Source organism: Blautia faecis, from assembly GCF_027662325.1.
GTDB classification, from domain to species: domain Bacteria; phylum Bacillota; class Clostridia; order Lachnospirales; family Lachnospiraceae; genus Blautia_A; species Blautia_A faecis.
Genome location: NZ_JAQDKY010000005.1, coordinates 1 through 57671, shown reverse-complemented (window position 1 = coordinate 57671; position 57671 = coordinate 1). Strand labels below are relative to the sequence as shown.

Below are 57671 nucleotides of genomic sequence, written 5' to 3'. Positions count from 1 at the left end.
ATCTTTGATCAAATGCATAGTAAATACTCCTTTCCGCCTTGAATGTGGCAGACAAATCATAACATCGTTTCTCTTCCAGGCACGAAAAAAACTCACGCCGGCAACGTGAGAAAACATGTAAGAATGGATATAAAGATATTCTATTCCCTTTTAATATAATGAGATTCCGCATACCTCTTACCTTCATGCATAACACATTTTCTTTCTTCCACCTAAAAATCGCAGAGTTATGACATAAATTTATCAAATTTTTCTTTTATTATACAACCTTTCTCATTATTACGCAAGGAGATAATTATAAAATTTCACCAAATTTCAACGCTTTACCACACAAATATATGTTTTAATTTCTGTACAATTTTACCAGTTTTTTCTAAAGTTTGTCTAAAGATTAACGAATGCGTATTTAAGTAAAAAACAGGTGAATGTTTTGTAATTATATGCTATAATGAATGAAATTTATTGGTTGCTGATCACTTCATGAGCAGCAGCATTTATTGTTTAATGAGGAGGAATTAGCTTTGAGAGAAACCGTATTCCTGAATACCGACAGAGAAATGCCCCTTTTAGGGCTTGGTGTATATAAAACAGCAGATAACGAAGCAGAGACAGCCATTACAGCCGCAGTGGACGCAGGTTATCGTCTTATCGACACTGCTTCCGCATACAAAAATGAAGAAAGCGTAGGCAAGGCAATCGCCAAATGCGGTATCCCCCGTAAGGAACTTTTTATCACCAGCAAGATCTGGAACAATGCGCAGCGCCTTGGAGATGTAGATGGTGCTTTTTACAGAAGCATGGAGCGGTTGAAGCTGGATTATCTGGATCTTTATCTGATTCACTGGCCGGTGCCTGGCTGCTACACCGGAACCTGGATGGAGATGGCCAAGCTTCTTGAAACCGGCCGTGTACTTTCCATCGGCGTCAGCAATTTCCAGATCCATCATCTGGAAGAGCTTAAGAAAATTTCCGGTATTGTACCTGCCGTCAACCAGATCGAATGTCATCCGCTTTGCTATCCGAAAGAACTGATTGAATATTGCCAGTCGGAAGGAATTCAGGTTCAGGCTTATGCGCCGCTTGCCAGAGGTGCTTACCTTGACAATGATGTAATGTGCGTTCTCGGGACCAAGTATGCACATACCCCAGCTCAGGTCGGTCTTCGCTGGGCAATCCAGAAGGGTATTTCTGTAATTCCGAAATCCGTCAATCCAGACCGCATCGTTTCCAATGCCAATATTTTTGATTTCAATATTGAGGACGAAGATATGGCGATCATGGATACTTTGAACGAAGATCTCCATACATCCCATGTGCCGGATGATCTGAAGGATGTTATTTTTTAATCTTTTCATCCTTTGTAAATTATTAACTGCCAGGACAGTGAGCATACTCTTTTGTTTTTTTGCTCACTGCTCTGGCAGTTTTTTACGGTTCTATTCTTTCAGTTATATTTTCTGTATTTTATATTTCGCAGCAGCTTATTTGCTGAATATAGCATTCACAGTTCCCAGGAAATTTCTCCCTGTTTCTCTCTCTGCATCAGATCTTTCACAGCTTCAGATGCAGGCTTGTTTTCAAACAGAAGCTTATTTACTTCCATAATGATCGGCATTTCCACATCATATTTTTCAGCCAGCGCTTTGGCTGCCTTTGCGGAATAAACGCCCTCCACAACCATCTGTACTTCATCCATAGCCTGCTGCATGGTGTATCCCTTTCCCATCAGATAGCCGGCGCGTCTGTTTCGGCTGTGCACACTGGCACAGGTAACGATCAGATCACCAATTCCGGAAAGGCCGGCAAAAGTCTCCAGTTTAGCGCCCATCTTGGCACCAAGCCGCGCCATCTCTGCGATTCCCCTTGTGATCAAAGCAGCCTTTGTATTGTCTCCATACCCTAAGCCATCAGCAGTCCCTGCTGCCAGGGCGATTACATTCTTAAGGGCACCGCCAAGCTCTACCCCCAGCATATCCGGTGTCGTATACACCCGGAAAACAGGGCTCATAAAAAGGCCCTGGAGATATTCAGCGGTCTCTTTTTTGCGGGCACTGACTACACACGTAGTAGGGAGTCCGCGGCTTACTTCTTCCGCATGGCTTGGACCTGAAAGCACACAAACATCTGCCTGGGGAATCTCTTCTTTAATAATATCACACACAGGCATAAGTGTATTTTCTTCTACACCTTTCGCCACATTTACAATAATCTGCCCCCTTCGAATCAATGGGGAAAGCCGTTTGCTGATAGCACGCATATAAGCGGATGGTGAGGCAAACACAACTATATCTGGTGAATCCAAAGCTGTCTTTTCATCACCGGTTATCACAATTCCATCTGGAATTGTAATTCCGGGAAGCTTTTTCGGATCCTCCCGGGTCTGATTCAGACTGGCTGCCTTTTCCGGATGTGCAGACCACAACATAACCTGATGACCATTGTTGTGAAGCAGTATTGCAAGTGCTGTTCCCCAGCTTCCGGTTCCCATTACGCTGATTTTTGCCATTTTATCACCTCATCTTATTTGGCTGCAGTTTTCGCTGCACCAAGCTTATTCTCAGTTCCATTTAAAAGGCGGTAAATATTCGCCCTGTGTCTGTAAATTGCAAGTGCTGTCATAAGTCCCATGATCACATCCATCTCAAATGTATGAGGGAAATCCATGCCATAACTTCCCGCAGCGCCAAACCCAATGAAACAAATCAGCGCACCTACATATGCTGCCATTGACCCCAATGACACATAGCGGGTAATAGCTACCAGCCCAATAAAGATCACCGCGCAGATCAGAAATACTCTCCAGTCCATTGCCAGCAGCATTCCCGCAGAAGCTGCAATTCCCTTGCCGCCCCTGAATCCAAGATAAAACGGAAAATTATGTCCAAGCACGCAGCCTGCTGCCGTGTACATGCCAAGCAATGGAAGAATTTCCTGATACCGATTCTTAAATACTGCATCCACGATCAGAATGGCAATCACACATTTCAGCATATCGCCAATAAGAGTCATTGCCCCCGCTTTTTTTCCAAGAGTACGAAGGGCATTGGTAGTTCCTGCATTGCCGCTTCCATATTGACGGATATCCATGTGATGGATTTTTCCGATAATGTATGACGTCTGAAACATTCCAAACAAATATCCAATAGCCAGACAAATAATACGTTCCATCTTTATTCCTTCTCTCCGCGCTCTCTTACAATAAATTTCAGCGGTGTGCCCCCAAAGTCAAAGGCATCCCGGATTTTATTTTCCAGATATCTGGTGTAGGAAAAATGCATAAGTTCTTTGTCATTGACAAAGATTACGAATGTAGGCGGTTTTACCGCAACCTGTGTCATGTAGAAAATTTTCAGACGGCGGCCCCTGTCAGACGGCGGCTGCTGCATGGCAACTGCTTCTGCAAGGATCTCATTAAGCACACCAGTCTGGATACGCATAGTTTGATTCTCAATTACCGCATCCAGTGTCTCAAACATTCTGGAAATCCGAAGTCCTGTTCGGGCAGAAATAAACACGATTTCTGCATAAGGCATAAAGGAAAGGACCTCCCGAATACGGTTAGTATGTTTGTAAATGGTCTTGTCATTTTTCTCAATAGCATCCCATTTATTCACTGCAATGATCACGCCCTTGCCTTTCTCATGGGCAATTCCGGCAATTTTTGCATCCTGCTCTGTAACGCCTTCTGATGCATCGATCATTACAACTACAACATCTGCACGTTCTACAGCTGTTACAGTACGGATCACACTGAAGCGCTCAATTTCTTCTTTTACTTTTGCTTTACGGCGGAGTCCGGCTGTATCGATAAAAATATAATCTTTTTCGTTCCAGGTAACCTTCGTATCAACTGCATCACGAGTGGTTCCAGCAATATCTGAAACGATTACACGGTCTTCCCCCAGCAGCTTATTGATCAGAGAGGACTTACCAACATTAGGTTTACCTACAATAGCAATCTTCGGAATATCAGAATCCTCATCCTCTCCCGTATCCTCCGGGAAATGTTTTACGACCTCATCAAGCATATCTCCAAGTCCCTGACGGTTAGCTGCAGAAATGGCAAATGGCTCGCCGATTCCCAGATTATAAAATTCATAAACATCCATCATATATTTCTGAATGCTGTCCACTTTATTCACTGCAAGTACCACTGGTTTGCCGCTGCGGCGAAGCATATCTGCAACTTTCGCATCAGAATCCACAAGTCCCTGATGTACATCTGTAATAAAGATAATGACATCTGCAGTATCAATAGCGATCTGAGCCTGCTCCCTCATCTGAGAAAGAATCACATCGCCACTATCCGGTTCAATACCACCTGTGTCAATAATAGTAAAATCATTATCCAGCCATGATACATCTGCATAAATTCTGTCTCTGGTTACACCTGGCGTATCTTTAACAATGGAAATCTTATCCCCTGCCAGTACATTAAACAATGTGGATTTTCCTACATTAGGCCTGCCCACAATTGCTACTACCGGTTTGCTCATACATTTGTCTCCTTTTCTGTTTCTTATGTTCAATCGGATCAAGGACTGCAGACACAAGGTCTGAACCACCTTCATCCACAATTACAATTTCTACGTTCAGTTTCCTGGAAAGCTCTTCCACAGAGATATCATCCAGAAAAATATCTTCTTCATTTTTCAGCATGTTGCAGGGAAGCAAAAGCTTCTCTCCAAGATCTCTGCCGCTTAATTGTCTGATCAGATCCTGTCCCGTGATCAAACCAGACACCGTAATCGTTTCTCCGAAAAATTCGTTTCTTATGGAGATCACATCCACGTCTACATTTGGAAATTTCTCATGGATCATCTCCATATATTTCTTAATAAATGGTGCCGCCAAAGCTCCTGTAGCACTGACAGCCTTTATCCTTCGGTCATCTCCTGCCCTGCCTGCAACAGCTTCTTTCACTTCTTCGCCAAGGAGCCGAAGCATTCCCACACCGTTTTCCAGCTGAAGATAGCCATCATAGGACTCTTCCATGGGCAGATCCTTCCCTGCCAGAATGTACCATTCATCTGAAGCATGGATAAAATGAATGCCATACTGGTCCATCATTTTCTTCTGCCAGGAATGAATAATCTCCAGAACTTCTAATGCATCTTCCTTCTGAAACTGTTCCATCGGATACAACCCCTCACGAAACTTAGTCAGACCAACCGGAACTACTGAAACGCTCTGAAGTACTGGTGCGTAGGCAGACATCTTGCGAATACTGTCATCCAGTTCCTTACCGTCATTAACTCCTTTGCACAAAACAATCTGCCCATTCATAGTGATTCCTGCATCATACAGTTTCTGAAGCTTCTTCAATGCATCCCCGGCGAAGCGGTTATGGAGCATTTTACATCTCAGTTCCGGATTCATGGTCTGGATGGAAATATTAATGGGCTCCAGATGGTACCGGATGATCCGGTCTATATCATGATCACTCATATTGGTCAGGGTCACATAATTTCCCTGTATGAAGGACAATCTGGAATCATCATCTTTAAAATAAAGAGTATCTCTCATTCCAGGCGGCATCTGGTCAATAAAACAGAAAATGCAGTGATTGGAACAGGAACGATAATCATCCATCAGATCCTTCTCAAAGGTAATCCCAAGGTCTTCTTCATATTCCTTCTCCACCTCCAGCTCCCAGATCTCTCCGTTTGCCTTTTCCACTTCCAGAACAACGAATTCTTCATTCATCAGATATCGGTAGTCAAATATATCTTCCACAGGCTGACCGTTTACAGTGAGCAGTATATCTCCCGGCACAAGCTCCAGTTCCTGTGCGATACTTCCATCCTGCACAATTGCAATCACGTGTTTATTTTGTTTCTTCACATTTATCTCCATTATAAGTCAAATGCGATCTGTCGCGTCAGCTCTGTTCCAGAATCTGTTTGAAAAATCATTTTTCAAATACATTTTTAGATTCAGAGACCCGAATACAACATCACAGATCGTCCATCTCTGGCTCAGCATAATAAAGCCATTATTTTTAATATAACAAGTTTTCCCGAAAAACACAACAAAAACTTTCATTTCCTGCTCACGTCCGGGTAATTTTTCAAGTAAAAATCAATAAATTCCTTGACGACATTTAGGGCAAATGTTATAAATATAAAGAAGAGATCTGCAAAGGTAAAGGACATGTGTCCCCATTTTTTTGCAGATAATCGAATCGATAATTAGCATACTACTTAGGAGGAATATCATGCCGAACATAGAATTGCTTGAGAAATCTATGCCTGTCGCACCTATTCGTATCGCTGCGCTGGAGGGCTGCCGCGAACTTGCAGAGGAGGTAGACAGAAACCTGGTAAAATTCCGTAAGGAACTTGTAGAAAAGAAGGGCCTTGACAATGTTCCACAGGGATACAGCGAAGACTCTTTTATCGTGGAGTGCGAATGTCCGCGTTTCGGTACCGGTGAAGGTAAGGGAATCATTAAGGAATCTGTCCGAGGAACCGACCTTTACATTATGGTAGACGTTACCAACTACAGTTCCACATACACTGTCTGCGGTCACGAGAATCACATGTCTCCGGATAACCACTTTCAGGATCTGAAGAGAATTATTTCCGCAGCTACAGGTAAGGCACATCGTATCAATGTAATCATGCCATTCCTTTATGAAGGCCGTCAGCACAGACGTAAGAAGAGAGAATCTCTTGACTGCGCACTGGCACTTCGTGAATTAAGTGATATGGGCGTATCCAATATCATCACGTTTGATGCTCATGACCCGCGTGTGCAGAACTCCATTCCGTTAAATGGTTTTGACAACTTTTTCCCAACCTATCAGTTCCTGAAAGCTCTGATAAAGAACGTTGACAATTTCCAGGTTGACAATGATCATCTCATGATCATCAGTCCGGATGAGGGTGCTATGTCCAGAGCCGTATATTTTTCCAATATTCTGGGCGTTGATATGGGCATGTTCTATAAGAGACGTGATTATTCCACAGTGGTAAATGGCAAGAACCCCATCGTAGCTCATGAGTTCCTTGGCGACTCTGTAGAAGGTAAAGACGTTGTTATCATCGACGACATGATTTCTTCTGGAGAAAGTATGCTTGACGTTGCCAAACAGATCAAAGAGCGTCACGCCAACCGTGTATTCATCTGCACTACTTACGGTTTGTTTACAGAAGGCATGGATAAATTTGACGCTTACTATGAGAAAGGCTGGATTGACAAGGTTATCACAACTAACCTGAACTACCGTATTCCGGAGCTTCTTACCAGACCTTACTATGTGGAAGCAAATATGAGCAAATATCTTGCAAGTATTATGGATATCATCAACCATGATGTTTCTGTTGAGAAGGTTCGTTCCAGCAATGAGAAGATCATGGATCTGATGAAGCGTGTAAATCAGTAATAGACAATAAACAAACAAAGCCCTGTTCCACATTATCTCGTTTGTGGTACAGGGCTTCTTTATATTTACTTATTTACATGGGCAGTAAAACGCATCTGCACTTGTCTGTAACATTATTTTTCCCGACGAATGCCCAGAAAAGCTGCCAGATTTCCTCTCCTTCCATGGGATGCCCTGTGGGAAAAGAGGAATTCCGGATTACAGCAGGTGCAAATTCCAGGCATGGAAATATGCTCTTCTTTTATTCCTGCCTTCAGAAAAATAATGTGGTTTGCTTCCCAAAGATCCAGCTGGTACTTACCATTCTTCTTTTTATAAAAAAGCTTTTCCCAGTATTTCTCTTCAAAAGCTTTCTGAAATTCCAGAATCACATCTTCGCTTACTTCATAGCAGTCCTGACAGATGGAGGGACCAATTGCCGTAAAAATCTCCTCCGGATCTGAGCCAAACTGCTCTGCCATTTTCTCTATAGTCACCTTACCGATTTTCCCAACTGTCCCACGCCATCCGGAATGAGACAAGCCTATGGCTTTGTGAACCGGATCTACGAAATACAGCGGCACACAATCTGCATAAAAGGTGCATAAAACAACACCTGGAACATTGGTGATCATTCCATCCACATCTTTATATGTTCTTGGACGCGTTACACCTTTCCCCCTGTCTTCTGCCCCCACCAGCTGCACGTTTGTAGTGTGTGTCTGATCAGATGTGACAATATCTTCCAAAGAAAAGCCTACCGCTGCACTAAGTCTGCGATAATTGTCTTTTACCGCGTTTTCTTCATCACCTCTTGTAAAGCTAAGATTCATAGATGAAAAAATTCCCTGGCTTACACCGCCAAGTCTTGTACTGAAACAATGCACAATATCCGGGAACTGTTCAAAAGAGGGATAAGTAAGATAGGTGACTCCATTATTTTCTTTTACTTGCATATGAAGTTTATTTTCGTTATGCCATTTAATCTTCATCTGATTCTCCTCTTCTTCTGATCTCACAGTTCTTCTCGAACCTGTTAAGAATTCATTCTCTAGAGCGTGTTTGAAAAAGGCTTTCTGCAAGATGTGCGTCACAATTTGTGGGAGATTTTGTCCGGATAAGGGCGCCGCAGCGAGCTACGTCAACAGAATTCTGGCATAGTATACCGCAAAGTGGGGCATACAGATTGCAGGAATATTTTTTCAAACAGGCTCTGGCTCACTGACAGAAATCAAAGGCATTTTTTATCCAACAGATCTTATCGCCGTTAATTCCCACCACATCAAACCTGCATCTCACATCCATGCTTCTGTAATGATTCTTCAAATATTCCACTGCCACCTTGGAAATCACCAGCTGCTTTCTGCCGTTCACTGCTGCCAGCGGACTTCCTGAGCGTTCCGAACTTCTGTACTTAACCTCCACAAAAATCAACCATCCATCAGCAGTCATTCCGATCAGGTCGATTTCCCCCAGCCAGTTCCTGTAATTTCGCTCCAGAATCATCACGCCCTGGGAAACCAGATAATCTGCAGCGATTTCTTCATAAAAAGCACCTACTTTTCGCTTGTTTTTCTGCATAAAAACTCCCATATATACTTCTGTGTAGGTATCTTTTGTATTCATAACCGCAAAACATATTCATATCCGGACCATCAGCCTTTTCAAAATTTCACATTATCCTATAAAATTCTTTATAAAAGTTGCCCTGTGAATCGGACTTGGACCATATTTTTTCAAGGCTTCAATATGTGCTGCAGCTCCATACCCCTTATTTGAGGCAAAGCCATATTCCGGCATCACTTTATCGTACTCTACCATCATCCGGTCTCTTGTGACCTTAGCTACAATGCTGGCAGCTGCAATGGAAATACTCTTGGCATCCCCTTTTATGATCGGCACCTGAGGTATAGTCACGTCGGGAATGGTTACTGCGTCATTGAGAAGAATCTGCGGCACCGGCTCCAGCTTACTGACAGCCTCACGCATTGCCTCATAGGTAGCCTGAAGAATATTGATCTCATCAATTCTCCGGGGACTTGCCATTCCGATTCCAACAGCTACCGCATTCTCCATGATCACATCATACAATTCATCCCTTTTTTTAGCGCTCAACTGTTTGGAATCGTTCAGATACAGGATTTTGCAGTCTCTTGGCAAAATAACAGCCCCCGCTACAACAGGACCTGCCAGCGGGCCTCTTCCAACTTCATCAATTCCGCACACATAGCCCAAATCTTCGTATTTGCGCTCAAATTCCTTCATCTTTTCTGTGCGCAGAAGTTCCTTCTGGTAAGCCTCTTCTTTCTTATGAAGCTGCTCCAGAAGCTTCCTGACTCCACTTCTTGTATCCTCTTTGTATTTTTCAAAAAGAGTGGCATATTCTCCCGGTTCAGCAGCCTGGATTTCACACTTTATTTCTCCGATTTTCTGCATATTATTTACCTTCTTCCGGCACCCACTCCAAAGTAATTTTTCCAATCTTTCCAGAGCGGAAGTCATCGAACAGAATCAGAGAGGCCTTGGCATAGTCCAGCTCCTCCCCCTTCTTCAGACATCCTCTGGAACGCGCGATTGCTTCTAATATCTGCACAGCTGTACCTTCCTCCTGGATCTGATAGCGTTTCTCCAATGCACCAGAATATTTTTCCCGAAGGAAATCAATAAGCGTAAGGGAAAGCTCCTCCATATTCAGTATATCGTCCTTGATAGAACCAATATAGGCAAGGCGCATTCCCACTGCCTCATCTTCAAACTTGGGCCAGAGAATCCCAGGAGTATCCAGAAGCTCCACATTCTTATTCAGGCGGATCCACTGTTTGCCCTTGGTTACACCTGGCTTGTTTCCCGTCTTGGCGCATGCTCTTCCAGCAAAAGTATTGATAAAAGTAGACTTACCAACATTAGGAATTCCTACTACCATAGCACGGATCGGGCGGTTTTTGATTCCTCTTCTTCTGTCCCTCTCCGTTTTCTCCTTGCAGGCTTCCTGAATAGCCGCCTGAATTGCTTTCATACCAGAGCCGCTACGGGAATCTACTTTTACCACATAGAACCCCTTCCCCTGAAAATAAGCTTTCCATGCTTCATTCTGGCGTTCATCTCCAAGGTCTGATTTATTCAAAAGAATCAGCCTTGCTTTATTTTTCCCAAGCTCGTCAATATCCGGATTCCGGCTTGCAAGGGGAACTCTGGAGTCCACAAGCTCAATGATCAGGTCGATCAGCTTAATGTCCTCCTGCATCTGTCTTTTCGCTTTGGTCATATGACCAGGATACCATTGTACGTTCATATTTACCTCATTCTTACAGCTGTTCAGCAGATACCGTTCCACAAAGCGTATAACCGCGAACGTGCTGAACAATCACTTATTTTTTATAAAAGTCTTACAGTTTAATTATTCAACGGCCCTATGTCTTTCTTCGGGGATATCTGGAACCAGAGCTTACCAGTTATATATTTCTTATTCACTCGTCCGATATCGCCATAACGGCTGTCTTCGCTGTTATTACGGTTATCGCCCAGGACAAAGTACTCTCCCGCTTCCAGTGTAATGGCATTGGCTGCCATTCCCGGATTGTTGATCGTAGGGAAATCTTTGCCTTCTTTATATGTCTCTCCATTGATCAGAATTCTTCCATTCACGATCTGAATGGTCTCACCTGGAAGTCCGACCACACGGCGGATATGAAGAGCCGCATCATCACTTGCATTTGTGCGGAATACAATAATATCGCCACGTTTCGGCGAGGATGCTTTATAAGCAAGCTTGTTTACAAAATACCGGCTTCCAACTGCCAGAGTAGGCTCCATGGAGCTCTCCTGCATCGTCACAGACTGAAATAGCATCATGGAGGTCAGCACTGCAAAGATTAGTGTAACTGTGATCTCGAATACCCAGATCAAAACTTTTTTCAGTTTACTGTCTTCTAATTTCTCTATGGCACCAGAAAAAGATTTTTTCTCCAGTTTTGCAATTTCCGGCATGTTGAACAACTGCTCTTTTTCTCTTTTATTTCTTCTGTCGCTCATATCTACTCCATTCGTGTCATAATTGCATGTCCTGCGTCTGGTTCCAAAACACTTTTTTTCATCTCAGGCCAGATACTTTATTATCTTATCACATATCCCGAAAAAGAAAAAGAAAAAATAATCAAAAAAATGCTGCCCAGACAGTCATCACGGCCATCTGCGCAGCAAAAGTCACTGTTCGTATTCACTTCGTTCACGAAAGCACTTCGCGGAACATCACCAGTGAACAGCAACCAGCAATTTTCGATTGAAATTATTTAACAAGCTCTTTAACCTTAGCAGCTTTACCTACACGGTCTCTTAAGTAGTTCAGTTTCGCACGGCGAACTTTACCACGACGGATAACTTCTACTTCTTTTACGTGTGGGGAATGAAGCGGCCATGTTTTCTCAACGCCAACGCCGTTGGAAGCTTTTCTTACTGTGAAAGTAGCTCTGGTGCTTCCGCCCTGTTTCTTTAATACAGTTCCCTCAAAGATCTGGATACGCTCACGGTTACCCTCTTTAATCAGTGCGTGTACTCTTACGGTATCACCTACGTTAAACTGCGGTACGTCTTTTTTCAGCTGTTCTGCTTCGATGTTTTTAATAATTTCGTTCATTTTATTCTCTCCTTATTCTCTGGATGTTCTTAATACCCATCACGGTAACAGCGGACCATCTTTTTTCACAACATAAGTGATTATACTATAATTATTTTCTGTTTGCAACCATTATTTTTATAAAAAAGTGCATAAAACAAGTCGAAAAAGAATTTTTCAAAGACAACCTTTTTAACAATTACCAACAGATAACCTCGCAGCCATCCTCTGTTACCAGCACGGTTACTTCCCACTGGGCAGAAGGCATACCATCCTCAGTGCGTACTGTCCAGTCATCTTCCTCATCTGTATATACTTCATCGCTTCCCATATTTACCATAGGCTCAATGGTAAACATCATTCCCGGCTCCATAATCACGCCGCTGTTCTCTTCGGAAGTATAGCTTACCCAGGGATCCTCATGGAATTCCAGGCCAACACCATGTCCGCCGATTTCTTTTACAATTGTGTAGCCATTTTCAAGTGCATGCATATGAACAGCGTGACCCATATTTCCAATAGGTTCCCATGGTTTTACCTTGGAAATACCGATTTCCACGCATTCTTTGGTTACGCGGACCAGTTTTTCTTTCTCAGGACTTACATTTCCAATACAGAACATACGGGATGAGTCAGAAAAATAGCCATTGTAAATTGTAGAAACGTCTACATTTACTATATCACCGTCCTTCAGGATCTCATCCTCAGATGGAATTCCATGGCATACCACCTCATTCACAGAAGTACACACGCTTTTTGGAAACCCTTCATAATTCAACGGTGCCGGGATTCCTCCATGACGCACAGTTTCCTCATGTACCCAATGATTGATTTCTTCTGTTGATACACCAGCTTTAATATGCTCTGCCACATAATCAAGTACTGCAACATTGATTCGACAGCTCTCTTTAATCTTCTCAATCTGCTCTGGAGTCTTGATCAGTTTATGATCCAGAACCGGATATCCTTTCTGACGCAGGATTTCTACTTTCGCATCAAAAGCCTCATGGCATTTTTTATATTTCTTTCCACTGCCGCACCAGCATGGATCATTACGTCCGATTTTTGTTGACATTTCACTCTCTCCTTTTATCTGTGGCTGCTGCGAATGCTACAGCAGTACTTTTTCTTTTGTAAAACATGATATAAACTCACTCTGTTTCTCATTTTATACTTGAAACAGATAAATTGCAACTAATTTTCTATAGAAGACTCTACCTCCTGCAATTCATAGTAACTGTTCATATTTTTTCAGCTGTTTTTTTCCCACGCAAACAGCTAAAAGAGTTTCAAATGTAAACACAAAAAGAGTATTTCATTTTCTCTGATCTAAGAATTTGAAATACTCTTTTGCTTTTGAAAATTATATGTAACTAATTAGCTGCTGCATCTGCGCCTGCCTCTGTGGCAGTATCTGCTGCACTCTCTTCACTTCCCGCCATGATCTTACTCAGTTCTTCGATCATCTCGTCATCCTTCAGTCTGAATTTGACCTCAACACGACGGGAAGCCTCTTTATCTACATTTCCATCTGCATCCAGAATCGGATTCGCCATGGAATGTCCGTTTACAGTCAGGTAATCCTGCAGATTCAGGCTCTGGTCCTCAGTCAGAAACTCCCCCTGAATGTCAAGAAGATACTGCGCCACTGCAAGTGAACGCTGCTGGGAAAGCTCCAGGTTATACGCATAATCACCATCTGTATCTGTATAACCGTCAATAATGATCTCAGCAAGATAATTCTTATAAGTATCCTCCATCAACACCTTACAGTAAATCGGAAGTACGTTTCGGAGTGCTTCCTTACCAGCATCTGTAAGCTCCGACTCATCAACATCAAACAATACACTGGCATCCAGTGTCAATGCACCAGTCTGGGAATCCAGATTTACATTGATATTATTTTTCTGGAATTCTTTTTGAAGTGCTTCCACAACTTCAGCCTTGACACCAATAATATTATCGATCTTTGTCTGCTGCTCACTAAGCTGCGTGGTCTTCTCATCCAGATCCGTCTGCTGCTGATTCAGAAGAGCCTGCTGCTCTTTTAACTTGGCTTCCTGCTCTGCCAGAGTCTGTGCCAGTGCAGTCAGCTTCTCATCTTTGGTCTTAATAGTTCCTTCCTGTTCTTCAATGGTATTCTGCTTGGCAAGAAGATCAGCCGTATACTCTGCCTGCAGAGCCAGTTTCTCATCTCTCTCCTGAATACTCTCGTCGTAGCTCTTCTGAGCCTGGAAAAGCGTCAATGACATGATCAGTATGAAAAGAAGCAGAACGCCGGCCATAACATCGGAATAAGAGCGCCATACATTAAAGCCTCCATCCCCTGATTTTCTTTTTTTGCGCATGTCTATCTCCTCTTATCTGAATAAGCCAAATTTTCCTTTCTGTGCCGCCTTGGAAAGCTCTTTCATGTTCTTGTTGATTTCCTCGAGAAGAGCCTGCTGTCCCTCATTCTGCTGAGCAATCAGATTGCCCAGCTTCTCTACAGAATCATTTCTTCCGCTTGCGATCAGAGATACATCTCTGGTATTCGCTGCAGTCACCTCACTGAGGAGCTTGCGGACCTGTTCCATTGTTTTATAGGAAAGTCTCTGATACTGGGCAAAATCCTCCATCTGGGCCGTAAACTGCTCTGCCATCTTGCTGTTTGCCTGAATCAGATCTGCACTTGCCTGACCTGTAGCCCCTACTCTCTCAATAGAAGAAGCTGCTGTTTCAACATATTTCTGCATTGCCTGGTTGCAGGCAACCCAGAACTTAGCTGCAGATTTCTCGGCATCCTTCAGATAATCCACAATATGCTGATAATCCTGCTGCTGCATCTTCTGGATCTCCTGATTCTCAGAAAGGATACGATTGGCAGTAGACATGTAGCGGGTCTGCATACCTCCCATCTCCCTTACCATATCTGTAATGGCTTTGTCCTGCTTGTCATAGGTCTCAGAAAGCTTCTGGCTCATAGTCTGGTACATGGCAGAAGTATAAGCTGTATTCTCTTTCTGTGCCTTTTTCAGCTGATCCAGTGCCACGTTGAAATCACGGAACTGCATATGGAAAGAATTGTTCATCTGTTTTAAAAATTCGTCCGATATTTCACGAATAGCATCCTCCTGACATCTGGTTACAGAAGAAACCAGCATATCCAGAGAATCATTCATCTTCTGGAAGGTAGGTGTGATAACCTTCTCAAAGCTGTCTGCCATCTGAACGGAAAACTGCTCTGCCATCTGTTTCATGGCGCTTGTCTGCAGCTTCTGGCTTGCAAGCAGCAGATTTCTGGACTCATTCTCCGCTGTAGGCATTACATAAGAATGAAACTTTTCAAGGAATCCCTGAAGTTCCTCTGTCATGGATGAATACTCTCCCTTCATCCCAAAGGTATAAATAATGGAAAAAGAGATACCATAAATAGAGGTAAGGAATGCTACTTTAATACCTTCCACCAGCGCTTCTACAGAAGAAGTCATGGCACTGTAATCAGTAGGCTGAAAATCCCGAAGACCCCAGACAAGACCAAGGAAAGTACCTAAAATACCAAGACTGGTAAAGATATCCGGAACCATTTCCAGAAGCTTCTTATGAACATGGATATCCAGCTCATCTTCATTAATGAATTCCTCAATATCCCCAAGACCTTCTTTACTATTGTTAATGCTGTCTGTAAAGCTGTCCATCTTCTGATCCAGATATTTATCATCGAAGAGCTCGCCTAAATATGTAAGATTCCTGGGATCTGTCTTCCCTGGAGTCTTGAACATACCGTTCAGCTCCTCTACTGCTCTGTGAAATGCCGTACTCAGATTATTCATACGGAACATTCCACCAAACATTGCGATCAGATACAGGACTGCGATCACCGCCAGAAATACGAAATTGTAGAGCGTAGATGATAAGTTCCCCCTGCCGGCAAATAAAGTCAAAGCAGTGGTTCCTGCAAGAACCGCAACAAACAATACAGAATGTGTGATTTTTTTCTTCATTGTCTGCCTCCCCATTTGTATTTTCACAAAATAGATATGCCGTCTGCCGACGTCATCACCATATATGAATGCCAACTACTCTGCGCTTATAGCATCTGCAGAGCTGTTTGAAAAATCATTCCCGCAATCTGCACGCCCAAGGCTTCCATCGTAATAAATTGGTGTATTTTGTGAATTTTCCATTAATAATGGTACATTTTTTATCATAATATCACAATTTTCTAATAATAACAAGAAAAAACATACCCCTTGCCTAATGAAAAATGTTACCTGTTACTGCTCACGACCTTCACAGTAATCGTTTCACACCTTTTTCATACAGCCAGGGGTATTATATCATATTTCATATTTTCAGGCGTAAACCTTATCTTCCTCCAGGAATCTGGCCTTACCATCCTTCACTTCTACCAGGTTAATGCTGCAGTTAGGCGGCACACATCCATGCCAGAAATGTTCAGGATCCTTGTACAGGTTCTGGAGAAGAGCCCGCACTGCACATCCATGGGAAGACACCAAAATCGTTTTGTCTGCCAGAGACGGATCCGAGGTTTTTTCAAGCCAGAATTCTCTGGTACGATCCAGGATATCCTGAATATTCTCTCCGTTTTCCGGACGCGGAAATTTCAGAGGATCCTTAAAAAACAGATCAAATTCTTCGCAGTTGGACTCCATAGTATTTCCAGTTCTCATAATGTGCCCTTCCAGAACCCCGAAATTAATTTCCTGAATCCTTTTATCCGGTATCACAGGAATATCACGGCCCCCCAGAACTAACCGGGCAGTCTGTCTCGCACGGGTAAGAGGACTTGTAAAACAGATATCAAACTTTACATCCATCAGAGCCTCGCCTGTTCTTCTGGCAAGATCAATTCCCTCCTGAGCAAGAGGAATGTCTGCTGAACCCTGAGCCTTATGAAGGTGGTTCCAAGGCGTCAGACCGTGTCTTACAATATATAAAAGCATCAGCTTCTCAACTCGATTCCAAGGCCTTCCAGACCATTTAAAATTTTCTTCATTGCCGCAGAAATCTCGCTTTCTTCCAGGGTCTTATCGTGATCACGGAATACAAGCGCATAAGCCATAGACTTGTAACCACCCTTGATCTGGCTTCCTTCGTAGATATCAAACAGCTGATAGCTCTCCAGGATCTTTCCGCCTCTCTGAGCAAGAATGTCCTCGATCTGACCTGCAAGCACCTGTTTCGGAACCAGCATACTGATGTCACGGGTTACTGCCGGATATTTTGCAATTCCGGTAAACTTGCGGTCAAAATTTGCAAATTCAAGAACGCTCTTGATATCGATCATTGCGATATATGCGCGCTCCCCAATTCCATAATTATCTGCAACCAGCGGATGAACCTCTCCAAGGTAACCTACAACGGTTCCCTCGTATACCATATCGGCCTGTCTTCCAGGATGAAGAAATGGTTTTCCGCTTGCCGGATCATACTCCATTTTCTTCTTCATACCGATTTTTTCGAAGAACTCCTCACAAACGCCCTTCATGTCAAAGAAATCACCGGTTCCGTACATTCCAAGTGTAAACATGGTTCTTTCATCTGGAAGCTCGGTAAGTGGAAGTGCCTTCGGAAGATATACATTTCCAAGCTCATAAAGACGAACGTCTTTGTTTCTTCTGTTATAGTTAGTTGCCAGAGAAGAAAGCATTCCATTCAGTGTACTGGTACGCATAATGCTGTAGTCCTCACCAAGAGGATTGCTGATGGTGATCACCTGACGAAGTACATTATCTTCTGGAATTCTCAGTTTGTCAAATACCTTCGGGCTCTCAAATGAGTAAGTCATACCTTCTGAGAATCCGCAGTACTCTGCAATATCTCTTGCGATATTTTCAATGCGAAGCTTGAATGGCATTTTTCCTGTAGTAGCCTCACCGGATGGCAAAGTTGTAGGAATCTTGTCATATCCGTAGAAACGTGCAATTTCTTCTGCAACATCTGCCATGCAGTGGATATCCTGGCGGAAAGTCGGTGCTACGATTTCATTTGTCTCCTCATCATAGGTGAGTTCGATCTTTGCAAGATAGCCAAGCATCTCTTCTTTGGAAAGATTTGTTCCAAGAAGACCGTTGATACGGTCTGGCTCAAATTTTACACGGGATGGCTTGCTGACCTTATTGCAGATATCAACCATACCGCCAACAACCTCACCGGCACCAAGCTCTTCCATCAGCTGGCAGGCTCTGTCGATTGCAGCCTTTGCATTATTCGGATCAAGACCTTTCTCAAACTTGCCGGAAGCATCTGTACGAAGTCCGATTCTCTTGGAAGAAAGTCTGATGTTTGTTCCATCAAAGCAGGCTGCCTCAAACAGAACTGTGTGTACGTCATCTGTGATCATGGAGTTCTCGCCGCCCATAATACCTGCGATTCCAACTGGTTTCTCACCATCGCAGATCATCAGGACGTTCTCGTCCATAATACGTTCCTGACCATCCAGTGTGACAAATTTCTCATCTTTACCCGCACAGCGTACAACAATTTCATGGTTTGCAATCGTATCGAGATCGTAAGCATGCATTGGCTGTCCAAACTCTTCCATTACATAGTTGGTGATATCTACCAGATTGTTGATCGGGCGGATTCCATTGGAAGCCAGGCAGCGCTGCATCCATTTCGGAGATGGTCCGATCTTAACATTTTTTACAACTCTTGCACAATAACGTGGGCAAAGCTCCGGTTTCTCTACAGTTACCTTTACGTAATCAGAAGCTTTTTCATCATTTCCTGTCTCTTTAACTTCCGGAGGGTAAAATTTCTTACCAAAAGTAGCTGCTGCTTCTCTTGCAATTCCAAGAACACCGTAACAGTCAACACGGTTGGATGTGATCTCATATTCAAATACAACGTCATCAAGTCCAAGAGCCTTAATAGCGCTTTCACCTACAACTGCGTTTTCCGGGAATATATAAATTCCATATTCTGGGGCTTCCGGATACATATCCCGGTTGCTTCCCAGCTCTTCGATGGAGCACATCATGCCGTTGGACGGTACTCCGCGAAGTTTTCCGGCTTTGATCCTGATTCCGCCAGGAGTCATTTTTCCATCATGTCCTCCTGCTACACGACCTCCGTCAAGAACAACCGGAACCTTGTCTCCCTCTTTTACGTTTGGAGCACCCGTAACGATCTGGATCACCTCAGATCCGATATTCACCTGGCAGATGATCAGCTTATCTGCATCCGGATGTTTCTCAATTTTCTCAATCTGTCCGATTACAATCTTTTCAAGGTCAGCATCAAGCCTGGTGAAGCCTTCTACCTTTGTACCTGACAATGTCATTGCATCTGTATATTCCTGTGCGGTTACGTCAAGATCCGGCACATACATTTTCATCCAAGATAATGAAGTATTCATTTATTTAATCCTCTTCTCACTCTAATATTTATATTATGAAAGGTAACTGCTCAGTACTTTCACAGTTACACGCTTCGCGATGCCCAGAAATCAGAACTGCTTCAGGAAACGGATGTCGTTCTCATAAAGCAGACGCATATCATCAATCTCATATTTCAGAAGCGCAATACGCTCAAGACCTACGCCGAATGCAAAACCAGTGTACTCCTCCGGATCAATTCCACACATGCGAAGTACATTGGGATGAACTGTTCCACAGCCAAGGATTTCAATCCAGCCGGATCCTTTACAGAAACGGCAGCCTTTTCCGCCGCATTTGAAGCAGGAAACATCAACCTCTGCACTTGGCTCTGTAAACGGGAAGTGATGTGGTCTGAATTTTGTTTTGGTTTCTGGTCCGAAAAGCTCTTTCGCAAATACTTCAAGAGTTCCTTTCAGGTCTGCGAACGTAATATTTTTATCTATTACAAGGCCCTCAATCTGATGGAAGGATGGAGAATGAGTTGCATCTACTTCATCCGAACGGAATACTCTTCCAGGTGCGATCATACGGATCGGCAGCTTTCCTTTTTCCATGGCACGTGCCTGAACCGGAGATGTCTGGGAACGAAGAAGTATGGAATCATTGATAAAGAAAGTATCCTGCTCGTCTCTTGCCGGATGATTCTCCGGAATATTCAGCTTGGTAAAGTTGTAATCTGCATATTCAACTTCCGGACCTTCTACAACTTCATAGCCCATTCCAATAAAAATGCGCTCAACCTCTTCCAACGCAATGCTGTTGGGATGACGATGACCGATTCTGGATTTCTTTGCAGGTAGGGTAACATCGATTACTTCTGCTTTCATCTTCTCTTCTCTGACTGCTTCTTCCAGTTTCTGTCTGGACTCTTCAAGAAGACCTTCGATCTTAGCTCTGGTCTCGTTTACAAGCTGGCCAACCTTCGGTCTCTCCTCCGGGGAAACGTCTTTCATTCCTTTTAAGATTGCGGTAAGCTCTCCTTTTTTTCCAAGATATGCCACACGCACATCATTTAATTTATCCAGGCCTTCGGATTCTTCAATCCGTACTCTGGCGTTCTCAGCCAGTTCCTGAAGTCTTTCTTTCATATCCATGGTTCATTTCTCCTTTATTTTTATAATCTGCCAGATGAGGGGGGGGAAGGAAGGTAAGAAAATATCTACATAGCAGATTTTTTCTTTCGTAAAGCGGATTGTTCAGCGCTCGCGCTCCAAGGACTTTACAATGCGAAAAACCCGCTTTGCGTATTTCCTACATTTTCGCGGCAGTCACCAAGTTCTCACCCAAGCGTGGACTTTGACTCTTGCTCGTGAAAATAAAAAAGCTCCGTCCCCAACAAAAGGGACGAAGCATATTCCGCGGTACCACCCTGATTCCTGTATATACAGGCTCTCCCGCCGCTTAACGCGCAGCTTCACGTCGCTTCCTACTGGAAATTTCAGAAACGCGGCTCCGGTGCGAAACTCAGAAACTATCTGAACTTAAGGAAGCTTACAGCCGGTGGCTTCCTCTCTCTGAAAGAAAATAATTTCCTAAAAACACCTTCCTGGCTTTTTCTCTTTTATAACTATGCCACATCAGAGTGAATCTGTCAAGAGGTTAATTTGTCTGTTGCTCTTCCTTCTTTTTCTCAGCTGAAGCTTTCATCTCAATCTTTTTCTTTCTCTCATTCTCTTTTTCCAGATATTTTTTCTTCTCTTTATTAAGCTCTTTTTCCGCCTCATCGCGCTCGCGGCTGAGCATTTCCCTCATGGATGCCTGGGCCATTCTGAACTGTTTTTCAAAATAAGCGTTGATCTCTGCTCCATACAGCAGCAGATTCATACAGATATACAGCCACAGCATCACCATGATCAACGCAGTCAGGCTTCCATACATATTGCTGAAGCCTGGAAACATGTCAAAATAAATAGAAAAGAAATAGGAAAACAAGGACCACCCTGCTGCAATCAGAAGAGCTCCCGGCACCTGACTTTTAAAAGTAGCTTTACGGTTTGGAAGCATTTTATACAAAATCAGAAAGATCAGAAACAGTCCGGCAAATACAAGCGCCGTCCTGGCTCCAATGATCTTTCCGATAATTCTCCCAAGGAATGGAACGTACTTTCCTGCCATAATCTGAATCTGATTTCCAAGAACCAGAAGCAGAAGACTTGCAATAATTGCAATGCTGAACAGAAATGTATAAACAACTGCATACATTCTGGTAATCAGCCAGTTACGGGTCTCATGGACGTGATAAATGCTATTCAGTCCGTTCGTAAGGGATTGCATGGCTTTTCCTGCAGACCACAATGCCATGATAGCAGAAATCGGAACTACCGCCGTGCTTCTGCCATATACTTCTGATACAATGGTAAGCACAAAATTCTGTATATTGTGGGGCACAAATGCCCGGATGGTTTCGCTGACCATATTGTATGTTAAAGGTGTATATCGAATTATAGTCGTGAGAAACAGAATAAACGGAATAAAAGACATAATCAGGAAATATGCTGCCTGTGCCGCATAAGCTCCCACATGGTCTCCATTTGCCCTGTCCATAAAACCGAACAGAAGCTGGAGAACGCTCTGTTTTTCTTTCTTCTTATCCATATGATTGCTCCTGTTACATTTTCGTAATCATTTTTTGTATCATATCACGAAACATGCTTTCTGTCTACTTTTTCCTGGTGTTACTGTTCTTTCCGTTCACAGCAACAATTACTGTTCACTCCATAATCAGTAAACGCTTCGCGATGCACAAAAAGACGAACCTTCCTGTGACAAGCACAAACAGCAGCGTTTGCTGCGCAAACTTAATTCTCGGGTTTTCTGTGAACTTTGTTCACAAAAATACCTTGCAAAATGTCATGTTTCCCGCTTTGACAGGTTATTCCCCACCACTTCCAACGTAATATCCTTAAAAAAATAATTTAGGATTTCCTGCCAGCCATAGCCTTCCCTGGCCATTTCATTTGCCCCGTTCTGGCTCATTCCCACACCGTGTCCATACCCTTTCCCCTGAATCTGTACTGCCTTACCGGATTTCACGTTCAGTTCAAAATAGGCGCTTGGCAGAAGATTACTGCCGTTCACAATACTTCCATCTTTTTCTGTAATCAAACACCCTGCCGGGGAAAGAAATTGCCGTATTTCATATTCGCCTTCCAGCTGTATACTTTTATTTTCCGTCACAATCTCCATTCCCGTAACTGCACCACTGATATTCTTTTTAATAACCTGAAGCCCTATAAATTCCCCGCTGCCTTCCAGATTTCCCGATCGTTTCTCTAAAGTTTCCCAGGGAATTTCCACGCTCCAGCTGCTCCATGGCATATTCTGGTCAAAATCACATTCTACACTTTTCAGATAAGCTGCTGACCTGTCTGCTCCCCATATCTCATCTGTGCTTGTCCTGCCTGCTGATGTAGAAAAATAATAAGCCGTGATCGGTTCTCCATTCTGGCATAGGATCTGACCTTTTGTATCCTGTACTGCTTTATTTGTTCTTTTATCTGCCCCAAAATTGTTGTAAACCTGATAATTCACGCTGTCATCTACATCCGCCCCATATTTTTCCAGACTGTTTTCCTGTATCTGGCAAACTGCATAGGTTCTGGCACATACTGCCTGGGCCATCAATGCCTGTTCTTCATAGGATGCAGGCATTTCACTTGGGACTACAGCTTCCAGATAAGCTTCCAGGGACAATTCATTAATAATCAGCAGCCCCTGCGCTGTCTTTTTAATTTCCAGAGTTCCATAATAAACAGGAGGATTCTGAGCTCTTTCAATAGAGGGAATCGCAATGCCATCAGTTCCCCCGTCCAGAAGCAGACTATCATTCTGGAGCTCCTGTGAATCCGGGGTGTAGGTATGTTCTTTTCCTTTTTGTTCTATGGTTACTGACTGGTGATAACAGGATTGCCAGGACGAGTCTGTGAGCAGAACGCGAATGGAAGGCTCTCGTTGTTGCACCTTGTTTTCGTCAGTTTCCTTTTTCTTTTCTTTCTGCTCCCTTTTGGCACTTTCTTCACTCCTCTTGTTCATTTCTGCGGCTTTTCCAAACAAAAGCAGCCAGCCCAGCAGTACAATCAGGAAATAATTCAATCCATAAAAAAATCTGGTCTTCTTCATACAAAAGTATATGAAGAAAACCAGACAAAAATATCTGTATTGTAATTATTTTCTTACGTCAAATTTATATGCGGTAAAAGACTGATACTTCTCACCAGCTTCAAGTACTGGTGAATGGAATGCTTCCACATTTACTGCATTTGGTTCAACCTGTGTCTCAAGGCAGAAGCCTTCACGCTTGTTGTAAACATGTCCATTCTTACCCTTCTCATCAATAATAAAATTACCGGCATAGAACTGCACACATGGACAATCCGAAATCACATCCATCGTAATACCAGAGGTCTCATTGTAAGCAACTGCAACCGTTCTCCGACTGCCTTTCGCGTAATTGTCAGTCACATAATTGTGGTCATATCCGCCAGTGTACTTCAGCTGCTGGAAGTCTGCCTCGATTTCCTGGCCAATCTTTTTCGCCTTATTAAAATCCATAGGAGTACCCTCTACTGCTGCATATTCGCCTGTAGGAATAGAGAACTCATCCACCGGATTATAATCTCTGGCATGGATCGTAAGATATGTATCAAGAACCTTGCCGCTTCCCTCCCCTGTAAGGTTGAAGTAGGAATGGTTGGTCATATTTGCCAGTGTCGCCTTGTCACTGATTCCGCTATAGTAAATCTGCAGGGTATTGTCCTCTGTAAATTCATATGTAACAGACACCTGGAATTCTCCCGGGAATCCATTCTCGCCATCCGGGCTGATTCTGGAAAAAGTAATGGCATTTTTGTCAGAATCTGTATTCTTAACAGTCCAAATCTTCTTCTCGAAGCCATTGGGGCCGCTGTGAAGATTATTGTCATTCTCATTCTTGTCAAGCTGGTATTCCTGTCCATAAAGGGAAAATCTGGCACCTGCGATACGGTTTCCGCTTCTTCCTATGATCGCACCAAAGAAGCAGCCATTTACTTCGTACTGCTGAACATCGTCATAACCAAGCACTACATCTGTAAGCTCCCCATCTTTGTCCGGAACGCAAAGCTTCACAAGAATGGCACCGTAATCCATCACTTCTGCATATGCACCGGATTTATTCTCCAGATGGTATAAAGTAATCTCTTCCCCAGAGGTTAAGTTTCCAAATTTCTTTGCTGTAACACCCATATTACCTGCCTCCCTGTTCTAAAAAATCCCAGAATGCCGTTCCCTTTCTTTTGACGCCTAGCTAACCGCTAGGTGGGTATCCTCAACAGGACTTCTGCCTACCACAACGAGAGGTCTGACATCCGCACTGCGATATTGGATTCCCTTGATGTCAATGTAGGTTCAAAAATAAAAGGGGCCTCGCACATCCCAGGATTCATTTTTCTAAAAATAATTATACTCTAGTATATACTGTTTTTCAACAGAAAATGCACAAATTCTTTTTACTGATTTTTAACTGATTTTTAGAATCTCTTTCACAGTTGCAGGCATATCTTCTGCATCAACTACCCGGTCATGAAGTACTGGTGCAGTACGGATATCGTTGACTGCCTTCGGAACTGCCACCCCGGAAAGCTTCTCAAGTGCGTCTGCAAGCCCGAAATCATCCAGATTCTCATGTCCCTCGGAGATTGCATCCATAACACTTCTGGTAAACTTGTATGGACTTGCTGTAGAAGCAATAACTGCCGGAATCTTATCTCCGGTATCTTTCACATATTTTTTGTATACGCCAGCAGCAACTGCAGTATGTGTATCAATCACATAATCACTTGTCTTATATACTTCGCGAATAGCTTCCTTCGTCTCTTCTTCAGAGCAGTAGTTTCCATAGAAATCCTTCAGCTGGGCTTTCATCTCAGGTGTAATAGTGTATTCACCACCCTTGGAAAGATTTTCCATAAGTTTTGCACACTCCTCAGGATTTCCGCCTGTAATGCGATAGATCAGGCGCTCCAGATTGCTGGAAATCAAAATATCCATAGATGGAGAACTGGTAAGGATAAAGTCTCTCTTTCTATTGTATGTACCTGTGGAGAAGAAATCAAACAGAACCTTGTTCTCATTAGAAGCACAAATCAGCTTGTTCACCGGAAGTCCCATCTGTTTTGCATAAAATGCTGCCAGAATGTTTCCAAAATTTCCTGTAGGAACTACTATATTGATCTCCTGTCCGGCTTCGATCTTGTTCTGGCGCACCAGCGCAGCATATGCATATACATAATAAACGATCTGGGGAACAAGACGTCCAATGTTAATGGAGTTTGCAGAAGAGAATTGGAATCCAGCCTGGGAAAGCTCTGCTGCCAGTTCTTTATCATTGAACATTTTCTTTACAGCTGTCTGGGCATCGTCAAAATTACCTGTGATACCCACAACGTAAGTATTGGCACCTTTCTGGGTTACCATCTGCTTCTCCTGGATCGGGCTTACGCCATGTTTCGGATAGAATACAATAATCCTGGTTCCCGGAACATCGGCAAAACCTGCAAGTGCTGCTTTTCCAGTATCTCCGGAGGTCGCAGTCAGGATAACGATTTCATTTTTTACATTATTCTTTCTTGCTGCAGTCGTCATAAGATATGGCAAAATGGAAAGTGCCATGTCTTTAAATGCAATTGTAGGACCATGGAAAAGTTCCAGATAATATGCCCCGTCAGCTTCCTTAAGAGGTGCGATCACATCTGTGTCAAACTTCTTGTCATATGCTCGGTTGATACAAGTGCGCAGCTCTTCTTCTGTAAAGTCAGTAAGAAGGCGGCTCATTACCTGATAAGCAGTTTCCTGATAAGTCATTCTGGAAAGTTCATCCATAGAAACATCAAGTGCCGGAATCTGTGTTGGTACAAACAGTCCTCCATCTTCAGAAAGTCCCTTTAAAATAGCCTTGGAAGCGGTTACCGGTTCTCCTTTTCCTCTGGTGCTCTGGTACATTACCTGCATTTGTTATTCCTGCCTTTCGCTTATTGTTATGAGGTACACATTCCGGAATCTGTAACCTTCCGACAGTCATCCTCTCTTTGTTATCATATTTTAACTTTACAGGTATTATACATACTTCACCGTGCTAAATCAACACCCAATTTGAAAAAGCCACCTGGAATTGTAATTTCCTGGCGGCTTATATCTCTTTATTACAGAATGTTACTGTTATTAAAATATTATTTTTTCACCATCTGAACAACATTTGTGTCATCTTCTGAGGTTTCATTCTCAGTGTTCTGTGACTTAGCTTCATCCGGGTAGGTGTAAAACTCGTGAACACCATATTTAAATAATTTTTTTAAATCCTTATCAAACCAGGACACGTTCTTTTTGTCCGCAGCAGAACGCTGAACAAAGAACAGAGCTCCTTCTGAATAGTCAGTTCCCTCTAATGCCTGTTTCACAGCTTCCCTGGTCTCATCTGTTACCGTTACTTCATAAAACTTACCATCGTAAACAGGTGAAAACTGAGGAATTCCATTTCTCTGATCCAGAATAACACCTGTAATGGTATCTGGAAATTCCTCATGGGAAAGGCGGTTCATAATTACATTTGCGATTAGTACACGACCTTTAATGTCCTCTGTACCCGCCTCTGCCTCTACTATATGAAGCAGGTTATCATAATCTGCGTCCGACATGATCTTCGGATTTGCAGACATGGATACTGCAGCTGCATCAAGGCTCGCAACTGTATCAGCCATAGAGTCCCCTACATTCAGCTCATCCACGTTTCCTTTTATCTGCTTCACGCGCTGGCCTACCATGACTCTCTCGCATGAAGTTCCAATTCTTGTTACAGATGTTCCTGCTGAAGGAGTATCTGCAACACTGGTTACCATACCGGCAATTCCGGTAGGCAGATCATACTCTACACTTCCAAGGTCAGTCCAGGCATCCGCGGATCTGTTCTCTTTGTCCGAAGCTGCATATACCTGGCTCCGTGGACCAAACTCCGCCACCTTCGTTCCAACTGCCAAAATCATTGCCAACGTGGCGCAGGCGCTAAGAGCTACAAAATTATGTACAAGAGCATTTCCATTCTTTTTTTTCTGGGCATCGCTCTTGCAAGTTGTTACATGTTGTAAACTTCTTTTTAATTTCATATTCTTCTTTCCTTGCACTTCTGTTATGTTTTGATTTCTTTTATTATTTATTCTGTAACATTTCTGTAATTTATAGGAAAATTATATTTAATAAGCTCCAAAATGTCAAGTTTTTTTTGCTTTCTATAGCTTTTTTCACTAAAAACAGGTAAAAAAAGAAAGACAACAAGAAAGAAATAGGATGATTCATTCAAAAATCATGTAATATTTTTGATAAATTTACCCTGTTTCTATTTGTCCCCTTTTATTCTTAGGTATGGTTATTTCTCCCCTTCTTATGGATTTTATTATAGCTTTTCTTTTTCTGTTCGTCAAACCTTTTTTATCGCCGAATTCTGACAAAAAGCGCCGTTACCTTTCAAAGCAGCAAACCACCGCACAGTCTTTTTTATGAACTGATTCGCGGTGGTTTGTCTTTTTGTTATCAAATATGCTTCTTATTATAAATAAGGTTTAAACAAATCTCTCAGCGGTTATTAATTGCTGTTACAAGTGCATCAATGGAAGCACGGATAATATCCGGGTCTACGCCTGCTCCCCACGCCATAGTTCCGTCAGGTTTCTTGATTCCAACATATGCTATAGCCTTGGAACTGGAGCTGCGCTCTAACGCATGTTCCTGGTATACTTCCAGAGAATACTTCAATTCGTATGCTTTCTTCAGGGCATTGCTCACTGCGTCAAGACGTCCATTTCCCACAGCCTCTGTGGTAATTGTTTTTCCATTAAATGTGGAGATTACCTTAGTTGTAATTCCCTCGCTCGTCTGCTGGAAGTGCACTTCATTAATGCTGTACGGCTGTCCCACATTCTCAAAAGTCTTTTTGAACAGATCAAAGATTTCATCTGGATGAAGCTCTTTATGAAGGTGATCAGAAACACCCTTGGCTGCGTAACCCATTGCCTCACGCATTTTTGGCGGAAGGTTCAGACCGTATTTTGTTTCCAGAATGTAGCCTACGCCGCCTTTGCCAGACTGGCTGTTGATACGGATAACATCTGCATCATAATTACGTCCAACATCTGTGGGATCAATTGGCAGATACGGAACTGTCCAGCGGTTCGGATCTTTTTCCTCGATCCAGTGCATACCTTTGGCAATTGCATCCTGATGGGAACCAGAAAATGCTGCAAAAACAAGTGCTCCACTGTATGGACTTCTCTCTCCAACTGTCATTCCCGTGCAACGCTCATACACCTCGCAGATGTGAGGCATATCGGAGAAGTCAAGCTTCGGATCTACTCCCTGGGAATACATGTTCATTCCAAGTGTTACAATATCAACATTACCTGTACGCTCTCCGTTTCCAAAAAGAGTTCCCTCGATGCGGTCTGCTCCGGCAAGAATTCCCATTTCAGAATCTGCCACACCACAACCTCTGTCATTGTGAGGATGTAAGGATACGATTACATTTTCACGGTGAAGCATATGCTTGCACATATACTCAACCTGACTTGCATATACATGCGGCATGGAATGCTCCACTGTTACCGGAAGGTTGATGATACATTTATTGTCCGGAGTTGGCTGCCATACATCGATAACTGCATTGCAGACCTCAAGGGCATATTCCGGCTCAGTTCCTGTAAAGCTCTCCGGACTATACTCAAACTGGAAGTTTCCTTCTGTCTGTTCAGCCAGTTCTTTTAATAATTTCGCACCTTCTACGGCAATCTTTAAAATCTCTTCTTTGGATTTCTTAAATACCTGTTCACGCTGTGCAACAGATGTGGAATTGTATACGTGAACAATAGCTTTAGGCGCACCTTTTACGGCTTCAAAGGTTTTACGGATAATATGCTCTCTTGCCTGAGTCAGTACCTGGATCGTAACATCTTCAGGAATCAGTTTGCGATCGATCAGGGTACGAAGGAACGTATACTCTGTCTCGGAAGCAGCTGGAAATCCTACTTCAATCTCTTTAAACCCAATCTGTACAAGAAGTTTGAAAAACTCAACCTTCTGTTCCAGGCTCATTGGGATGACAAGTGCCTGGTTTCCGTCACGAAGGTCTACAGAACACCATGCAGGTGCCTTGTCAATATAGTCCTTTTTTGCCCAGTCCATACAGGTTTCTGGTGGAAGATAATACTGTTTTTTGTATTTGCTTACATTCATCATTTTTTATTCCTCCATATTGTAAATTTAATTTTTCTCTTTTCCGTGACGGAAGGATTCTTTGTCTGCTGGGTCAGAGCTCAGTCTGATAAAGCAGCTTTATGTGGTATTAAATTCCAATGGAATTACTATCACATAAAAAAAGTCCTCCAGCTCTGCACACATACAGGTGCAAGAGACGGAAGACATACATCTTACGCGGTACCACTCTTATTTCATGAATAGAATCCATACACTTATCGGATACGGGATTACTCCTTATATCCTTTCCCTGTAACGGTGGAATCCGGCTGTGTCTACTCTCGCTTCTTCTAATCATTCGAAGTAATTTCAGACAGCTGCTCCAAGGCGAGTTCTACAGTTTCCTTCCGTCATCTCACACCACCCGATGACTCTCTGCGCTCCGGTACCTGTGTACTACTCCTTATCAAAGCATTTCTCTTATATGTTCTTTGTGGTTATTACCTTAACATTTTTCAAGTCACTTGTCAATGACTAATCGGGGCAACAGGATTTGAACCTGCGACCTCACGGCCCCCAGCCGTGCGCGCTACCAAGCTACGCCATACCCCGCGAACAGTTGATATTGTATCAAATGTTATAATAAAAATCAACAGTTTTTTCAAAAAACAAATTAAAATCGTCTGTAAGTGTTACTGTGAACGGAGCAGACGGGTAACCCATGTATAACGCCCCTATCCAATTATGAAAGAACCTTGAACGTAGGTAAAACTGCAATTTTATTGAGAAAAATCACAGAAATCAAAGTTTTCGTCCATATTTCTCCCATATACCAAAAGACCTTGACAGCTGGTTTTCCCAGTCCATCAAGGTCAGTTTTTATGCTTGGACAAATTTCTATTGATTGGGCGATTTGCCCTTTAACAGGATATTTTACTTTGCCTGTTAACAATTATATTAATGCTGTGCATTAATATAATTAACAAGTCCTTCCGCCTTAATGATCTTCTGCATAAATTCCGGGAAGGCCTGCCCCTTAAATTCAGTTCCTTTGGTGCGATTGTAGATCATGCCAGAATCAAAATCCACCTCTACCTCATCCCCCTCATCAATGCCCTTGCTTGCTTCCGGGCACTCAATGATCGGAAGTCCAATGTTGATTGCATTTCTGTAAAAAATTCTGGCAAATGTCTCTGCGATAACACAGCTGACACCAGCTGCCTTAATAGCGATCGGCGCATGTTCACGGGAAGAACCGCAGCCAAAATTCTTAGTTGCTACAATAATATCACCCTTCTGTACTCTTTTTACAAAAGTATTATCAATATCCTCCATGCAATGAGTTGCCAGTTCTGCCGGGTCTGAAGAATTCAGATAACGTGCCGGAATAATAACATCTGTATCAACATTATCTCCATATTTAAAAGCTCTGCCTTTTGCCTGCATGATAAGTACTCCTCCTTATAATCCTAATTCTTCCGGTGCACAAATATAACCGGTTACTGCACTTGCTGCAGCTACTGCCGGGCTTGCCAGGTAAACTTCAGACTCCACATGTCCCATACGTCCTACAAAGTTGCGGTTAGTAGTAGAAATGCAGCGCTCACCAGCGGCCAGAATACCCATGTATCCACCAAGGCACGGTCCACAGGTAGGTGTACTTACAACTGCTCCAGCCTCAATGAAAATCTTAAGAAGCCCCTCTTCCATTGCCTGCAGATAAATTGCCTGAGTCGCAGGAATCACAATACAGCGAAGCCCTTTCTTAACCTTGCGTCCCTTCAGAATCTGAGCTGCAACACGAAGGTCGTCAATACGGCCATTCGTACAGGATCCGATTACAGACTGGTCTACAACAACCGGCTCTCCAATCTCAGAAATGGTCTTAGTGTTCTCTGGTAAATGAGGGAACGCAACGGTTGGTTCCAATGTGCTAAGATCAATTGTGTACTCAGCTTCATAAACAGCATCCTCATCAGCCTCGTATGCTGTATACGGGCGCTTGGAATGCTCTTTCATATATTCGATTGCAAGATCATCAACCGGGAAAATTCCATTCTTTCCGCCAGCCTCAATTGCCATATTAGCAATAGTAAAACGGTCGTCCATAGACAGGTTTTTAATTCCCTCTCCCACGAACTCCATAGATTTATAAAGAGCTCCGTCCACGCCGATCATTCCAATGATATGTAAGATCACATCCTTACCGCTTACCCATTTTTTCGGTTTGCCAACGATGTTAAATTTAATGGCAGACGGTACCTTAAACCATGCTTTTCCTGTAGCCATGCCAGCTGCCATATCAGTACTTCCGACACCAGTGGAAAAAGCTCCAAGAGCTCCATATGTACAGGTGTGTGAATCAGCTCCGATAATCACATCGCCTGCAACTGTAAGACCCTTTTCCGGAAGGAGCGCATGCTCAATTCCCATCTGTCCTACATCAAAATAATTGGTGATATCGTGGCGACAGGCAAATTCACGAACACATTTACAGTGCTCAGCAGACTTAATATCCTTATTCGGAATAAAGTGATCCATTACCAGTGCAATTTTATCTTTGTCAAATACGGTATCTACTGTCATCTTATCCATCTCATGGATAGCTACCGGAGAAGTGATATCGTTTCCAAGAACAAGGTCAAGCTGTGCCTCTATAAGCTGTCCTGCTTCTACATGATCCAGACCTGCATGCGCTGCCAGGATCTTCTGAGTCATTGTCATTCCCATTTTAGTATTCCTCCTGATTCATTGTATGTTGATATTTTAGCACACTTTCTGTTATAATAAAAATACATATTAATCATAGTTATTATAATTTGTAGTTATATATCACTGTTTACTGGTGCTATTCTGTAAGGTATTATTTTGAGCGTAGTTCACAAAAACCTGAGAAACTTGGCGAAAAATCATTCGAATGCGTGATTTTTGTACATTGTAAGATATGTTGTCATGGACAAGGGTAAGCAATATTGTTATATATTCAGGAGGAATTTATGCAGGAAAATCTGTCTCTTTATCATATATTTTACACAGTCAGCCGCACTGGCAATATCTCAACTGCTGCTAAGGAGCTGTACATCAGCCAGCCTGCCATCAGCCGCGCCATTAAGAAGCTGGAAAGCAATCTGGACACCACTCTTTTCAAGCGCAGTTCCCGAGGCGTAACACTCACTCCTGACGGTCAGATTCTATATGAAAAAGCAAAAGGAGCCTTCGACCTTCTTTCCGAAGGAGAAGATTCCATTCTTCACAATCGTTCCAGAGAGATTCCCAGGCTGCGCATCGGTGCCAGCACCACTTTATGCAAATATGTACTTATGCCCAGGCTGAAAGATTTCATAGCTGCCAATCCGCAAATCCGTATTACAATCTCCTGCCAGTCCACCTACCAGACCCTGAAACTTCTTGAAGAAGACAAAATAGACATCGGCCTGATCGGACGACCGCAGAAGCTATCCGGATACGAATTTTTGCCTCTGCTGCAGATCCAGGATACCTTTGTCGCTACACATCAATACCTGGAGAATCAGCACCAGCTTTTTCCATCAGAACCCCTTCAGCACACTGCTACTTTCATGCTTCTTGACGAACAGAATATAACCAGACAGTCCGTCAATACCATGCTTCATGAGCACCAGATGCAGCTTGGTCACATTCTGGAAGTCAGCTCCATGGATCTTTTAATCCAGTTTGCGCAGGTAGGCTTGGGAATTGCCTGTGTGATCAAAGAATTTGTGCAAAATGATCTTAATAAAGAAATACTTGTGGAAGCGCCTCTGGGGCTGACTTTCCCATCAAGGGAAATCGGATTTGTATGCAAGAAAGGGAGCCAAAATCAGAAGCTTCTGACACAACTGGCAGAAATCTAGAGAAATTCCGCTTCGCTACACCGAAGTAGCGCAAAAAAATCCGGGTTTCCCCGGATTTTTTTGCTTAGTTATTAATAAGCTTATCTTCGCCGTTCCAGCTGTAGAGTTTACGGATTTCTTCGCCAACTTTCTCAGATGGATGCTCAGAAGCTTTCTTTCTCATAGCTTTGAAATGAACCTGACGTCCAGCTGGGCTCATATCAAGCAGGAAGTCTTTTGCGAAAGTACCATCCTGGATATCGGAAAGGATTTTCTTCATTGCTTTCTTTGTATCTTCTGTAATGATCTTCGGTCCTGTGATGTAGTCACCGTACTCAGCTGTGTTGGAGATGGAATATCTCATTCCAGCGAAGCCTGACTGATAAATCAGGTCTACGATCAGCTTCATTTCGTGGATACACTCGAAGTATGCATTTCTTGGGTCATAACCAGCCTCGCAAAGAGTCTCGAAACCAGCCTGCATAAGTGCACAAACACCACCGCAAAGTACTGCCTGCTCTCCAAAAAGGTCTGTCTCTGTCTCTGTACGGAATGTAGTCTCAAGAAGTCCTGCTCTTGCACCACCAATAGCAAGTCCGTATGCAAGTGCTTTGTCAAGTGCTTTTCCTGTGTAATCCTGCTCAACAGCTACCAGACAAGGAGTTCCTTTGCCAGCCTGATACTCGCTTCTTACTGTATGTCCTGGTGCTTTTGGAGCAATCATGGTAACATCTACATTCTTTGGCGGAACAATACATCCGAAATGAATGTTGAAACCATGAGCAAACATAAGCATATTGCCTTCCTCAAGGTTTGGCTCGATATCTTTCTTATACATATCAGCCTGTTTCTCATCATTGATCAGAATCATGATGATATCAGCCTTCTTTGCAGCCTCAGCTGCTGTATATACTTTAAATCCCTGCTCTTCAGCTCTCTTCCAGGATCTGCTGCCTTCATAAAGACCAATAATGACGTCACATCCGGACTCCTTCAGGTTCAGTGCGTGAGCATGTCCCTGGCTGCCGTAACCGATAATTGCGATTGTTTTTCCATCTAATAAAGAGAGATTACAATCTTCCTGGTAAAAAATTCTTGCTGACATTTTCGTTTCCTCCTACTGTGTTAAAACTTAAAAATATATATCGTTAAGGGAATATATATGCATATCCTGTGTATGATTATTCATTCCAGAAATACGCCCCTTAGCAAACCAAATAAATAATCCTGCCTTCAGAATTCTCCGCCTGTGGCGGATTGCCTCCTGCGGCATCTGCCTGATCAGCGCTTCCGCAATTACAAAAATTTCACCCCATGAGAGCCTCTCTCAAGACCCATAACACCGGCACGTGCCAGTTCCAGAATCTCGTAATCTCCCATAAGATTAATAAATGCCTCCAGCTTGGTCTTGCTGCCTGTCATTTCTACAATGAGAGAATCCTTGCTCACATCTACAACCTTGGCACGGAAAATATCCGCAATGGAAACAATTCCCTGTCTCTGCTCCGGTGCGGCTGCAACCTTCACAAGAACAGTCTCACGAACTACGCTGTCAGATGGATCCAGAACTTTGATATCCCTTACATCAACAAGCTTCGCAAGCTGTTTCACAATCTGATCAAGAATTGCGTCATCTCCGCTGCACACTACTGTAATGCGGGTATAATTCACATCCGCTGTAACTCCGGCAGTGATACTGTCAATATTATAACCACGACGGCTGAACATTCCGGCGATCCGGCTGAGTACACCTGACGTGTTGTCAACTAGTAAAGATAAAATCTTATTTTGCATAAATATAATCCTGCTTTCGTGCTTCAGATTGATATGGTTATCATTATAACAACATAATTTATTTTGTCAATGCTACACTTCAAAAAAGTTTTAATGTTTTATAGCATTAAAGCATTTTTATTCATATAACACACTTTCATTTCACTATTAACATATTTACACAGTATGAAGTATCTATATTTTACGTAAATATTTTATATCAGATATTTACTCTGCAGGTCTGTCACTGTCTTTTGGTTCAGATAAAGTCCTCTTCTCAAAAAACGCTCCACATTTCCATATTCCGCATAAATCGTCCGAAACATTCTGTCCAGATATTCTTCTTTTACCCTGAAAAGCGCTGATACTTTATTTACATTTGCAATACTGTCCAGTCTGTTTGCCTCAAGGTAACGCAGCATATAATCCAGTTCTCCTGCCAGGCACACATTGGAACGTATAAAATCCTCCCGGATCACATCTCTGTGAACTCCAAGAGCACAAAGAAGAAGGGCTGTCACTACCCCCACTCTGTCTTTTCCGAAGCTGCAGTGCCAGAGAGCAGCACCATTTTCGTGATGCAGCAATACATCCATAAATCTGGCACATTGTTTCACTGAATACTGATCCCTTACAAAATTCTCATACTGCTGCTCGATCAGACTCTCTATATCGCCATCATACTCCAGAACCTTTTTCAACATATCATTTGTCTGCAGTATTCCCAAAACACTTTTCGGAGAATCGCTGATAGTCTCTTCATCGATCATGGGGATGTGATAATATTCCACTCCCTTTACCACAATGTCCGGTCTTTCATTTCGTTCCAGCTGGTCTCTGAGATCAATCACGGTCTTCAGCTTGCAGTCCTCCTGCAAAACATGCTGATCAGCCATAGAAGCATGATAAAGATTTCCGCTTCGAATAAGCTTTCTGGGAAGGATATGACGCCCATCCTTTGTGGCGATCGCCCCAAGATCTCTTGTATTGGAAAGACTCTGCATCGTAATCCGTCCGCCCTTAGGAAATCCGGTAGCCATTTCCGGATTGAAAAGTTTCAGAATCCGCAGGCAGTCCTGTGCCTCATGCTCCGTCATCTCAAACTGATATCGCTTCTTTCTCCTGGTAATGATCACCAGATAATTAGAGATCATCTGCTTCACTGCTTCTTCTGCATTTTCGCCTTCCCGATGGATATACGCCCAGACAATATCTCTGCAAGGAAGATTATTCTGTATCATATGTCTGAAAAAGATCAGATTTCCATCTTCTACGCGAATCTTACCGTATCTCATATTTCTCCTCCATTCGTTGCCTTTCATTCTTACGATACCACAGAAAACAAAATTTGACAATTATTGGAAAAAGTTTATAATCAAAAAAGATATGTCGGGGTTACTGTGAACAGAATGAACAGCAACATGTCGACAAACTTAGAAAGGTGAATTATTTATGGATAATCTGATTTTTTGCCTCAATGCAACCATTCCTATTTTTTTGACCCTCATGCTGGGTTATTTTCTTCGAAAAATTAATCTTTATGATGATTCCTTTGTTGCACAGATGAACAAATTTGTATTCAAGGCAGCCTTACCCGCACTTTTGTTTATGAATGTGGCTGAATCAGATTTTATTAAAGTTTGGGATACAAAGTTTGTTCTCTTTTGTTTTGGCGCTACGTTTTGCAGCATTGCCATTTCTATCGGTCTTTCCTTCCTGCTGAATCCAAGGGACATACAGGGAGAATTTGTCCAGGCCTCTTACCGCAGCAGCGCGGCAATCCTCGGCATTGCTATCATCCAGAACCTTTATGGAGATGCCGGTATGGCACCTCTTATGATCATAGCAAGCGTTCCTCTCTATAATGTAATGGCAGTCATGGTTCTCTCTTTTATGAAGCCTGACAATCAGGGAATGAACAAACAGATGCTCCTAAAAACCTTAAAAGGAATTGCCAGCAACCCTATTATTCTTGGAATCCTGGCAGGTCTTATCTGGTCTGTCCTTCGTCTGCCTCTTCCAACGATCCTTTCCAGTACTGTCAATAACCTCGGAAAAACAGCCACACCTCTTGGACTGATGGCCATGGGTGGTGCCCTTCATTTTGGAAAAGCTTTTTCCAGATTAAAAGCAACTATCGCCTGCACTTTTATGAAGCTGATCGGCTTTTGCACCATTTTTCTTCCAGTTGCTGTCAGACTTGGATTTACCCATGACAAGCTGGTTGCCATTCTGATCATGCTTGGTTCTGCTACCACAGTAAGCTGTTATATCATGGCAAAAAACATGGGGCACGAAGGGTCTTTTTCCTCCGGTGTCATTATGCTCACTACATTATTCAGTGCTTTTACTCTCACTATCTGGCTGTTCATTTGCAAAAGTTTAGGATTGATTTAATGGATTCTGCTACATATCCCTGTCAATGCCAGACAGTATCTCATACAACGCCTCCAGGCTATATGGCAAAATATCCTCATCAATCTGAAATTTCGGATGATGCAGCGGATAACCCTTATCAGGAATTCCTGCCAGAAATACACTGAACAAGCCCTTTGTATGTAAAAAATACCGATAGGCATTGTCTCCGGACAAAAACAGCTGCTCCTCGCCTTCCAGAAGAAACTGCTCTCCAAATATCTTCCTTCCTGCAGTTTCCGCAATCCTGGTAAGCTCCGGATCATTTGCAAAAGGCAGAACTGCAGGCTTTGGATATTCCAACTCGATCCTTGTTCCCGTCTTTGCTTCTATTTCATTCAGGGTTTCCTTCAGCCGCTTATCCAGCGCCTGGTAATCTTCTTCATAAGCAGCCCGGATATTTCCCCGAAGAGTCACAAGATCTGTAATAATATTAGAGTATTCTCCACCATGAATGGTTCCGATTCCGATTAGGCAGGGACCTTTTCCTTTATATGTTTCATTAAGATCATGAAGGGCTTTTACCACCAGAGAAGCCGCATAAATACTGTCAATTCCTTTATGAGCCTCACACCAGTGGCTGGATTTTCCATGAACACGGATTTCCATGCCATTGATCATAGCCGAAGCCTGTCCCTCATGCACTGCCATTCCAAAAGACTGATCCACTGCGTAATGAAACATGAGAAAAATATCTGGTTCTCCATCAAGGGCACCTGCTGCCAGCATTCGCTTTGCACCTTCACCGATTTCTTCAGCAGGTTCAAAAAGAAACCGCATCCGCACTGGAAAATCCTCTCCCTCTTCCGCCAGAATCCTCGCCAGCACCAACGCCGAAGCCACGATGCCATCATGACCACAGGCATGCATGACTCCGGCATTTTCCGATGCGTAAGACAGTCCGGTTTGTTCCTGTATAGGAAGTGCATCCATCTCTGCGCGAAGCACAACTTTCTTTTTGCCGGCAAAAGCTGCCTCATCCTGACAGGGATGCTCCGCAATGATCCCCGTAGGCTCCACAATCCGAAACCGATAGCCTAATTTTCCCAGATACTCCTGTATAAAAGCAGATGTCTCAAACTCCTGAAGCCCCAGTTCCGGATGCCTGTGGAAATGACGCCGCAATCTGATCAGCTCTTCTTTGTATTTTTCAAATTTACATTGGTAATTTAATTGCTCTGCCATATTTTATCCTTTACCCTTATCTCGGAGTACGCGAATTGTCTGAAATGATCTAAAGTAACATCTAAATCAATCCCAGGTGCTCCAACCCGTTTTTAATTCCATAATGAAAAATATCCGTTGTCACGTAATCAGCCAGCTTCTTGATTCCGGATGCCGCATTTCCCATTGCCACCTTCGTCTTTGCATATTCGAACATAGACAGGTCATTATTGCTGTCACCAAATACAATGGTATCCTCATGTGCAATATCAAAAATCCTGCATACAGCTGCAATGCCAACAGCCTTGGAAAAGCCTTTCGGGATCATCTCAATGGTATCCCCGGCAAGACCTTCCCCTACATGGCCAATAAACTCATAATAGTCCTCAAGCTCCGCACAGGCCTTCTCAGGATCACTTCCCGGCACGATCTTAGAACTGATCTTATTAATATGAAGGTCGTGTTCATACCCCTTAACAGGACGCCACTTAGCCCCCAGAGCCTTTGTGATCAGATCAGCATACCAGTTAATATCTGTATTATACTCATCCTTATCGTAGTACATCCAATCAGCACCCTCCATCACCGGAATCATGCCATATTTCCGAAGCACCTCCACCGAATGCCATGCTGCCTCCGTGGTCATCTCCTTGTTAAAAAGCCTTTTGCCATCTTTCTCAATGGTACATCCACAGGCACTGATCATTCCTGTAAAAGGGATCTGTTCCAGATAATCAGGCACAAACGCCCTGCTTCTTCCTGTACACAGCCATGCCTGATGACCATTCTTCACCAGTTTTGTAATCGCCTCTACAGCACTGGCCGGTGTCCCCTTTTCAATATCACAGATCGTACCATCAGCATCAAAAAACACTGCTTTTTTGTGAATCTGCTGTCTGCTTCCTGTAGAAGAAGCACTTTTATAACTTCTTTCGAAAATGTTATCAGGCATAAAATACCCCCGCAAGCTTTACAAAGTCGCAGGTATCTTTCACACCGGCAGTCTCATAAGGAGAATGCATAGCCAGCTGCGGCAGTCCAATATCTACTGTATTTAAAGCCACCTGCGTATTGGAAATATTTCCCAGAGTGGAGCCGCCGGCTACGTCCGAACGATTCACGTAAACCTGACAGGATACCCCTGCCTCTTTACAGAGTTCCTTAAACATCGCTGCCGAAATACCATCTGTGCAGTACTTCTGGTTCGCATTATACTTCACCGCAATTCCGGCATTAATATGCGGTCGGTTCACCGGATCCGCCTTCTCAGGGTAGTTCGGATGAATCGCATGTGCATTATCCGCAGAGATCATAAAGCTCTTTGCCAGAGAGATCAGATAATCCTCGTAGCTTCTTCCAAGCCCCAGATTAATGCGAAGGAGGGTATCCCGAAGGAAAGTAGATGCAGCCCCCTGCCTGGTGCCGCTTCCCACCTCTTCATTATCCATTACCATATGTACACAGATGCTCTTCTCATTTTTTCCAGCAATCAGTCCTTCCATAGAGGAAAAAGCGCACTGCAGATCATCCAGTCTTGGCGCAGAGACAAATTCCTCCTCACTGCCCCAAACCGTACCAGGCATGCGGTTATAAAGGAACAGATCATGTCCCAGAATGTCCTCTTCTTTCACCCCTGCTGCCTCTGCCACAGTTTTAAAGAAAGATCCCTTAGCGCTCTCCAGGCCATAAAGAGGAAGCATATCCTTCTGCACATTATACTTATAACCGCTGTTCGCCTCACGATTCATATGGATAGCCAGATTCGGGATCATCAACATATCCTTGTCCACAATCACAAGCTTCTCACAAATCTGTTCATCCTCCTTCACGATCAGACGTCCAGCCACAGAAAGGGGGCGGTCAAACCAGGGAGCCAGAAGCGCACCACCATAAAGTTCCACATTCAGCTTCACATACCCATTTTCCACCATCTCTGGATTCTCCTTGATCTTCAAAGACGGGGAATCACTGTGGCTTGCAATAATATGGAACACGTCGCTGGAAACCTCCGGCACGGTAAATGCAATGATTGCCGAATGATTCCGGATCACAAAATACTTCCCACCGTTTTTTATCTCCCAGTGCTCATCTTCCTTTAACTCTGTAAATCCATTCTCCGTAAATCTTGTTTTCATCATCTCCACTGCCTGAAATGCAGTAGGGCTCTCTTTGATAAATGTAAGTAATTTCTCTGCTGTATGATTCATTTCTAAACTCCTAAATATTTTTCTATACTTTTCCCTTTGCCACACCCCCGCAATCGTTTTGCGAGCCCCGCTCGCCAAAGTGATAAGTCATACCACATTTGAACCAGTTCCAACCGATACACAGGGGAGGTGGCAGCGGGTACTGCTTGTGGGGCTTGGGGATTTTCGGCAGGTTTGCGAGCATAGCAACACTCTCAATCTTTAATAATCAACGCCATAAACACCAGATCCGTATTCCCCGTATTCGCCAGTCCATGACCTCTTCCATCTGGTGTAAAGGTAATATCGCCTGCTTTCACATGTCTCCAGGAAGTCCCATTGTCATTATATTCCCCTTCCCCGGTCAGAATATAATAGGTCTCACTCTCCCCATAATGCATATGAAAACCAAGAGAACATCCCGGTTCCAGAGTCACCTCTGCATAAAGCCCACACTTCCCATTTAACTGCTGCTCATCCAGCAGCTCCTTGATAATCACATGTCCATTCCCCTCACACATATGCTCAATACGATTGATCTTCATATCCAGACTCCTCCTTCGTAAAAGGGCACATCCCCAGCTTTCGCCAGAGATGCGCCCTGTTTTTCAGCTTTCTTCAATTATAATTACAAACTCTTGATCCTGTCAATGGCTTTCAGAGTATTCTCATAAGTTCCAAACGCAGTCAGACGGAAATAGCCCTCTCCATGAGAACCAAAACCAGAACCTGGCGTACCAACCACATTTGCATTTTTAAGGAGATAATCAAAAAACTCCCAGGAAGTCATTTTATCCGGTGTTTCCAGCCAGATATAAGGCGCGTTCACACCACCGGAAACAGAGAAGCCAGCTTTTGTCAGCTCATCATGGATCAGCTTTGCATTTCTCATATAATAGCCAACCTGATTCTTCAGCTGAGCCTTACCTGCCTCAGAATAGACAGCCTCTCCTGCCTTCTGTACAATATAAGGAGCACCGTTAAACTTGGTGCCGTGACGTCTTGCCCACAGACTGTGAAGTGATACCCCATCTCGTACCAGTTCCTTCGGAATAACCGTAAATCCAAGACGAACACCAGTAAATCCGGCATTCTTGGAAAAGCTTCGAAGTTCAATCGCGCATGTTCTCGCACCCTCGCACTCATAAATACTGTGCGGTACATTTTCCTCAGAGATATAAGCCTCATAAGCTGCATCATAAATAATCACACAGCCATTTTTGTTGGCATAATCCACCCATTTCTGCAGTTCATCCTTTGTAATAGCAGAACCGGTCGGATTATTTGGAAAGCAAAGATAGATCAGATCCGGCACTTCTGATGGAAGCTCCGGCAAAAATCCATTCTCCTTGCGGCATGGCATATAGATCACACCGTCAAAATTTTCACGAACCGTATTATACTCTCCGGTACGGCCCGCCATAACATTGGTATCCACATAAACCGGATAAACCGGGTCACACACAGCAACCTTATTGTCTGTTCCAAAAATCTCCTGAATATTACCAGAATCACTTTTCGCACCATCAGAAACAAAAATCTCATCTGCTGCAATATTGCATCCTCTGTCCTGGTAATCGTTCTTTGCGATTGCCCTTCTCAGAAATTCATACCCAAGATCTGGCGCATAACCGTGAAAAGTCTCTGCGTGAGCCATCTCCTCGACTGCCCCGTGAAGAGCATCAATAATAGCCGGAACCAGCGGCTGTGTCACATCACCAATACCAAGGCTGATCACCTCTTTATCCGGATTCTCTTCTTTATAGGCACGCACTTTTTTTCCAATTGTAGAAAAAAGATAGCTTCCTGGCAGTTTTAAATAATTATGATTAACGGTAACCATCTGATTATCCTCCTGTAAATCTACTTTCTCTTCTCAACCTCAGCCAGCAGCGCCTCTCTCACGCTTGCCGGGTTTGCCTTGCCCTTCATTTCCTTCATGATCTGACCGACAAAGAAGCCCATAACCTTCTCTTTACCTCCAAGAAGCTCAGACAGCGGTCCAGGGTTCTCATCCAGAATCCTGCTGATGGTGCTGCTAAGAAGCCCGGTATCCTCCACGATCTTTAAGCCATGCTCTTCCACATAAGCTACCGGATCAACATCCTCATCAAATACCTTTTCAAATACCTTCTTGGCATTCTGTGGGCTTACCTCCTTCTTATCGACCATTGTGAGAAGATCTGCAAGATGCTGCGGTGTAAATCTTAACTTCTCAGCCTCAATGCCTTTTTCCTTCATAAGACGAAGCACTTCCACCATAAACCAGTTTGCCGCCTTTTTCGGATTGCCGCTCAGCGTAGCCACATCTTCAAACAAAGCAGCCAGATGTCTGGACTCTGTAAGAATCTGGGAATCATACTCCGGAAGACCAAACTCACTCTGATAACGGGCAGCCTTCTCCTCCCGGAACTCCGGCAGCTCAGTTCTGATTTTTGCGATCCACTCATCAGAAATATGGATCGGCGGAAGATCTGGATCCGGGAAATAGCGGTAATCCTTTGCATCCTCCTTAGAACGCATTGCATGAGAAGACTCTTTATTGTCATCCCATCTTCTGGTCTCCTGGGTAACGCTTTTACCCATCTCCAGAAGCTCGATCTGACGCTCTCTTTCGCCCTCAATAGCATGTGCTATGGCCTTAAAAGAGTTCAGGTTCTTCATCTCTGTTCTGGTTCCAAGTGTATCGCTTCCTGCCACTCTCACAGAAAGGTTCACATCAGCACGCATGGAGCCCTCCTGAAGCTTACAATCGGAAACACCCAGATACTGCATGGTACAACGAAGCTTCTCCAGATAAGCGATAACCTCATCTGCACTTCTCATATCCGGCTCAGAAACGATCTCGATCAGAGGAACACCGCTTCGGTTGTAATCTACCAAAGAGCAGTCCTCCCACTCATCATGGATCAGCTTACCTGCGTCCTCCTCCATATGCATCTCATGGATCCGGACTTTTTTCTTACCAGCTTCTGTCTCGATCTCCACAAATCCATCATGGCAGATTGGCAGATACAGCTGGGAAATCTGGTAGTTCTGCGGATTATCCGGATAAAAATAGTTCTTACGGTCAAATTTGCAATACTGATTGATGCTGCAGTTTGTGGCAAGGCCTGCGCGCAGGGCAAATTCTACCACCTTTTTGTTTAATACCGGAAGAGAACCTGGCATACCAGTACACACCGGACAGGTGTGGGTATTGGGTGCCCCTCCAAATGCTGTGGAGCAGCCGCAGAAAATCTTTGTTCTGGTGGCAAGTTCTACATGAACCTCAAGTCCGATAATAGTCTCATACTGTTTCATGCTCTCTTACCTCCTTCCTCTGGTGTTCCAAAATTCCCTCTTACGCTTTCATAGGCATGGGCAGCACGAAGGATCTTCCTTTCCATAAAACAGTCTCCGATCATCTGGATTCCGATTGGAAGTCCGGCACTGTCTTTTCCGCAGGGAACTGTAATTCCTGGAAGTCCGCAAAGATTTACGGCAACTGTATAAATATCCCCAAGGTACATTGCCATAGGGTCTTTTAAGCTTTCTCCGATTTTCGGCGCTGTATAAGGAGCTGCCGGGGCAAGAAGCACGTCGTATTTTTCGAAAGCCTGATCAAACTCTTTTTTAATAAGTGCTTTGGTGCGCAGGGCTTTCAGATAATAAGCATCGTAATAACCAGAGCTTAAAACAAAGGAACCAAGCATGATACGACGTTTTACTTCTTCTCCAAAGCCCTCCGTTCTAGTACGTTTATACATATCATGAAGACCGTCATATTCTTTTGCACGATAGCCATATTTTACGCCATCAAAGCGCTCCAGGTTGGAGCTTGCTTCTGCGCTGGCAATAATATAGTATGCCGGAATCATATATTCCATAGTTTTGACAGAGAAAAATTCTACAATTGCTCCCATCTGGGTCAGCACTTTCAGGGTTTCCATAAAGGCATCTTTTACCTCTGGCGAAATTCCCTCTGACAGATATTCCTTCGGAACACCAAATTTCATTCCTGTAATCTTATCTGTCATCTCACTGGAAAAATCCAGGTCTTTTCGGTCAATGGAAGTACTGTCTTTCGGATCATGGCCAGCGATCACTTCCAGAAGTGCTGCGCAATCTGCCACATCTTTTCCAATCGGTCCGATCTGATCCAGAGAAGAGGCATATGCAACCAGCCCATAACGGGAAACCGTACCATAAGTAGGCTTCATTCCTGTTACACCACAATAAGAGCTTGGCTGACGGATGGAACCTCCTGTATCAGAGCCCAGTGCCAGATAAGCCTCTCCTGCTGCTACAGCTGCACAGGAGCCGCCTGAGGAGCCGCCTGGAACATGCTCTGTATTCCATGGATTTCTGGTAATGCCATAGGCAGAAGTTTCCGTCGTACTTCCCATGGCAAACTCATCCATATTTGTTTTTCCGATAATGATCATTCCTGCTTTTTCAAGCCGGCTGATCACCTCTGCCTGATACTGGGGAACAAATCCTTCCAGAATTTTTGACGCACAGGTAGTAGGTTTTCCCTGTACACAAATGTTATCTTTGATAGCAATGGGAACACCGGCAAGAGGACTGGTATAAGTTCCGTCCTCAATGCCTTTTTCCACCTCTTTTGCTCTTGCATACGCTTCTTTTTTATAAGTGTCCAGATATGCGTGGATTCTGTTATCTTTTTCCTCTATTTTAGAAAAGACATCCTTGACGCCGTCCAGAACACTGACCTCATGTTTTTTAATCTTATCAGCCAGCTGTAAGGCTGTTAATTTTTCTAATTCCATGTGAATGTCTCCTATCCTATGGTCTTTGGAACCTGATACTGTCCTTCTTTGGCTTTTGGCGCATTTGCAAGCATTGCCTCGCTGTTGTCACCATTTGTAACTTCATCCTCACGAAATACATTCTGGTCGCCAAAAATATGGGACATTGGTTCAACACTGGATGTATCCAGTTCATCCAGCTTATCTACATAATCAAGCATTTCCTGCATATCTTTTTTTGCCTTTTCCTTCTCTTCTTCTGTAAGGGAAAGTTTTGCAAGAATGCAGACATTTTCCATGGTTTCATCGTCAATCTGTTTTGCCATTTTCTCATCCTCCTGCACAGAAATTATTACGCTCCACACTCGAGCCTGTCTGAAAAATCAGCTTTTTTATGGCTCCAGTCTGTTCAGGTCTCTTGGGAACAGGCATGCCTCACGGACATTTTCCTCCCCGAGAAGCTGCATGGTAAGACGCTCCAGACCGATTCCAAGACCACCATGAGGAGGCATACCGTATTTAAATGTATCCAGATACTGTTCCATTCCTTCTGTCTCCATACCTCTGTCCTCTATCTTTTTCAGAAGGGCATTGTAATCGTGAATTCTCTGTCCTCCTGTTGTGATCTCAAGGCCATGGAAAAGCAGGTCAAAGCTTAACGTAAATCTGGTATCCTCTGGATCATCCATTGCGTAGAACGGACGCTTCTTAGATGGATAATGGGTAACAAAAACAAAATCCGCATTATATTCTTCTTTAAAATACTGACCAATCAGGGCTTCCTCCTCCGGCTCCAGATCAAATGGATTACGGATCTGACGGTTGTATTTCTTCGCAACCAGCTCTTTTGCCACATCAAAACGAACTGCCGGAATCCTGGAAGCATCTGGAAGCTCAACCTTCAGGATCTCCAGTTCTTTTGCATAATCCTCTTTTAAAAGCTTCATTGCATACTGCAAAAAGCCAGTCTCCATAGCCATGATCTCTTCAAAGCTATCAATATAGCCCATCTCAAAATCAAGACTCGTATATTCATTTAAATGTCTTTTGGTGTTATGTTTCTCAGCACGGAAAACAGGTCCGGTCTCAAATACTCTGTCAAAAACTCCCACCATCATCTGTTTGTAAAACTGTGGGCTCTGAGCCAGAACAGCCGGTTTATGGAAATAGCTGAGTTTAAACAGGTTCGCGCCTCCCTCAGCACCTCTGGCTCCGATCTTCGGCGTATGGATTTCCGTAAATCCATTTTCATAGAGATAATCACGAAAAGCCCTTGTCAAAGCTTCCTGGATTTTAAATCTTGCGCGCTCCTGAATATTGCGGAGGGAAAGGGAACGGTAATTTAATTTGGCTTCCAGAGAAGTATTCAGCTTCCATTTATCGATTGCAAGAGGAAGAGGTTCAGCCGGAGAAGACAGCACCTGAATTTCACGAATGTGAAGCTCTCTGCCATGAGGCGCTCTCTCTTCTTTATTTACAACACCTTTTACTCTTACTGTCATGCCTTCTTTCAGATCATGAATGGAAAAATCAACATCCTCATTTACTAAAACGGTCTGAAACAGACCCTCTCTTCTTCTGATAATTACAAATGCAACATCTCCCATGTTGCGGATACTGTGAATGGCGCCCTCCAGGATGGCTTCCTGATTCAGAAGTTCTTCTCCCATCAGTGCATCCCAGCTGCTCACTTCTTTTTTCCAGCTTCCATCCAAAAACTCCATTTCCTCATCCTCCATTTCCTAAAATCATAAAAATATATCTTATAAAAACCCCAGCCAGAATTTCTGAAAAATCCTATACAACAGGATTAGAATTCTGCCTTAGACTATACCTCATCATATAACAGCATCAGAACCATCTGAGCTGTCTCTACCATATTTGTCCCGGAATCCATACTGCATTTCTGAATGTACCGGTATGCATCTTCTTCGCTTAAATGGTTTCGCTCCATAAGAAGAAACTTTGCGTTGGAAATGTAATTCTGCTCTTTCCAGGAACGCGTTTTCGGTTTCTTCTTCTCTTTTTTTAGCCGCCGCTCGATCTGGGACAACATCATATCCACCGTGTTTACCAGGTCGCTGACTTTCATTGGCATTTCCACAGTAAGGACGGATGTAGGCGCTTCCGCAATCACTCTTCCAGATGCCAGCAACAGCATTTCAAAATATGAAGGAATATCTTCCAGCACATCCCGGTAATACCGGTCCGTCAGCTTATAACCACAGATCAGAATACCTCCGTCCAACTCACTCATGCTGGCAAGTGCTGTTGAAGCAGTTGAACATACCGCAGCTACAGAAAAACCGTGCCGGTTCAATATGGTACGTATTTTCTTTGCGTCATCGATTTTCGGTAATGCAATTACAATGCTGCTGTTCATACCATGCTACTCTCTTATCTTAAATCTTGTATAAATACTGGCTGATTTCCCACTCGCTTACCTGTCTCATATAATTCAGCCATTCTTCCTTCTTGGCAGCTGCATATTCCTCACAGAACTTTTTACCAAGTACACTCTGGATCCAGGTGCTATTCTCGAAATGTGTAAGGGCATCATCCAGGTTCAGCGGAAGATTTCCAATATTCATAGCTTTCTGGTCAGATTCGGAAAAAGAACGATCCGATGCCTTGGTAGGATATAATTTCTGCTGAATTCCATCCAGACCGGCTGCAATGCAAACAGCAAACACAAGGTAAGGATTTGCAGATGCATCTGGGCTTCGAAGCTCGATTGCCAGGCTGTCTGATCTTAAATTGGAAATACGGATCAGAGAGTTCTGGTTATTCTTTGTCCAGGTCAGTTCTGTAGGAGCATCATAGCCAGGTACAAGTCTCTTGTAGGAATTCACAAGCGGATTGGTAATGGCGGCCATCTCTTCACTATGTGCAAGAAGACCACCGATAAAATGATAAGCATCCTCGCTGAGACCATTTACATCATCAGGATCAGCAAATATATTTTTTCCATCTTTATACAATGCAAAATGAATGTGCATACCGGAACCATTCACCTCAGCTCTCGGCTTTGGCATAAAGGTTGCATGAAGTCCATGCCGTTTTGCAATGGTGCGGACTGCCATTTTGAAAGTCATCACACAGTCAGCCATTTCATTTGCACCGGAAAATTTAAAATCAATCTCATGCTGTGCCGGAGCGGTTTCATGATGGGAAGATTCAATTTCATATCCCATATCTTCCAGATTCAGAACCATATCACGTCTTGCATTTTCTCCCAGATCCAGCGGGCTGATATCCAGATATCCAGCTTTTTCATGAGTCAGTGTAGTGGGAACTCCGTTATCATCTGTGTGAAATAAGAAAAACTCACATTCCGGATCCACTTCACAAACATAGCCTTCCTTAGCAGCCATCTCTACCACCTGTTTCAGAATATATCTCGGGCTTTTCTCAAGCGGCGTTCCATCTGAGCGGTAGATATCACAGAGCAGTCTGGCTACCTTTCCCTGCTGCGGACGCCACGGAAGAATGGTGAAAGTATTATAGTCCGGATGTAAATACATATCCGGCTCTTTCTCCCCTGCTATTCCGGCAATGTAGGAGCTGTCTACTACATATTCATTATCCAGTGCCCGGGGGAGCTCCCGAGCTGTAATCGCAATATTTTTCAAAGTACCGAACATATCGGTAAACTGAAGACGAATGAATTCTACATCCTCGTCTTCTGCCATCTGTAACACTTCTTCTCTGGTGTAATTCCCCATGGTGTTCTCTCCTTCTTTCACTCTCATGCCCTCATCCATCCATTACGCATGACTTATTTAAACAAAAAAGGCGCACTTCAAAAAGATACCCTTCTGAAGAACGCCCTTGTTCATGGAGGTAATTATAGCAATGAGGTCATGCTTTGTCAACTTATTTTTTACCACTTTACCATATCAGCGTTGTATAAAATGATGTACAAAATAAATCTTTTGTATCAGAACGGAAAATCGGGAGCAAATTTAGTTTGCCCCCGACCATACTTTTTATATACTCTCTTTTTTATTTTCCCGACAGCGATTCAGCAGGTATTATTCCACAAAGCATTTTTTTGCCAATTTACAGATAAGAATATCCCATCAGGGATTCATCCACTGCCTTTGCGGCTTCTCTTCCTTCACGGATTGCCCATACTACCAGAGACTGGCCTCTGTGCATATCTCCTGCTGTGAAAACCCGCGGTACGCTGGTCTCATAAGCTTCCGGTTTTGTCTCTACGTTAGTTCTTGCAGTTGTTGCAACCTTAAATGCATCAGTCACATATTTCTGGCTTCCAAGGAAACCAGCTGCGATCAGTACCAGGTCTGCAGGGATCACTTCTTCCGTCCCCTCTACCGGAACCATCATCATACGGCCTGTTTTGGCATCTTTCTCGCTTTTCAGCTTTACGATCCGGGCCTGGCAGACATTTCCGTTTTTATCTTTGATAAATTCAGTAACGGTTGTCTGGTAAACCCGGGGGTCATGTCCAAACACTGCAATTGCTTCTTCCTGGCCATAGTCTGTTTTTAAGACCTTTGGCCATTCCGGCCATGGATTGGAAGCAGCACGCTCTGTTGGCGGCATTGGCATCATTTCCAGCTGTGTTACAGATTTGGCGCCGAGACGTACGGAAGTACCCACACAGTCATTTCCGGTATCACCACCGCCAATTACCAGCACATGTTTGCCTCTTGCCTCTTCATAAGGAGCTTTGGTAAAATCGCTGTCCAGAAGAGTTTTGGTGACTTTTTTCAAGAAGTCTACTGCAAAATAAATTCCCTTTGCATCTCTTCCCGGCACTTTAATATCACGGGGATTGGAAGCTCCGCAACAAAGGATTACACGGTCATATTTCTTCAAAAGTTCCTCTGCTGTAATATCCACTCCAACATTTGTATTTGTCACAAATTTCACACCCTCAGCTTCCATCAGCTTCAGTCTTCTGTCGATCACAGATTTCTCCAGCTTCATATTTGGAATGCCGTAACGAAGAAGTCCGCCGATCCGGTCACTTCTTTCGAATACAGTTACATTGTGACCTCTTCTGTTTAACTGCTGTGCTGCTGCAAGTCCGGAAGGACCGCTTCCGATAACTGCTATGGTCTTTCCTGTACGAACCTTCGGAGGCTGTGGAACAACCCAGCCTTCTGCATATGCAGTCTCAATGATGGCACGTTCATTTTCCTTAGTGGAAACAGGCTCTCCATTTAAGTTGCAGGTACAGGCTGCCTCGCAAAGTGCAGGGCACACACGGGAGGTAAATTCCGGGAAGCTGTGTGTCTTGTTCAGACGAAGAAACGCCTGTTTCCAGTTTCCGGTAAATACCAGATCATTTGTCTCTGGCACCAGGTTGTGAAGCGGACATCCGGAAGCCATGCCGCCGATCATCATGCCTGCCTGGCAGAAGGGAACGCCGCAAGCCATGCAGCGTGCTCCCTGAAGTTTTTGTTTCTCTTTATTAAGAGGAGTACGGAACTCCTTGAAATTGGCAATTCTTACTTTTGGCGGCAGAACCTTTGCCGTCTCTCTGTTATATTCTAAAAATCCAGTCGGTTTTCCCACGATCTTCTGCCTCCTTAATGCTTAACTCCTATGCTTTCGTAGAATGCTTCCATCTGCGCCTGCTCACTGTTCAGACCTTTTTCCTCAAGCTTTGCACTTAATGTGATCATCTTCTTGTACTCATTTGGAATGAGTTTTTTGAAGTGAGGCAGATACATGTCAAACTGATCCAGAACCTTCTGTCCAAGCTCCGATCCCGTTGCAGCTACATGTGCTTCGATCAGATTTTTCAGTTCTTTTTTGTCATATTTATTGTCTACTTTTTCAATAGAAATCATCGCTTTATTTAAGTTCTTATAAAGAACATTTTCCACATCCAGAACATAAGCGATACCGCCGCTCATACCTGCTGCAAAGTTTTTACCGGTTCTTCCAAGAACTACCACACGACCACCGGTCATGTACTCACAGCCGTGCTCTCCCACTCCTTCCACAACTGCATTGGCACCAGAGTTACGAACTGCAAAACGCTCACCTGCCATACCGTTAATAAAGGCAGTTCCACTAGTTGCACCATAAAGAGCAACGTTGCCGACAATAATGTTATCTTCTGCTTTGTAACCGGCATTTTCCGGAGTCTTCAGGATCAGCTTGCCACCGGAAAGACCCTTTCCAAAGTAGTCGTTGCAGTCGCCGGTAAGCTTCAGAGTAAGACCCTTCGGGATAAAGGCACCAAAGCTCTGTCCTCCGGCTCCTGTACAATCAATCTCTACCGTGTCTTCCGGCAGTCCGTTTTTATTATTTCTGGTAATCTCCGCACCAAGGATTGTTCCAAATGCACGGTCTGTGTTCTTTACTTCTACCGAAAATCTGGTCTTCTCACCGCCATGAATTGCGCGACTGCATTTCTTCACAAGAACTTTCTCATCCAGAGTCTTCTCCAGCTGGAAATTGTACTCTGCTTTCGGATCAAAGGTTACCTCGCTGCCAACTTTTGCATATGGATTGTTCAAGATTGCACTAAGGTCTACTTTACCTTTGTGTGGCTCATCAACTGCATCTGTAGCAACCAGAAGATCTGTGCGTCCTACCATCTCTTTCAGGCTTCTCACACCCAGTTTTGCCATATATTCACGAAGCTCCTGGGCAATAAATTTCATAAAGTTCTCAACATATTCCGGTTTGCCTTTGAATCTCTTTCTCAGCTCCGGATTCTGGGTAGCTACACCAACCGGGCAGGTGTCCAGATTGCAGACTCTCATCATTACACAGCCCATAGTTACAAGAGGTGCTGTAGCAAAACCGAATTCCTCTGCACCAAGAAGTGCTGCAATTGCAACATCACGACCGCTCATCAGTTTACCGTCTGTCTCAATGCGGACACGGTTACGAAGTCCGTTCATAAGCAGTGTCTGATGGGTTTCAGCAAGTCCAAGCTCCCATGGAAGTCCTGCATTGTGAATGGAGCTTCTGGGTGCTGCACCAGTACCTCCATCATATCCGGAAATCAGGATTACCTGTGCACCAGCCTTTGCAACTCCGGCTGCAACCGTACCAACGCCAGCCTCAGAAACCAGCTTTACAGAAATATCTGCATATTTATTTGCATTTTTCAGGTCATAAATCAGCTCTGCCAGGTCCTCGATGGAATAGATATCGTGATGCGGCGGCGGGGAGATCAGAGAAACACCAGGTGTGGAGTGACGGGTTTTCGCAACCCATGGATAAACCTTCTTCGCCGGAAGATGTCCACCTTCACCAGGTTTTGCGCCCTGTGCCATTTTGATCTGGATTTCTCTTGCAGATACCAGATAACGGCTGGTAACACCGAAACGACCACTGGCTACCTGTTTGATCGCAGAACATCTGTCATCTTTTGTTCCTGCTGAATCCAGTCTTTCATTGCTTTCACCGCCCTCACCGGTATTTGATTTTCCATGAAGATGGTTCATTGCAATAGCAAGTGTCTCATGTGCTTCCTGAGAAATGGAACCATAGGACATGGCACCAGTCTTAAAATGCTTTACGATTTCATCAACACTCTCCACCTCTTCAAGAGGGATAGGATTTTCTGCATACTTAAAGTCCATAAGCGCACGAAGATTGCCGTGATTTTCCTTATCCACAAGATCTGTATACTGTTTGAACATCTCATAGCTGCCTGTTCTTGTAGACTGCTGAAGGAGATGAATGGTTGCCGGATTGTAACGGTGCTCTTCTCCCTGGCTTCTCATTTTGTGGGCACCCACACTATCCAGAGTAAGGTCTGTGGTAAGTCCTAACGGGTCAAATGCTTCTGAATGAAGCTTTTCTACATTCTCCTCAATATCTTCCAGTGTAATGCCTCCAACACGGCTTACAGTACCTGTGAAATATTTATCGATAACATCCTGAGATACACCAATTGCCTCGAAAATCTGAGATCCCTGATAAGACTGGATTGTAGAAATACCCATCTTGGAAGCAATCTTAACAATACCGCTGATAACTGCATGATTATAATCGTCTACAGCTGCATAATAATCCTTGTCCAACATATGGGTATCAATCAGCTCATGGATTGTCTCCAATGCCAGATATGGGTTGACTGCACTTGCGCCATAGCCCAGAAGAGTAGCAAAATGATGAACCTCTCTCGGCTCGCCGGATTCCAGGATAATAGCAAGAGAAGTACTCTTTTTCGTCTTTACAAGATGCTGATGTACTGCAGAAACAGCCAGCAGAGACGGAATCGGCATATGGTTTTCATCCACGCCTCTGTCGGAAAGTACCAGAATATTGGCACCGTCCCTGTATGCTTTATCAACTTCCACAAACAGACGGTCAATAGCACGCTCCAGCTTTGTGCTCTTATAATAAAGAGTGGAGACAACAGCCACCTTGAAGCCTTCGTGATGCATTTCCTTAATTTTCAGCATATCTGTATTGGTAAGGATCGGATTGTTAATCTTTAATACCTTGCAGTTCTCCGGAATCTGCTCCAGAAGGTTTCCGTCTTTTCCAACATAAACGCTTGTGCTGGTGACAATCTCCTCACGGATCGCATCGATCGGCGGATTGGTTACCTGTGCAAAAAGCTGTTTGAAGTAGTCAAAAAGCGGTCTGTTCTGTTTGGAAAATACTGCCAACGGTGTATCCACACCCATTGCGCCAATGCTCTCAGCACCATTTAACGCCATGTTTCGGATAGAAGTACGATACTGCTCGTAAGTGTATCCGAAAGCCTTCTGAAGACGAGAACGCTGTTCCTCTGTATATTCTTCCATTCTTTCGTTTGGAATCTTAATATCTTTTAAATGTACCAGATTGCTGTCCAGCCATTCGCCGTATGGCTGTTTCTTCGCATACATCTCTTTTAATTCGTTATCATCGATGATCTTGCCCTGAACCGTATCTACCAGAAGCATTTTTCCAGGATGAAGACGCTCTTTTAATATGATTTTCTCTTCCGGTACCGGCAATACTCCAACCTCAGAAGAAAGGATCATGCAGCCATCGGATGTTACGTAATATCTGGACGGACGAAGACCGTTACGGTCAAGCACTGCACCCATCACATCTCCATCTGAGAAAAGAATAGATGCAGGTCCATCCCATGGCTCCATCATAGTGGCATAATACTGATAGAAGTCACGTTTTTCCTGGGAAATGGTATCGTTATTTGCCCATGGCTCCGGAATGGTGATCATCACTGCAAGAGGAAGATCCATGCCGCTCATGGTAAGGAATTCCAGCGTATTATCGAGCATTGCAGAATCGGAACCATTTCGGTTGACTACCGGAAGGATTTTCTGCATTTCCCCTTCTAAGTATGGGGACTCCATATTTTCCTCTCTTGCCAGCATCTTATCTGCGTTTCCCCGGATAGTGTTGATCTCACCATTGTGCACGATCAGACGGTTTGGATGTGCTCTCTCCCAGCTTGGATTTGTGTTGGTACTGAAACGGGAATGTACCAATGCAATCGCAGATTCATAATCAAGGCTTTGAAGATCAGAGAAAAATGTACGAAGCTGTCCAACCAGAAACATACCTTTATAAACAATCGTACGGCTGCTCATAGAACATACGTAAGTGTTGTCATTACTCTGTTCAAACTCACGGCGGGCAATATACAGTTTACGGTCAAATGCGATGCCTTTTTCCAGATCATCCGGCTTTTTGATAAATGCCTGCATAATGCATGGCATGCACTCTCTTGCCTTATGTCCAAGAACCTCCGGAACTACCGGAACTTCTCTCCAGCCAAGGAACTCCAGTCCCTCTTTTTCCACAATGATCTCAAACATTTTTTTTGCCTGGGCACGTTTGATCTCGTGCTGTGGGAAAAAGAACTGGCCAATACCATATTCTCTTTCCTGGCCGATTTCGATTCCCTCTTTTTTACATGCTTTCTTAAAAAATTTATGGGAAATCTGAAGGAGGATACCAACGCCATCACCTGTTTTGCCTTCTGCATCTTTTCCGGCACGATGATCCAGATTCTCTACAATCCGCAATGCGTTGGCAACTGTATCATGGGATTTTTTGCCTTTGATATTGACAACTGCACCGATACCGCAGTTATCATGTTCAAATTCCTGACGGTAAAGTCCCTGCCTTTCCTTTATCACTTCTTTCATTTTCCTCATCCTTTCTATTGTTGATTAAGAGTTTCCTCTTTGTTTACTTTATCTACAGCTGCCTGGATAAATCCACGGAACAGCGGGTGAGCATGGTTCGGTCTTGATTTGAACTCCGGATGTCCCTGGGTTCCTACAAAGAATGGGTTTGCCGGAATCTCGATCATTTCCACAATGTGACCATCAGGAGAAGTTCCTGCTATGGTCATGCCTTTTTCTGCCAGTTCTTTGCGATATGCATTGTTAACTTCATAACGATGTCTGTGACGTTCCTGAATTTCTTTCTGTCCGAAAAGTTCCAGGGATAAAGAACCATCCGCAAGCACACATGGATAACTTCCAAGGCGCAGGGTTCCTCCAAGATCTTCCACATCTTCCTGGTCTGGCATAAGGGCGATTACCGGATTGGTGGTTTCTGGTGCAAGTTCAATGCTGTTTGCATCTTCATAACCAAGTACATGACGGGCAAATTCTACGATTGCCATCTGCATTCCAAGACAGATTCCAAGGTATGGGATCTTATGCACGCGGGCATACTGGGCAGCCAGGATCATTCCTTCTGTTCCTCTTCCGCCGAAACCACCTGGAACCAGGATTCCATCTACCTGGTAAAGCCTCTGATCCAGGTTCTTCTCGTTTAACTCTTCGGAATCAATCCAGGTAATCTCTACTTTCGCCTTGCATGCGATTCCGCCATGTTTCAGAGCTTCCACCACACTGAGGTATGCATCATGAAGCTGGGTATATTTTCCTACCATAGCAATGTTTACAGTTTTATCCGGATGGCGGAGATTTTCTACCATAGCTTCCCAGTCCGTAAGGTCTGGTTTTCTTTTTTCAAGTCCCAATGACTGCATGACCACATCTGCCAGTTTTTCACGTTCCATCGCAAGTGGGGCTTCATACAGATACTCTACATCCAGATTCTGAAGTACATGGCTTACCGGCACGTTACAGAACAGGGCAATTTTGGCTCTCAGATCGTCGGTCAGCGGATATTCACTTCTGCATACCAGAACATCCGGCTGGATTCCCATTGCCTGAAGCTCCTTGACACTGGCCTGGGTTGGTTTTGTTTTCATTTCTCCTGAAGCTTTCAGGTATGGAATCAAGGTTACATGAATAAGGATTGCATTTTCATGTCCCACATCATGCTGAAACTGTCTGATGGATTCCAGAAATGGCTGGCTTTCAATATCTCCTACCGTTCCGCCGACTTCGATAATGGCAATCCTGTTTTCATCCGGGGATTTTGCGCGATAGAAGCGGCTTTTGATTTCATTTGTAATATGAGGGATTACCTGTACGGTTCCTCCTCCAAAGTCTCCATGACGTTCTTTTTGTAAAACGGACCAATAAATTTTTCCGGTAGTTACATTGGAATTTTTATCCAGGCTTTCATCAATGAATCGTTCATAATGGCCAAGATCCAGGTCGGTCTCAGTTCCATCGTCTGTTACGAAGACTTCTCCATGCTGAATAGGGTTCATGGTTCCGGGATCAATGTTGATGTAAGGGTCAAATTTCTGCATTGTGACCTGAAAACCTCTTGCCTTTAAAAGTCGCCCAAGTGAAGCTGCTGTGATTCCCTTTCCCAGTCCTGACACAACACCGCCAGTGACAAAAACGTATTTTACTGCCATCTTTCGATTTCCTCCTCCAATTGCTTTTAATGTGTTCTAATATGTAAAAAAGGCGTCAAAGAGGAGGATTAGGGGGCACTTAACCTATCCATTTCTCTTTGACGCCTTTGTCAAAACAAATTCTTATTCAAAAATATGGTATATAATATATCATTTTTTTGGCTTTGTCAATCCACTTTTTTGCTATTTAGTGTGTTGAAA

At 43.6% G+C, this 57671-nt stretch carries 48 protein-coding genes, 1 tRNA gene, 1 other RNA gene and 2 other annotated features (1 of these 52 running past the window's edge); of the genes, 4 read left to right on the top strand and 46 right to left on the bottom strand.

All coding sequences use genetic code 11. The features are described from left to right. Nucleotides 1-18, bottom strand: partial view of a DUF8180 domain-containing protein gene (locus tag PGQ38_RS04120; RefSeq protein WP_118578445.1) — the start only. 378 nt of this gene lie to the left of the window's left edge; only the first 18 of its 396 coding nucleotides appear in the window; the start codon lies at nt 16-18; its stop codon lies off the left edge, out of view. Between the two features lie 503 nt (nt 19-521). On the opposite strand from PGQ38_RS04120, the gene PGQ38_RS04115 reads away from it, so the two are divergent. Continuing rightward, nucleotides 522-1346, top strand: coding sequence for an aldo/keto reductase (locus tag PGQ38_RS04115; RefSeq protein WP_270413826.1), 825 nt, complete (start codon nt 522-524; stop codon nt 1344-1346). Between the two features lie 155 nt (nt 1347-1501). On the opposite strand, the gene PGQ38_RS04110 is transcribed toward PGQ38_RS04115, so the two are convergent. Genes PGQ38_RS04110 through PGQ38_RS04095 form a run of 4 tightly spaced genes read right to left on the bottom strand, consistent with a single transcriptional unit; the run spans nt 1502 to nt 5844 of the window. Then, nucleotides 1502-2506 (bottom strand): NAD(P)H-dependent glycerol-3-phosphate dehydrogenase, encoded by a 1005-nt coding sequence (locus tag PGQ38_RS04110; protein ID WP_270430863.1) that lies wholly within the window; start codon nt 2504-2506, stop codon nt 1502-1504. Nucleotides 2507-2520: 14 nt separating this feature from the next. Beyond that, entirely contained in the window at nt 2521-3168 is a 648-nt protein-coding gene (plsY, locus tag PGQ38_RS04105; protein WP_118578447.1) for a glycerol-3-phosphate 1-O-acyltransferase PlsY, read from the bottom strand. A 2-nt stretch (nt 3169-3170) separates the two neighbouring features. Then, nucleotides 3171-4496 (bottom strand): ribosome biogenesis GTPase Der, encoded by a 1326-nt coding sequence (gene der / locus PGQ38_RS04100; protein ID WP_118578448.1) that lies wholly within the window; start codon nt 4494-4496, stop codon nt 3171-3173. Then, entirely contained in the window at nt 4459-5844 is a 1386-nt protein-coding gene (locus tag PGQ38_RS04095; protein ID WP_330386365.1) for a DUF512 domain-containing protein, read from the bottom strand. The genes der and PGQ38_RS04095 overlap by 38 nt, the downstream gene beginning before the upstream one ends. Nucleotides 5845-6217: 373 nt before the next feature. Here PGQ38_RS04095 and PGQ38_RS04090 point away from each other — a divergent pair, with 373 nt between their 5' ends. Beyond that, nucleotides 6218-7387: a ribose-phosphate pyrophosphokinase gene (locus tag PGQ38_RS04090; RefSeq protein WP_148462606.1), complete on the top strand. Its 1170-nt coding sequence runs from the start codon at nt 6218-6220 to the stop codon at nt 7385-7387. Nucleotides 7388-7500: 113 nt separating this feature from the next. Here the strand turns inward: PGQ38_RS04090 and pgeF are convergent, their stop codons facing one another. The 24 genes from pgeF to leuC form a co-directional block, all read right to left on the bottom strand. Next, nucleotides 7501-8358 (bottom strand): peptidoglycan editing factor PgeF, encoded by an 858-nt coding sequence (gene pgeF, locus PGQ38_RS04085; RefSeq protein WP_195477498.1) that lies wholly within the window; start codon nt 8356-8358, stop codon nt 7501-7503. Between the two features lie 52 nt (nt 8359-8410). Beyond that, nucleotides 8411-8572, bottom strand: coding sequence for a DUF6783 domain-containing protein (locus PGQ38_RS19730; RefSeq protein ID WP_306467810.1), 162 nt, complete (start codon nt 8570-8572; stop codon nt 8411-8413). Nucleotides 8573-8584: 12 nt separating this feature from the next. Continuing rightward, nucleotides 8585-8947, bottom strand: coding sequence for a YraN family protein (locus PGQ38_RS04080; RefSeq protein ID WP_118578485.1), 363 nt, complete (start codon nt 8945-8947; stop codon nt 8585-8587). Nucleotides 8948-9043: 96 nt separating this feature from the next. Beyond that, complete coding sequence (locus PGQ38_RS04075) at nt 9044-9802, bottom strand: ribonuclease HII (RefSeq protein ID WP_173715523.1); 759 nt, start codon at nt 9800-9802, stop codon at nt 9044-9046. A 1-nt stretch (nt 9803) separates the two neighbouring features. Further along, complete coding sequence (ylqF, locus tag PGQ38_RS04070; protein ID WP_118578453.1) at nt 9804-10658, bottom strand: ribosome biogenesis GTPase YlqF; 855 nt, start codon at nt 10656-10658, stop codon at nt 9804-9806. 101 nt (nt 10659-10759) lie between these two features. Continuing rightward, complete coding sequence (lepB, locus tag PGQ38_RS04065) at nt 10760-11398, bottom strand: signal peptidase I (RefSeq protein ID WP_330674428.1); 639 nt, start codon at nt 11396-11398, stop codon at nt 10760-10762. A 253-nt stretch (nt 11399-11651) separates the two neighbouring features. Beyond that, on the bottom strand, nt 11652-11999 hold the full coding sequence (rplS, locus tag PGQ38_RS04060) for a 50S ribosomal protein L19 (RefSeq protein WP_118578454.1): 348 nt from the start codon (nt 11997-11999) through the stop codon (nt 11652-11654). 178 nt (nt 12000-12177) lie between these two features. Next, nucleotides 12178-13053 carry a methionyl aminopeptidase gene (locus PGQ38_RS04055; protein WP_173769094.1) on the bottom strand — a complete coding sequence of 292 codons (876 nt, stop codon included), beginning with the start codon at nt 13051-13053 and terminating at the stop codon, nt 12178-12180. Nucleotides 13054-13351: 298 nt separating this feature from the next. Further along, entirely contained in the window at nt 13352-14326 is a 975-nt protein-coding gene (locus tag PGQ38_RS04050) for an OmpA family protein (protein WP_173715521.1), read from the bottom strand. Between the two features lie 12 nt (nt 14327-14338). Continuing rightward, the gene (locus tag PGQ38_RS04045) at nt 14339-15961 is read right to left on the bottom strand and encodes a MotA/TolQ/ExbB proton channel family protein (protein ID WP_270430861.1); all 1623 of its coding nucleotides are present in this window, start codon (nt 15959-15961) and stop codon (nt 14339-14341) included. 75 nt (nt 15962-16036) lie between these two features. Continuing rightward, entirely contained in the window at nt 16037-16195 is a 159-nt protein-coding gene (locus tag PGQ38_RS04040; protein ID WP_270430860.1) for a hypothetical protein, read from the bottom strand. Nucleotides 16196-16312: 117 nt separating this feature from the next. After that, nucleotides 16313-16924, bottom strand: a complete 612-nt coding sequence (locus PGQ38_RS04035; protein ID WP_118578458.1) for a histidine phosphatase family protein — start codon at nt 16922-16924, stop codon at nt 16313-16315. Beyond that, nucleotides 16924-19341 (bottom strand): phenylalanine--tRNA ligase subunit beta, encoded by a 2418-nt coding sequence (gene pheT / locus PGQ38_RS04030; protein ID WP_173719474.1) that lies wholly within the window; start codon nt 19339-19341, stop codon nt 16924-16926. The genes PGQ38_RS04035 and pheT overlap by 1 nt, the downstream gene beginning before the upstream one ends. Before the next feature lie 90 nt (nt 19342-19431). Beyond that, nucleotides 19432-20451 carry a phenylalanine--tRNA ligase subunit alpha gene (gene pheS, locus PGQ38_RS04025; protein WP_173719482.1) on the bottom strand — a complete coding sequence of 340 codons (1020 nt, stop codon included), beginning with the start codon at nt 20449-20451 and terminating at the stop codon, nt 19432-19434. 249 nt (nt 20452-20700) lie between these two features. Then, nucleotides 20701-20920 (bottom strand) — a binding site (T-box leader). A 42-nt stretch (nt 20921-20962) separates the two neighbouring features. After that, nucleotides 20963-21958: a YihY/virulence factor BrkB family protein gene (locus tag PGQ38_RS04020; RefSeq protein ID WP_173715516.1), complete on the bottom strand. Its 996-nt coding sequence runs from the start codon at nt 21956-21958 to the stop codon at nt 20963-20965. Nucleotides 21959-22213: 255 nt separating this feature from the next. Continuing rightward, the gene (locus tag PGQ38_RS04015; protein WP_270430858.1) at nt 22214-23395 is read right to left on the bottom strand and encodes a SpoIID/LytB domain-containing protein; all 1182 of its coding nucleotides are present in this window, start codon (nt 23393-23395) and stop codon (nt 22214-22216) included. A 132-nt stretch (nt 23396-23527) separates the two neighbouring features. Further along, nucleotides 23528-24586 carry an aldose epimerase family protein gene (locus tag PGQ38_RS04010; RefSeq protein ID WP_270430857.1) on the bottom strand — a complete coding sequence of 353 codons (1059 nt, stop codon included), beginning with the start codon at nt 24584-24586 and terminating at the stop codon, nt 23528-23530. Between the two features lie 21 nt (nt 24587-24607). Further along, nucleotides 24608-24785: non-coding RNA, 6S RNA (gene ssrS, locus PGQ38_RS04005), on the bottom strand. 74 nt (nt 24786-24859) lie between these two features. After that, entirely contained in the window at nt 24860-26350 is a 1491-nt protein-coding gene (thrC, locus tag PGQ38_RS04000; protein WP_270430855.1) for a threonine synthase, read from the bottom strand. Between the two features lie 218 nt (nt 26351-26568). After that, nucleotides 26569-27498: a cell wall hydrolase gene (locus PGQ38_RS03995; protein WP_118578463.1), complete on the bottom strand. Its 930-nt coding sequence runs from the start codon at nt 27496-27498 to the stop codon at nt 26569-26571. Nucleotides 27499-27964: 466 nt separating this feature from the next. Beyond that, nucleotides 27965-29620 (bottom strand): 2-isopropylmalate synthase, encoded by a 1656-nt coding sequence (locus PGQ38_RS03990; protein ID WP_187565692.1) that lies wholly within the window; start codon nt 29618-29620, stop codon nt 27965-27967. 168 nt (nt 29621-29788) lie between these two features. Next, nucleotides 29789-30057: a binding site (T-box leader), on the bottom strand. A gap of 59 nt (nt 30058-30116) precedes the next feature. Next, nucleotides 30117-30190 (bottom strand) — tRNA-Pro (locus PGQ38_RS03985). Nucleotides 30191-30535: 345 nt separating this feature from the next. Continuing rightward, a complete protein-coding gene (gene leuD / locus PGQ38_RS03980) occupies nt 30536-31024 on the bottom strand; it encodes a 3-isopropylmalate dehydratase small subunit (protein WP_118578464.1) in 489 nt (162 codons plus the stop codon). Between the two features lie 15 nt (nt 31025-31039). After that, nucleotides 31040-32308 (bottom strand): 3-isopropylmalate dehydratase large subunit, encoded by a 1269-nt coding sequence (gene leuC / locus PGQ38_RS03975; RefSeq protein ID WP_118578465.1) that lies wholly within the window; start codon nt 32306-32308, stop codon nt 31040-31042. A 266-nt stretch (nt 32309-32574) separates the two neighbouring features. Between leuC and PGQ38_RS03970 the strand changes: the two genes are divergently transcribed. Next, the gene (locus PGQ38_RS03970) at nt 32575-33450 is read left to right on the top strand and encodes a LysR family transcriptional regulator (RefSeq protein WP_270430854.1); all 876 of its coding nucleotides are present in this window, start codon (nt 32575-32577) and stop codon (nt 33448-33450) included. A 64-nt stretch (nt 33451-33514) separates the two neighbouring features. Here PGQ38_RS03970 and ilvC read toward each other — a convergent pair whose 3' ends face one another. The 3 genes from ilvC to PGQ38_RS03955 all read right to left on the bottom strand — a co-directional run bounded on the left by ilvC (nt 33515) and on the right by PGQ38_RS03955 (nt 36497). Then, complete coding sequence (gene ilvC, locus PGQ38_RS03965) at nt 33515-34534, bottom strand: ketol-acid reductoisomerase (RefSeq protein WP_118578467.1); 1020 nt, start codon at nt 34532-34534, stop codon at nt 33515-33517. A 191-nt stretch (nt 34535-34725) separates the two neighbouring features. After that, nucleotides 34726-35223, bottom strand: coding sequence for an acetolactate synthase small subunit (gene ilvN, locus PGQ38_RS03960; protein ID WP_118578468.1), 498 nt, complete (start codon nt 35221-35223; stop codon nt 34726-34728). A gap of 194 nt (nt 35224-35417) precedes the next feature. Further along, nucleotides 35418-36497 carry a tyrosine-protein phosphatase gene (locus tag PGQ38_RS03955; RefSeq protein WP_270430852.1) on the bottom strand — a complete coding sequence of 360 codons (1080 nt, stop codon included), beginning with the start codon at nt 36495-36497 and terminating at the stop codon, nt 35418-35420. 157 nt (nt 36498-36654) lie between these two features. Here PGQ38_RS03955 and PGQ38_RS03950 point away from each other — a divergent pair, with 157 nt between their 5' ends. Continuing rightward, the gene (locus PGQ38_RS03950) at nt 36655-37599 is read left to right on the top strand and encodes an AEC family transporter (RefSeq protein WP_204452232.1); all 945 of its coding nucleotides are present in this window, start codon (nt 36655-36657) and stop codon (nt 37597-37599) included. A 9-nt stretch (nt 37600-37608) separates the two neighbouring features. On the opposite strand, the gene PGQ38_RS03945 is transcribed toward PGQ38_RS03950, so the two are convergent. The 14 genes from PGQ38_RS03945 to PGQ38_RS03880 all read right to left on the bottom strand — a co-directional run bounded on the left by PGQ38_RS03945 (nt 37609) and on the right by PGQ38_RS03880 (nt 57470). Continuing rightward, a complete protein-coding gene (locus PGQ38_RS03945; protein ID WP_204452234.1) occupies nt 37609-38802 on the bottom strand; it encodes a M20 metallopeptidase family protein in 1194 nt (397 codons plus the stop codon). Nucleotides 38803-38863: 61 nt separating this feature from the next. Then, nucleotides 38864-39733: an HAD-IIB family hydrolase gene (locus tag PGQ38_RS03940; RefSeq protein ID WP_207758489.1), complete on the bottom strand. Its 870-nt coding sequence runs from the start codon at nt 39731-39733 to the stop codon at nt 38864-38866. Further along, nucleotides 39726-40988 carry a M18 family aminopeptidase gene (locus PGQ38_RS03935; RefSeq protein WP_204452236.1) on the bottom strand — a complete coding sequence of 421 codons (1263 nt, stop codon included), beginning with the start codon at nt 40986-40988 and terminating at the stop codon, nt 39726-39728. Before PGQ38_RS03935 ends, PGQ38_RS03940 begins: the two co-directional genes overlap by 8 nt. A 194-nt stretch (nt 40989-41182) precedes the next feature. After that, nucleotides 41183-41512 carry a cupin domain-containing protein gene (locus tag PGQ38_RS03930; protein ID WP_118578473.1) on the bottom strand — a complete coding sequence of 110 codons (330 nt, stop codon included), beginning with the start codon at nt 41510-41512 and terminating at the stop codon, nt 41183-41185. Nucleotides 41513-41595: 83 nt separating this feature from the next. Further along, the gene (locus PGQ38_RS03925) at nt 41596-42810 is read right to left on the bottom strand and encodes an LL-diaminopimelate aminotransferase (protein WP_204452237.1); all 1215 of its coding nucleotides are present in this window, start codon (nt 42808-42810) and stop codon (nt 41596-41598) included. 20 nt (nt 42811-42830) lie between these two features. Next, complete coding sequence (gene gatB / locus PGQ38_RS03920; RefSeq protein WP_204452239.1) at nt 42831-44270, bottom strand: Asp-tRNA(Asn)/Glu-tRNA(Gln) amidotransferase subunit GatB; 1440 nt, start codon at nt 44268-44270, stop codon at nt 42831-42833. Then, nucleotides 44267-45739, bottom strand: coding sequence for an Asp-tRNA(Asn)/Glu-tRNA(Gln) amidotransferase subunit GatA (gatA, locus tag PGQ38_RS03915; RefSeq protein WP_187565696.1), 1473 nt, complete (start codon nt 45737-45739; stop codon nt 44267-44269). Before gatA ends, gatB begins: the two co-directional genes overlap by 4 nt. Nucleotides 45740-45750: 11 nt before the next feature. Further along, nucleotides 45751-46044 carry an Asp-tRNA(Asn)/Glu-tRNA(Gln) amidotransferase subunit GatC gene (gene gatC / locus PGQ38_RS03910; protein ID WP_118578476.1) on the bottom strand — a complete coding sequence of 98 codons (294 nt, stop codon included), beginning with the start codon at nt 46042-46044 and terminating at the stop codon, nt 45751-45753. A gap of 66 nt (nt 46045-46110) precedes the next feature. Then, nucleotides 46111-47442, bottom strand: a complete 1332-nt coding sequence (gene aspS, locus PGQ38_RS03905) for an aspartate--tRNA(Asn) ligase (protein ID WP_148462913.1) — start codon at nt 47440-47442, stop codon at nt 46111-46113. Between the two features lie 104 nt (nt 47443-47546). Beyond that, nucleotides 47547-48101, bottom strand: a complete 555-nt coding sequence (locus PGQ38_RS03900) for an ANTAR domain-containing response regulator (protein ID WP_118578478.1) — start codon at nt 48099-48101, stop codon at nt 47547-47549. Nucleotides 48102-48120: 19 nt separating this feature from the next. Further along, complete coding sequence (gene glnA, locus PGQ38_RS03895; RefSeq protein ID WP_148462972.1) at nt 48121-49443, bottom strand: type I glutamate--ammonia ligase; 1323 nt, start codon at nt 49441-49443, stop codon at nt 48121-48123. A 337-nt stretch (nt 49444-49780) separates the two neighbouring features. Beyond that, nucleotides 49781-51265, bottom strand: coding sequence for a glutamate synthase subunit beta (locus tag PGQ38_RS03890; protein WP_204452241.1), 1485 nt, complete (start codon nt 51263-51265; stop codon nt 49781-49783). Nucleotides 51266-51279: 14 nt separating this feature from the next. Then, the gene (gltB, locus tag PGQ38_RS03885; protein ID WP_118578479.1) at nt 51280-55827 is read right to left on the bottom strand and encodes a glutamate synthase large subunit; all 4548 of its coding nucleotides are present in this window, start codon (nt 55825-55827) and stop codon (nt 51280-51282) included. A 14-nt stretch (nt 55828-55841) separates the two neighbouring features. Further along, nucleotides 55842-57470 carry a CTP synthase gene (locus PGQ38_RS03880; RefSeq protein ID WP_118578480.1) on the bottom strand — a complete coding sequence of 543 codons (1629 nt, stop codon included), beginning with the start codon at nt 57468-57470 and terminating at the stop codon, nt 55842-55844. Nucleotides 57471-57671 lie beyond the last annotated feature (201 nt).

Bases quoted from the DNA above. Each gene is read 5' to 3' on its own strand.
- PGQ38_RS04110 (WP_270430863.1), bottom strand. From the start codon at position 2,506: ATGGCAAAAATCAGCGTAATGGGAACCGGAAGCTGGGGAACAGCACTT.
- plsY (WP_118578447.1), bottom strand. From the start codon at position 3,168: ATGGAACGTATTATTTGTCTGGCTATTGGATATTTGTTTGGAATGTTT.
- der (WP_118578448.1), bottom strand. From the start codon at position 4,496: ATGAGCAAACCGGTAGTAGCAATTGTGGGCAGGCCTAATGTAGGAAAA.
- PGQ38_RS04090 (WP_148462606.1), top strand. From the start codon at position 6,218: ATGCCGAACATAGAATTGCTTGAGAAATCTATGCCTGTCGCACCTATT.
- pgeF (WP_195477498.1), bottom strand. From the start codon at position 8,358: ATGAAGATTAAATGGCATAACGAAAATAAACTTCATATGCAAGTAAAA.
- PGQ38_RS04080 (WP_118578485.1), bottom strand. From the start codon at position 8,947: ATGCAGAAAAACAAGCGAAAAGTAGGTGCTTTTTATGAAGAAATCGCT.
- PGQ38_RS04075 (WP_173715523.1), bottom strand. From the start codon at position 9,802: ATGCAGAAAATCGGAGAAATAAAGTGTGAAATCCAGGCTGCTGAACCG.
- ylqF (WP_118578453.1), bottom strand. From the start codon at position 10,658: ATGAACGTACAATGGTATCCTGGTCATATGACCAAAGCGAAAAGACAG.
- lepB (WP_330674428.1), bottom strand. From the start codon at position 11,398: ATGAGCGACAGAAGAAATAAAAGAGAAAAAGAGCAGTTGTTCAACATG.
- rplS (WP_118578454.1), bottom strand. From the start codon at position 11,999: ATGAACGAAATTATTAAAAACATCGAAGCAGAACAGCTGAAAAAAGAC.
- PGQ38_RS04055 (WP_173769094.1), bottom strand. From the start codon at position 13,053: ATGTCAACAAAAATCGGACGTAATGATCCATGCTGGTGCGGCAGTGGA.
- PGQ38_RS04050 (WP_173715521.1), bottom strand. From the start codon at position 14,326: ATGCGCAAAAAAAGAAAATCAGGGGATGGAGGCTTTAATGTATGGCGC.
- PGQ38_RS04045 (WP_270430861.1), bottom strand. From the start codon at position 15,961: ATGAAGAAAAAAATCACACATTCTGTATTGTTTGTTGCGGTTCTTGCA.
- PGQ38_RS04035 (WP_118578458.1), bottom strand. From the start codon at position 16,924: ATGCTTTTATATATTGTAAGACACGGTCTGACGCCTTGGAACCACCTT.
- pheT (WP_173719474.1), bottom strand. From the start codon at position 19,341: ATGAATACTTCATTATCTTGGATGAAAATGTATGTGCCGGATCTTGAC.
- pheS (WP_173719482.1), bottom strand. From the start codon at position 20,451: ATGAAAGAAAGACTTCAGGAACTGGCTGAGAACGCCAGAGTACGGATT.
- PGQ38_RS04020 (WP_173715516.1), bottom strand. From the start codon at position 21,958: ATGGATAAGAAGAAAGAAAAACAGAGCGTTCTCCAGCTTCTGTTCGGT.
- PGQ38_RS04015 (WP_270430858.1), bottom strand. From the start codon at position 23,395: ATGAACAAGAGGAGTGAAGAAAGTGCCAAAAGGGAGCAGAAAGAAAAG.
- PGQ38_RS04010 (WP_270430857.1), bottom strand. From the start codon at position 24,586: ATGGGTGTTACAGCAAAGAAATTTGGAAACTTAACCTCTGGGGAAGAG.
- thrC (WP_270430855.1), bottom strand. From the start codon at position 26,350: ATGCAGGTAATGTACCAGAGCACCAGAGGAAAAGGAGAACCGGTAACC.
- PGQ38_RS03995 (WP_118578463.1), bottom strand. From the start codon at position 27,498: ATGAAATTAAAAAGAAGTTTACAACATGTAACAACTTGCAAGAGCGAT.
- PGQ38_RS03990 (WP_187565692.1), bottom strand. From the start codon at position 29,620: ATGATGAATGTAAGCAAATACAAAAAACAGTATTATCTTCCACCAGAA.
- leuD (WP_118578464.1), bottom strand. From the start codon at position 31,024: ATGCAGGCAAAAGGCAGAGCTTTTAAATATGGAGATAATGTTGATACA.
- leuC (WP_118578465.1), bottom strand. From the start codon at position 32,308: ATGGGAATGACAATGACTCAGAAGATCCTGGCAGCGCATGCAGGTCTG.
- PGQ38_RS03970 (WP_270430854.1), top strand. From the start codon at position 32,575: ATGCAGGAAAATCTGTCTCTTTATCATATATTTTACACAGTCAGCCGC.
- ilvC (WP_118578467.1), bottom strand. From the start codon at position 34,534: ATGTCAGCAAGAATTTTTTACCAGGAAGATTGTAATCTCTCTTTATTA.
- ilvN (WP_118578468.1), bottom strand. From the start codon at position 35,223: ATGCAAAATAAGATTTTATCTTTACTAGTTGACAACACGTCAGGTGTA.
- PGQ38_RS03955 (WP_270430852.1), bottom strand. From the start codon at position 36,497: ATGAGATACGGTAAGATTCGCGTAGAAGATGGAAATCTGATCTTTTTC.
- PGQ38_RS03950 (WP_204452232.1), top strand. From the start codon at position 36,655: ATGGATAATCTGATTTTTTGCCTCAATGCAACCATTCCTATTTTTTTG.
- PGQ38_RS03945 (WP_204452234.1), bottom strand. From the start codon at position 38,802: ATGGCAGAGCAATTAAATTACCAATGTAAATTTGAAAAATACAAAGAA.
- PGQ38_RS03940 (WP_207758489.1), bottom strand. From the start codon at position 39,733: ATGCCTGATAACATTTTCGAAAGAAGTTATAAAAGTGCTTCTTCTACA.
- PGQ38_RS03935 (WP_204452236.1), bottom strand. From the start codon at position 40,988: ATGAATCATACAGCAGAGAAATTACTTACATTTATCAAAGAGAGCCCT.
- PGQ38_RS03930 (WP_118578473.1), bottom strand. From the start codon at position 41,512: ATGAAGATCAATCGTATTGAGCATATGTGTGAGGGGAATGGACATGTG.
- PGQ38_RS03925 (WP_204452237.1), bottom strand. From the start codon at position 42,810: ATGGTTACCGTTAATCATAATTATTTAAAACTGCCAGGAAGCTATCTT.
- gatB (WP_204452239.1), bottom strand. From the start codon at position 44,270: ATGAAACAGTATGAGACTATTATCGGACTTGAGGTTCATGTAGAACTT.
- gatA (WP_187565696.1), bottom strand. From the start codon at position 45,739: ATGGAATTAGAAAAATTAACAGCCTTACAGCTGGCTGATAAGATTAAA.
- gatC (WP_118578476.1), bottom strand. From the start codon at position 46,044: ATGGCAAAACAGATTGACGATGAAACCATGGAAAATGTCTGCATTCTT.
- aspS (WP_148462913.1), bottom strand. From the start codon at position 47,442: ATGGAGTTTTTGGATGGAAGCTGGAAAAAAGAAGTGAGCAGCTGGGAT.
- PGQ38_RS03900 (WP_118578478.1), bottom strand. From the start codon at position 48,101: ATGAACAGCAGCATTGTAATTGCATTACCGAAAATCGATGACGCAAAG.
- glnA (WP_148462972.1), bottom strand. From the start codon at position 49,443: ATGGGGAATTACACCAGAGAAGAAGTGTTACAGATGGCAGAAGACGAG.
- gltB (WP_118578479.1), bottom strand. From the start codon at position 55,827: ATGAAAGAAGTGATAAAGGAAAGGCAGGGACTTTACCGTCAGGAATTT.
- PGQ38_RS03880 (WP_118578480.1), bottom strand. From the start codon at position 57,470: ATGGCAGTAAAATACGTTTTTGTCACTGGCGGTGTTGTGTCAGGACTG.